The 42,116-nt window shown below is 42.0% G+C and carries 35 protein-coding genes, 1 tRNA gene and 1 pseudogene; 20 read left to right on the forward strand and 17 right to left on the reverse strand.

Annotated elements, in window-relative coordinates; genetic code table 11:
• Positions 1-341 precede the first annotated feature (341 nt).
• Positions 342-536, reverse strand: a complete 195-nt coding sequence (locus FTV25_RS12735) for a hypothetical protein (protein WP_125279298.1) — start codon at positions 534-536, stop codon at positions 342-344.
• Between the two features lie 513 nt (positions 537-1,049).
• Between FTV25_RS12735 and sbmA the strand changes: the two genes are divergently transcribed.
• From sbmA to FTV25_RS12760, 5 genes are all read left to right on the forward strand, one after another.
• Positions 1,050-2,243, forward strand: a complete 1,194-nt coding sequence (gene sbmA / locus FTV25_RS12740) for a peptide antibiotic transporter SbmA (RefSeq protein ID WP_180002463.1) — start codon at positions 1,050-1,052, stop codon at positions 2,241-2,243.
• 617 nt (positions 2,244-2,860) lie between these two features.
• Positions 2,861-3,844 carry a hypothetical protein gene (locus FTV25_RS12745; protein ID WP_180002464.1) on the forward strand — a complete coding sequence of 328 codons (984 nt, stop codon included), beginning with the start codon at positions 2,861-2,863 and terminating at the stop codon, positions 3,842-3,844.
• A gap of 481 nt (positions 3,845-4,325) precedes the next feature.
• Entirely contained in the window at positions 4,326-6,296 is a 1,971-nt protein-coding gene (locus FTV25_RS12750; RefSeq protein ID WP_373683634.1) for a M13 family metallopeptidase, read from the forward strand.
• 193 nt (positions 6,297-6,489) lie between these two features.
• Positions 6,490-8,538 (forward strand): M13 family metallopeptidase, encoded by a 2,049-nt coding sequence (locus tag FTV25_RS12755; RefSeq protein WP_180002466.1) that lies wholly within the window; start codon positions 6,490-6,492, stop codon positions 8,536-8,538.
• A 154-nt stretch (positions 8,539-8,692) separates the two neighbouring features.
• Entirely contained in the window at positions 8,693-9,187 is a 495-nt protein-coding gene (locus FTV25_RS12760; protein ID WP_180002467.1) for a hypothetical protein, read from the forward strand.
• A 42-nt stretch (positions 9,188-9,229) separates the two neighbouring features.
• Here the strand turns inward: FTV25_RS12760 and yddG are convergent, their stop codons facing one another.
• Positions 9,230-10,165 carry an aromatic amino acid DMT transporter YddG gene (gene yddG / locus FTV25_RS12765; protein WP_180002468.1) on the reverse strand — a complete coding sequence of 312 codons (936 nt, stop codon included), beginning with the start codon at positions 10,163-10,165 and terminating at the stop codon, positions 9,230-9,232.
• A gap of 672 nt (positions 10,166-10,837) precedes the next feature.
• Between yddG and FTV25_RS12770 the strand changes: the two genes are divergently transcribed.
• Positions 10,838-12,361 carry an ATP-binding protein gene (locus FTV25_RS12770; RefSeq protein ID WP_180002469.1) on the forward strand — a complete coding sequence of 508 codons (1,524 nt, stop codon included), beginning with the start codon at positions 10,838-10,840 and terminating at the stop codon, positions 12,359-12,361.
• A gap of 49 nt (positions 12,362-12,410) precedes the next feature.
• Here the strand turns inward: FTV25_RS12770 and gatB are convergent, their stop codons facing one another.
• From gatB to gatC, 3 genes are read right to left on the reverse strand one after another with little or no spacing between them, the layout of a single operon-like run.
• Entirely contained in the window at positions 12,411-13,886 is a 1,476-nt protein-coding gene (gene gatB, locus FTV25_RS12775; RefSeq protein WP_180002470.1) for an Asp-tRNA(Asn)/Glu-tRNA(Gln) amidotransferase subunit GatB, read from the reverse strand.
• Complete coding sequence (gatA, locus tag FTV25_RS12780; protein ID WP_179993410.1) at positions 13,886-15,364, reverse strand: Asp-tRNA(Asn)/Glu-tRNA(Gln) amidotransferase subunit GatA; 1,479 nt, start codon at positions 15,362-15,364, stop codon at positions 13,886-13,888. Before gatA ends, gatB begins: the two co-directional genes overlap by 1 nt.
• Before the next feature lie 52 nt (positions 15,365-15,416).
• A complete protein-coding gene (gene gatC / locus FTV25_RS12785) occupies positions 15,417-15,731 on the reverse strand; it encodes an Asp-tRNA(Asn)/Glu-tRNA(Gln) amidotransferase subunit GatC (RefSeq protein ID WP_005234479.1) in 315 nt (104 codons plus the stop codon).
• Positions 15,732-15,863: 132 nt separating this feature from the next.
• Here gatC and FTV25_RS12790 point away from each other — a divergent pair, with 132 nt between their 5' ends.
• The 6 genes from FTV25_RS12790 to FTV25_RS12815 all read left to right on the forward strand — a co-directional run bounded on the left by FTV25_RS12790 (position 15,864) and on the right by FTV25_RS12815 (position 20,616).
• Positions 15,864-16,910 carry a rod shape-determining protein gene (locus FTV25_RS12790; RefSeq protein ID WP_005234480.1) on the forward strand — a complete coding sequence of 349 codons (1,047 nt, stop codon included), beginning with the start codon at positions 15,864-15,866 and terminating at the stop codon, positions 16,908-16,910.
• 16 nt (positions 16,911-16,926) lie between these two features.
• The gene (mreC, locus tag FTV25_RS12795) at positions 16,927-17,784 is read left to right on the forward strand and encodes a rod shape-determining protein MreC (protein ID WP_166139623.1); all 858 of its coding nucleotides are present in this window, start codon (positions 16,927-16,929) and stop codon (positions 17,782-17,784) included.
• Positions 17,771-18,262, forward strand: coding sequence for a rod shape-determining protein MreD (gene mreD, locus FTV25_RS12800; protein ID WP_004783095.1), 492 nt, complete (start codon positions 17,771-17,773; stop codon positions 18,260-18,262). The genes mreC and mreD overlap by 14 nt, the downstream gene beginning before the upstream one ends.
• On the forward strand, positions 18,250-18,816 hold the full coding sequence (locus FTV25_RS12805) for a Maf family nucleotide pyrophosphatase (protein WP_180002471.1): 567 nt from the start codon (positions 18,250-18,252) through the stop codon (positions 18,814-18,816). The genes mreD and FTV25_RS12805 overlap by 13 nt, the downstream gene beginning before the upstream one ends.
• Before the next feature lie 39 nt (positions 18,817-18,855).
• Positions 18,856-20,310: a ribonuclease G gene (rng, locus tag FTV25_RS12810; protein ID WP_005234484.1), complete on the forward strand. Its 1,455-nt coding sequence runs from the start codon at positions 18,856-18,858 to the stop codon at positions 20,308-20,310.
• 132 nt (positions 20,311-20,442) lie between these two features.
• Positions 20,443-20,616, forward strand: coding sequence for a PA1571 family protein (locus FTV25_RS12815; protein WP_004783090.1), 174 nt, complete (start codon positions 20,443-20,445; stop codon positions 20,614-20,616).
• 157 nt (positions 20,617-20,773) lie between these two features.
• Here the strand turns inward: FTV25_RS12815 and FTV25_RS12820 are convergent, their stop codons facing one another.
• Entirely contained in the window at positions 20,774-22,156 is a 1,383-nt protein-coding gene (locus FTV25_RS12820) for a wax ester/triacylglycerol synthase family O-acyltransferase (protein WP_004783088.1), read from the reverse strand.
• A gap of 172 nt (positions 22,157-22,328) precedes the next feature.
• Positions 22,329-23,063 (reverse strand): phosphoadenylyl-sulfate reductase, encoded by a 735-nt coding sequence (locus FTV25_RS12825; RefSeq protein WP_180002472.1) that lies wholly within the window; start codon positions 23,061-23,063, stop codon positions 22,329-22,331.
• Positions 23,064-23,271: 208 nt separating this feature from the next.
• On the opposite strand from FTV25_RS12825, the gene thrH reads away from it, so the two are divergent.
• Positions 23,272-23,889: a bifunctional phosphoserine phosphatase/homoserine phosphotransferase ThrH gene (thrH, locus tag FTV25_RS12830; protein WP_179993412.1), complete on the forward strand. Its 618-nt coding sequence runs from the start codon at positions 23,272-23,274 to the stop codon at positions 23,887-23,889.
• Between the two features lie 70 nt (positions 23,890-23,959).
• Here the strand turns inward: thrH and FTV25_RS12835 are convergent, their stop codons facing one another.
• From FTV25_RS12835 to FTV25_RS12850, 4 genes are all read right to left on the reverse strand, one after another.
• Positions 23,960-25,177: an OmpP1/FadL family transporter gene (locus FTV25_RS12835; RefSeq protein ID WP_180002473.1), complete on the reverse strand. Its 1,218-nt coding sequence runs from the start codon at positions 25,175-25,177 to the stop codon at positions 23,960-23,962.
• 321 nt (positions 25,178-25,498) lie between these two features.
• On the reverse strand, positions 25,499-26,827 hold the full coding sequence (locus FTV25_RS12840; protein WP_180002474.1) for an OmpP1/FadL family transporter: 1,329 nt from the start codon (positions 26,825-26,827) through the stop codon (positions 25,499-25,501).
• A gap of 337 nt (positions 26,828-27,164) precedes the next feature.
• A tRNA-Arg gene (locus FTV25_RS12845) sits at positions 27,165-27,240 on the reverse strand.
• Positions 27,241-27,330: 90 nt separating this feature from the next.
• On the reverse strand, positions 27,331-28,683 hold the full coding sequence (locus FTV25_RS12850) for an amino acid permease (RefSeq protein WP_004783078.1): 1,353 nt from the start codon (positions 28,681-28,683) through the stop codon (positions 27,331-27,333).
• A gap of 332 nt (positions 28,684-29,015) precedes the next feature.
• On the opposite strand from FTV25_RS12850, the gene prpF reads away from it, so the two are divergent.
• Positions 29,016-30,206 (forward strand): 2-methylaconitate cis-trans isomerase PrpF, encoded by a 1,191-nt coding sequence (gene prpF / locus FTV25_RS12855; RefSeq protein WP_180002475.1) that lies wholly within the window; start codon positions 29,016-29,018, stop codon positions 30,204-30,206.
• A 225-nt stretch (positions 30,207-30,431) separates the two neighbouring features.
• A complete protein-coding gene (locus tag FTV25_RS12860; RefSeq protein WP_004783076.1) occupies positions 30,432-31,340 on the forward strand; it encodes a polyprenyl synthetase family protein in 909 nt (302 codons plus the stop codon).
• 83 nt (positions 31,341-31,423) lie between these two features.
• Here the strand turns inward: FTV25_RS12860 and putP are convergent, their stop codons facing one another.
• The 5 genes from putP to FTV25_RS12885 all read right to left on the reverse strand — a co-directional run bounded on the left by putP (position 31,424) and on the right by FTV25_RS12885 (position 36,199).
• The gene (gene putP, locus FTV25_RS12865) at positions 31,424-32,935 is read right to left on the reverse strand and encodes a sodium/proline symporter PutP (protein WP_159122845.1); all 1,512 of its coding nucleotides are present in this window, start codon (positions 32,933-32,935) and stop codon (positions 31,424-31,426) included.
• Between the two features lie 213 nt (positions 32,936-33,148).
• Positions 33,149-34,000: an SPFH domain-containing protein gene (locus FTV25_RS12870; RefSeq protein WP_180002476.1), complete on the reverse strand. Its 852-nt coding sequence runs from the start codon at positions 33,998-34,000 to the stop codon at positions 33,149-33,151.
• A gap of 3 nt (positions 34,001-34,003) precedes the next feature.
• Complete coding sequence (locus tag FTV25_RS12875; RefSeq protein ID WP_180002477.1) at positions 34,004-34,486, reverse strand: NfeD family protein; 483 nt, start codon at positions 34,484-34,486, stop codon at positions 34,004-34,006.
• Positions 34,487-34,587: 101 nt separating this feature from the next.
• A complete protein-coding gene (locus tag FTV25_RS12880) occupies positions 34,588-35,505 on the reverse strand; it encodes a patatin-like phospholipase family protein (protein ID WP_004783071.1) in 918 nt (305 codons plus the stop codon).
• A 64-nt stretch (positions 35,506-35,569) separates the two neighbouring features.
• Positions 35,570-36,199, reverse strand: coding sequence for a 1-acyl-sn-glycerol-3-phosphate acyltransferase (locus FTV25_RS12885; protein ID WP_159122843.1), 630 nt, complete (start codon positions 36,197-36,199; stop codon positions 35,570-35,572).
• A gap of 133 nt (positions 36,200-36,332) precedes the next feature.
• Here FTV25_RS12885 and FTV25_RS12890 point away from each other — a divergent pair, with 133 nt between their 5' ends.
• The 3 genes from FTV25_RS12890 (at position 36,333) to FTV25_RS12900 (ending at position 39,676) form a co-directional block, all read left to right on the forward strand.
• Positions 36,333-37,574, forward strand: a complete 1,242-nt coding sequence (locus FTV25_RS12890) for an MFS transporter (RefSeq protein ID WP_180002478.1) — start codon at positions 36,333-36,335, stop codon at positions 37,572-37,574.
• Between the two features lie 136 nt (positions 37,575-37,710).
• Entirely contained in the window at positions 37,711-38,838 is a 1,128-nt protein-coding gene (locus FTV25_RS12895; protein WP_005234516.1) for a porin, read from the forward strand.
• A 136-nt stretch (positions 38,839-38,974) separates the two neighbouring features.
• On the forward strand, positions 38,975-39,676 hold the full coding sequence (locus FTV25_RS12900; protein ID WP_180002479.1) for an HAD family hydrolase: 702 nt from the start codon (positions 38,975-38,977) through the stop codon (positions 39,674-39,676).
• Here the strand turns inward: FTV25_RS12900 and FTV25_RS12905 are convergent.
• Positions 39,673-40,350: a DUF421 domain-containing protein gene (locus tag FTV25_RS12905; protein ID WP_180002480.1), complete on the reverse strand. Its 678-nt coding sequence runs from the start codon at positions 40,348-40,350 to the stop codon at positions 39,673-39,675. The two genes, FTV25_RS12900 and FTV25_RS12905, sit on opposite strands and share 4 nt — an antisense overlap.
• Positions 40,351-40,828: 478 nt before the next feature.
• Here FTV25_RS12905 and FTV25_RS12910 point away from each other — a divergent pair, with 478 nt between their 5' ends.
• Complete coding sequence (locus FTV25_RS12910) at positions 40,829-41,515, forward strand: carbonic anhydrase (protein WP_180002484.1); 687 nt, start codon at positions 40,829-40,831, stop codon at positions 41,513-41,515.
• Between the two features lie 142 nt (positions 41,516-41,657).
• Positions 41,658-41,996, forward strand: a pseudogene (locus FTV25_RS12915) (molecular chaperone DnaJ); the annotation flags it as partial.
• Between the last annotated feature and the right edge of the window lie 120 nt (positions 41,997-42,116).

Consider the following 42,116-nt stretch of genomic DNA (forward strand, 5'->3'; position numbering starts at 1 on the left):
TTTAACGTCTGATAATTTTTGAATATCTTTGAATTTCATCCAAGAATTATCCCTTGAATTAAATAATTTTGCTGATTAATTTAAGATCAAATAAATTGTACGTTTTTTGATTTATGACGGAAGTCTATTGGCTTTCTATTAAATAATAGGCATTAAATTAGAAATATTTAAAAACACATTTAATATAAAATATAAATATAGCGCAGCCTATTAATTTTTTATTAAAGCCAGTTTTGAAAGGAAGGATAAATTATAAAATCTTGGTGCTACATAGAAGAGAGAGGGTTATATCATTGAAGAGACTAGGTAGACATAACCCCATAAAGAGGAGAGCAGAGTGCTTATAGCTCTCTCCAGACATCGTTCTCATCTTTCAATGGAATAGTAAAGTTAAAGTCATCATCATTACTGACTAAAAGACTGGTAGGGGTTTGCATCAAAACTTTTAAAACAGTACCAGCTTCAAAAATAATCGGGTGACAGTTTTCCTTTTCCAAGGTCACTGGCTTAAGTAATTCAATCACAGAACTTTCCATATTTTTATTCCCAAATATTGATACTTCGCTGTTTTTTAATCTTAACATGATTTTTGCACATTTAACTAATTTTTGAAAAACCGAGACATAAGTCAACAAGTCGGTCAATTTTTCTTAAAAAGCGCTTAAGTCAGTAAATTAAAGGGATAGAGATTAAGATTTAATTTTCAAACGATTTGTGTTTCTTAAACTCGAATATTTTCAGTTTATTTACCGACGAAAAGAAGAGAAAAAGACAAACGGTGACAAATAGTCAATCTAGCGCAATATCTACTTGTCACTTTTTGACAGGCTAGTCATGATCTCCTCCATTCTATTGCGTACGTTATGCGCTAGTATTAAAGCAAGAATCATATAATCTGATATCAATTTGGCTTTAGCGATTTTGTGTTTGTATGTAATTTTTTACATTGAATTGCAAATTTATGCTGCAGTTCGTTGAAAGTCTGAAAATAAGAATAAACTGTGCGTCATTTGGATGACCCGTACATCTATAAGGAGAATTAAGCCCCAATGTTTAAGTCATTTTTTCCACAACCAGTGTGGTTCTTTAGTAGTCTGGTACTGTGGTTTCTGATCAATCTTGGCCTTTGGCATAGTGGTGGATCAGGCTGGGGTGTCTATTTGGGTATGACCGAAGGTTATCATGATCTTAAAATGCCGATAGGAATCAGCCGCTTCTGGGCGCCAAAATTTCTCTGGTTTTATCTCTGGTTTTTTGTGAGTACCGCGATATTCGCTACCTTCTGGTATTTTAAAGCGAAACATCACTGGCAGCGCTGGTCCGTATGGGGCTCGGCCTTTATCCTGTTCAATATCTGGTTTGGGGTGCAGGTTAATGTGGTCTTAAATGAATGGTATAGCCCGTTCTATGACCAGATCCAGAATATGCTCACCCAAGGGGGCGGAGATGTCAGCCTACTATATCAAGGTGCATTGACCTTTATTTATATTGCCATGGTCTATGTCACGCTTGCGGTGTTTAACCTGTTCTTTGTCAGTCATTATGTATTCCGCTGGCGTACAGCGATGAATGACTACTATACGGTGCATTGGGAAAAGTTACGTCATATTGAAGGGGCATCACAGCGTATTCAGGAAGATACCATGCGTTTTGCCAAAACTACGGAACAGCTGAGTGTCTCACTCATTGAATCTCTGATGCTATTAATGGCTTTCCTGCCAATCCTGTATGAGTTATCGAGTCATGTAAAAGTACTGCCCATTGTCGGTGAAATACCGCATGCATTAATGTGGGCGTCGATCGGATGGGCAGTTCTGGGCACTGTGATTTTAATGATTGTCGGGATGAAACTCCCTGGACTGGAATTCAATAATCAGAAAGTAGAAGCGGCTTATCGTAAAGAGCTGGTTTATGGTGAAGATTATGCCGATCGCGCTCACCCGCTCACCTTGCAAGAACTGTTTAGCCGGGTACGTACGAATTATTTCCGGCTATATTTCCACTATGCCTATTTCAATATGGTCCGCATCTGGTATCTGCAACTGGACAATATTTACGGATTATTTATTTTGTTTCCAAGTATTGCCGCAGGTGCGATTACACTGGGTTTGATGATGCAGATCTTGAATGTTTTCGGTAAGGTTCGTGAATCCTTCCAATATCTGATTTTATCCTGGCCTACGATTATTGAATTGCTCTCCATCTATAAACGTTTGAAAGCATTTGAATCCCATCTCGATTAATTTTTCTTATATTCATAGACAATTTTAAAAGCCAGACCATCATAGGTTTGGCTTTTTTATTGATTAATTTTTATTCAAAATCCAATTGAAAATTACGATCTGGAGAGGTGCTAAAAAATTAGGATGAATGGTACCCAAACATCCCAATATTAGGGTATTCAAGCTATTTTTTCTTGTCTAGAATTTTAAAGGCCAGCCAGGGTGCTGTTTAATTTCCAATAATATGGCGTATAAAAATAATTAGTGTACGTAAAGGAAATTATTCAAATTATAATCTCATTCAGACAGCGATAGAGAGCATAATTGCCGTTATCATCCATGATAATAATATCTCTAATTTTTGTTGAATGAGTAACCGGAGAACTGATCTGTTTCTTCGGTTTTTTTATATCTTTTTTTCTACTGCTCTATCTTCTAATTGGCGAATAATCCAGCGTATTTACTGGCTTGGAGAATGTTAATTCGATCAATTTATCCGGCTATAAGCTAGATGGATTAGGCATTTTATTCCTCATTTTTAGTGGTAGGTCTCGCTATATTTTTATATTTATCAATCTGTTGAGATTGTTGTTTTAGCACATTTGCTATATGTTATAGAGGCCTGGGGGAGATAAGCAGTGAAGCTAAAATTAATAATTCCAACAATATGTGTAGCAAGCCTGGCTGGATGTAACAGTATTCAGCAAATGAAATCAGATATGCAGCATCCTTATGTAAGTCCTCAAGAACTGATTGTTAAAAGAAACCTGAATCAGGCTGACGGTTCGGCAAAAGAATATGTTTATTCATGGGAAAAATCCAAGCAGCATCTGGAGCCACAATCCCTCTATCCACGAACCACCTTAAGCCAGTATTGTCATGAACGGGGCGGCAAGTTTTCTCTACTGTATAAGAGCCAATTGGCTTCAGTAAAAGATTCTGCCCAGAAGAACCGTTTAAGCAAAAACCGTTATGTCACCCAAGGCATTGGTGCTTATCAATGTACGATGCCTCAAGGACAAAACTGGATTGTTTCTATTGAGCCGATTTCTGAACGTCAGCCAGATAAGAATAATACTACCCGCACAGTACGGATTCTGAGCAAGCTTCAAAGCTCGTCTGAAGCGCGTCATTTCTATCAGGGCCATAAAACTACGGCTAAGTCTAATAAAATTGTCGAGAAGAATGCAGTCAAAACCTCAGTCAAAGATGAGAAAAAGGAATTAGATAAAAAAGAAGCCGATAAGAAAGAAATAAAAATACCTGCTGTTGAACCGACAGTGGTTGCTGTCCCTGCTGCTCGTACAAGTAGTATCGAAACGCCACAACAGCAGCAGATGAAACTGTATGTAGCTGCACGCCGTGATATCAATAGCGGTAAGAACCTGAACAATGCCTGCAATAATGCCCAGCGTGCCTATAACTATGGCAAATTACAGGGTACAGAAGGAACACGTGTCTATACCGAATCCGGCATGCTAGTGGCACGCTGTTTAAGCAGTATTCCAGTCTATGCTAACCGTATTCCAAATTCCAAGGTTCAGGCCAAACGAGTACTGCAGAATCTGGCCACCAACTATAACCATACTGGGGCAAAGAATCAGTTGCGGCAGTTAAAATAAGTCTACTGTTTTCACATTCAGTTTGATCATTTATTTGGCAAAGTAGATGCACATGAAAAGTCATCTACTTTATTTAGTGGGGATATTTAAAAAAGTATTTCTTAAGCATAAGAGAACTTAAAAATAATATTTTTCTTTTGAAGATCAATGATAAAAGATAAATAGTTATTCTGTTGATAGGAATAAAAATTAATTATTATTGGGTCGCAAATCGAACCTCATTTCAGAGTAAATTTCCCGCCGCCATCTCAGATTTTCTCCTCTATCTCTCTTGTTAAATACAAGCCCATTCAACGGCATATTCTAAAAATTATTGGTATATCTCTTGCTTAAAAATTATCAGTTTTGTGCTTATGGACAGAGCAAGAAAAACTAATTGATTTTTAACATACACAATAATGAGATTTATCGCTTGAGAAAACATATTTTAAGTCATTTGATTCTTGTGGGTGCATTTCTACATTCGTCTGTGAGTTATGCAGTGAGTACAACTTCATTAAAATCGGCAATTGATCTGAATGCGATTGATCGGACGGTTGATCCAAAGCAGGATTTTTATCAATTCGTGAATGGAAACTGGCTGAAAACCGCAAAGATTCCAGAAGATCAGGCATTGTCGGGTGCATTTGCTGAAGTGAGTATGAAATCAACCCAGCAGTTATTTGACATTTTTAATGAGCTGGCTAAAAAACAGTATCCGCAAGGTAGCAATGAACAAAAGGTCGCAGATTTATACGCCAGTTATATGGATAGCAAACGTCTGGAACACATTGGGTTAGCAGGATTACAACAAGACCTGCAGCGGATTGAAAGTATCAAGACCAAAAAAGATCTGGCAGAATTTTTTGCCTATGCGGAAAAAATCAATCTGAATTTGCCATTCTCTACCCGTTTTTATCAGGACCGTAAAGCTTCTTCCAAGGCGATGATGTATGTAGGGCAAGGTGGTTTGGGAATGCCTGATCGTGATTTTTACCTGAGTGAGCAGCCTCGACAACAGGAAATTCGCAATACTTATATGCTTTATATCGCCAATACCCTGAATTTTGCCGGTCAGCCTAAGCCGATTGAAGATGCTCGCACTATCCTGGCTTTGGAAAAGGCACTGGCAAAAATTAGCTGGTCCGCTGTGGAGCTGCGCAATGATGAGGTGAGAACCTATCTCGTTGAAACTAAAAATATTATTAACTATATGCCTTCTTTTGACTGGATGAATTATTTCTCAGAACTGGGCTTAAAAGGTGCAAGAAAAGAGGTTGCGATCTCGCAGATTAATTATTTGCGTCAGCTGGATCAGTTATGGAAGGTCGTTCCAATTGAAACCTGGCAAACCTATTTGAAATTCAACCTGATCAATAGTTATTCGCCATTTTTAACAGAAGTTTTTCAAAACCATCATTTTGAATTTTATGACAAAACACTAGAGGGTGTACAAGCACGTTCTCCACGGAATGAGTCTGCCTTGAAGCTAACTAACGGTATTTTAGGCAATGTGCTTGGCAAGCTCTATGTAGAAAAGCACTTTAATGAAAGCCAGCGCCCAGCGATGCTGGAAATGGTAGAAAACGTCCGTAAAGCCTTTCATCTGAAACTGGACCAAGCTGACTGGATGGGTTCGGACACTAAAAAACAAGTACGGCATAAGCTAGATAGCATCAATATCAAAATCGGCTATCCGAAAGCATGGCGGGATTATTCAGCCCTAGAGATTCGTAAGGATGATCTGATTGGGAATATCCAGCGGACCCGGCTATTCAATTACCAGCGTGAACTGGACAAGGTGGGAGAACCGATCGATCCAGAAGCCTGGCACATGTCGCCACAAACAGCCAATGCTTACTATAATGTCAAGCTGAATGAAATCGTATTACCTGCGGCCATCTGGCAGGCACCATTTTATTATGATGATAGTCATGATCCTGCAGTGAATTATGGTGCCATCGGGGCTGTTATCGCACATGAAATTAGCCACGGTTTTGACGATAGAGGAAGCCGCTTTGATGCCAAAGGCAAGGGTGAAGAAACCTGGAACGAGCGCGACCGTAAGAAGTTCAACGAACGCACCAAAGCTTTAGTCGAGCAATATAAACAATACGAAGCTCTGCCAGGGCATAAGGTGAATGCGGAATTAAATAAAAGTGAAAATATCTCTGACAACCTGGGCTTAGGGATCGCTCATATGGCTTACAAGTTATCGCTCAAGGGTCAGCCAGCACCCGTCATTGATGGCTTTAGTGGAGATCAGCGTTTTTATATGGGTTGGGCACAAGTCTGGCGTAGCAAAAGTAATCCTGAATATCTGTTAAATAGCCTAAATATTGCCAGCCACGCGCCAGGTCATGTACGTGGCAATGGCGCCGTCCGCAATCAGCAAAGTTTCTATGAAGCTTTTGAGATTAAAGAAGGGGACAAGATGTATTTATCACCTGAAAAACGAATCTCCATCTGGTAACAGGTTTTAAAAAACAGGTCTGTTTATCTGAAAAGAGACAGGCCTATTTTTTTATCTAAACGACCAGCAGGCAGAGCCAAGACCAGTTTAAAAATTGGCATATATGCTGCTTATAAAGATTTAAGTGTTTGATTATCAGGTCAACACGTATTGATAAATTCAACTGCGTAGTGAAGCGCGAGGATAGCAAGCTTTGAAAATTTTTCTAAAAACCGCATTGGTAAGTGCTTTATTAGCCGTTTCCTCTGCAAATTATGCTTCAGATCAAACCGCTATTGCAGCACTTGGCTCGGGGATTCATCTTCAACATTTTGATAAAAAAATCGCACCACAACAGGACTTCTATCAGCATGTAAATGGGCACTGGTTAGAGCATGAGGAAATCCCGGCTGATATGCCAAACTGGGGCGCATTCACGATTTTGCGTGAAAACTCGACCCAGCAATTACATGACATTGTAGAAGAGCTGGCGAAAACCAAATCGGATTATGGCAGCAATGAGCAGAAAGTGGGGAGCTTATATGCCAGCTTTATGGACACGGAAACTTTAAATGCAAAAGGTATCCAGCCGTTAAAAGCAGATATCGCCAAAATTGAGGCCATGAAAAGCAAAAAAGATTTCACTTTGTTGCTTGCAGACTATGCAAAAAACCGTGTCAGTACACCTTTTGAATTTGGCGTGATTCCTGACTTGAAAAAGTCTGACCAAATGGCGGTGTTTTTGGGTCAAAGTGGTTTGGGTTTACCGGATCGCGATTACTATTTGAAAGATGATGAAAAGCTGAAAAGTGCCCGTGAAACTTATGTTAAACATATTGCTAAGCTGTTGACGCTATCGGGTGAAACAGAAGCAGATGCGGCTGCACATGCACAATCTATTCTGAACTTAGAAACTGAAATTGCCAAAATTCAGTGGGATAATGTGCAGAACCGTAATCTCGAAAAAATGTATAACGTCTATACATTAAAAGACGTCAAAAGCCTGGTGCCAGAATTTGACTGGAAAACCTATTTTAAAGCGACGGGTTTAGATAAAAAAACCAAAACCGTGATTGTGGCGCAAAAAAGTTATTTTGAAGATTTAAACAAGATTTTAAGCAGCACACCCCTCGATGTATGGCAAACCTATTTCAAATTCCATCTGATTGATGGCGCTGCACCTTACTTAAGCCAGGAATTTGCTGATGCAAACTTTGAAATGTACAGCAAAACCTTACGCGGTGTGACCGAGCAACGGGCACGCTGGAAACGTGGGGTTGATATGACTAATGCCGTACTCGGTGAAAGTCTGGCACAAGTCTATGTCGCAAAACATTTCCAGCCTGAACAGAAACAGCGTATGGAAAAACTGGTAGAAAACCTGTTGCTGGCATTTGAACAGAATCTAGAAAAACTGGACTGGATGGGTGCAGAAACCAAAGCACAGGCACACCGTAAGCTGAAAAGCTTTAGAGTAAAAATTGGCTATCCAAATAAATGGCGTGACTATAACAAGCTGGAAATTAAAGATGGCGACCTGATTGGTAATCTGCGTCGTACCAACAGTTTCAATTATGACATTGCGCTGGATAAGTTGGGGAAACCGGTTGATCGTGAAGAATGGCATATGCTGCCGCAAACGGTAAATGCTTACTACAACCCAATGGGCAATGAAATTGTTTTCCCTGCTGCTATTTTACAGCCGCCATTCTTCGATATGAATGCTGATGATGCCGTGAACTATGGCGCAATTGGGGCAGTGATCGGGCATGAAATCAGTCATGGCTTTGATGACCAGGGCAGCCGCTTTGATGCAGACGGCAACATGAAAAACTGGTGGACCGAAGAAGACGATAAAAAATTCAAGGAAAAAACCAAAGCTCTGGTCGAGCAATATAATGCTTATGAAGCGATACCGGGCTATCACGTCAACGGTGAGCTGACCTTAGGCGAAAATATTGCCGATAACTCAGGTCTGGCGATTGCCTATGAAGCTTATAAGCTTTCACTAAATGGCAAGTCTGCACCGGTGATTGATGGATATACCGGAGATCAGCGTTTCTATATTGGCTGGACGCAAGCATGGCGTGCCAAAGTTCGTCCGGAACTGGCATTACAGCTGTTAAAAACAGACCCGCATTCACCAGCAGCCATTCGTGGCCGTGCGACCTTACTTAACCAGAAACCTTTCTATGAAGCCTTTAGCGTCAAGCAAGAAGATCCAATGTATCTGGAAGAAGATAAACGGGTAAAAATCTGGTAAGTCTGATTTCCTTATACGATTCCAAAAATCCTGACTGATGTCGGGATTTTTTTATCTCTCAGGTTACAGAGTTCTACAGGTTTTCCAGCCTTTTACATGCTACAAAGAAGCTGCATTGTTCAAGCAGTTTGAACGGGTGAAAAAGGAAAGGAATATGGGGTTCAAAGCTTTATCGGGTCTTCGGGCAGTCTTCATGACCACAGCATTGCTGGGTACAACTCAGATTGTGACAGCCGGTCCAACGGTTGATCAGCTTAGTGACTGTTTGATGAAATCGACGACAGCCACTGATAAAACCACAGTCTTGCAATGGACCTTTGTGGCATTGGGTAATCATCCCGATCTGAAAGCTTTTAGCAATGTAACTGCAACTCAAAAGGAAACACTCGATAGAAATTTAGCGACAGTTTTACAGCGGATTCTGGTTGAGCAATGTCCAACCCAAACCAAAGCAGTGATTCAGGCTGAAGGAGTACAAGCAGTGGGTGAAAGTTTCCAGGAGCTTGGGCAGGTCACAGGTGAGGAAATACTGAAAAATCCGGAAATCAAAAGTCAGCTGAATGGTGTACTCAAATATATCGATATGAGCAAACTGGTCACGACGTTTTTGACCCCTGACGTGTGGAATAAACTAGGCATCACCCGTTAATGGATTGCAGATGCAGCCAAACTTAAACCGCAAAAATGTGGTTTAAGTTTTATAGAGCTTGCCCGGAAACAGTCGGTCTCGAATTTCATTCCAGTTGGTCGACAGCCAGCAAATAAATGAACCTAAGGTAACCATCATCGTACCGATCCAAAAGGTGTGGGACAGACTGGTATTCAGTACCCACATCGAAATAATAGACGAAAAGATCGGGCTAAAATAAGATAACGCGACCAGCATCGCAATATTACCCTGGTTAATTCCGATATTCCACGCTGCATAACCCAAGCCAGTTACGATAGAAACCAGCAACATATACAGCATAATATTCAAGTCAATATTAAGAAGTTGCGGCAGTTGTTCGTGATCTAACAGCAGCGTCTTGCTCCAGAGAACCACACTTACCATTGCGAAAAAGAACACGATTGGGTTATGTCCTTGGCTGTATTTTTTGGTAAATACACAATATAACGACCATAAACTTGCCCCAATGAATGCCAATATGTAACTGGTTGGATTGGCTTGTATATTGTGAATGACGGTTGCTAAATGAATATCTCCGTTGCCCGTCTGGATATAAAAAATACCTGCCAGACTAATACTGAGCCCCACCACCACAAAGCTATGAAATTTTAGTTCATGAAATAAAATCAGCATGGCGATGGTCATACTGGGCCACAGATAATTCACCAGACTAATTTCAATGGCTTGCTGTGCAGTTTGTGCGAGTGCTACGGCATAGGCAAAACAGATTTCATACACCAGAAATAATGCAGCTGCACTGAGCAGATAAAACTTGGGTATGGTTTTGAGTTTGGGAACGCCAAAAACAGCCAGTAAGAGCAGAGTACTTAAGCTATACATCATAAGTACAGCCAGATCAGGTCCAATACTAAAACTGATTTTTTTGAGCAATCCCACGATAGACGACCACTGTAAAATGGCACTTAAGCCAATCAGCGTAGCGAAGTTTTTCGACATGGTAAGGGCGGGATGGGAGAATGTGCAGATTGTATTCCTGTTGAGTGATTTTCAATATGGGACAGACACGATTTTATGATTAAATTCAAAAAAATCGTTAACAACCGCTTTATGATTTGAATATCCCGATCATGAGTTTAATGATCCAGAAAATGGGCGTGAAAATTAGCTCAATACCATCTGCAAGGTTGGCAAGTTTGCTTTCTCTGGCTGTGTGCCTCCGTGGTTTGATGGGTTTGCGTTGTCTTGACTGATATGCGCCAATGATGAACACAAGAATGATCAGGATAATGCTGAGTAAGATAATGTGATTTGACATGTTTTTATTTTTCTAAGTTTTGTTTTTGATTTTATAGCATGTTTTAAATCCTCTCCCTAGCCCTCATCCTTTCTTACGCTTCGTTTCAAAAGCAATGCTTTAAAACTCGCTCAGGAGAGGGAACACCGCGTATCCAATTAATCACATGACAAAGTCTCCCTTTTTTAAAGGGAGATTTAGAGGGATTCTGAAATCACGCATAAAAAAGGACTTTGAGAGTTGAATACGTCCTAAGTCTTCGAGTTTGGCGATATAGGATACTTTTTTGATGGTTATATTTTCTTATGTGAAATTGTGGAATTTTTTATAAAAAAGAATAGTATATAGCTAACCAAATAGAAAAATAGCGCATTATGAGCAATATTAGTGATCATAAACTTATAAGTATGAGTGTAGAAAATCTCAAAAATTTAAAAAATTTAGAGATTGATTTTCAAGGTAAAAATGTAACAGCGATTCTTGGTCCAAATGGAAATGGTAAATCAACCATTTTGCATGCTTTAGCATCTGCCTTTTCACCATTGGAAAACGGTAAAGGTGAAAATTACAAATTCAGTGATTTTTTTCTACCAAATACAGATGCGACATGGAATGATTCATGTTTATCAATTAAATATTCTTATAAAGATAAAAGAGAAGAACACATTATTGTCCGTGAGTATCGAAAAACCCAAGTTAGATGGACGCCTCGATATGTAAATCGTTTTAAAAGAGAGGTTTACTATATAGGTATTGATAAATGCGTCCCTATGATTGAATCAGAAAAAAAGCAATCTAAGGTAAATTATGCTACACAAGCTTTGCAAAGTCCTGAAATTAGCACAGTATTATCCAAAGCTTCGTATATTTTAAATAAGCAATATATTCGATTTAATAGTCACCAAACTGGTTCGAAAGAGTTTATAGGTGTAGAGGTTGCTAATCTAAAGTATTCAGCCTTAAGTATGAGTGCAGGAGAGCAAAAAGTTTTTCATATTCTTAAAACTATTTATGAAGCTGGAAAATATTCTTTAATTCTTGTAGATGAGTTAGATTTGTTATTACATGATCTAGCATTAAAAAAATTAATAGAGGTAATTGTAGAACGTGCAGAAGATAAGAAATTACAAGTAATTTTTACAACACATAGAGAGAGTGTTGTGGAGCGAGATGATATTAATATTCGACATATTTTTAGTTCAAATCAAAAAACATATTGTCTAAACGAGACTAAACCAGATGCACTCACCCGTTTGATTGGTGGACCAATTCGATCAGTGAATATATTTGTTGAAGATGATCTTTCGAAAATCATTGTTAATCAAATTGCATCTAAACTTAAGTTAAAGAAGCATATTCAGGTGGACAGATATGGTGCTGCTTCAAATTGTTTTACCATTGCTGCTGGAATGTTTCTTAATAATAAGCAGTTAGAAAATCATTTTTTTATTTTAGATGGTGATGTTTATGTAACAGAAGAAGAAAAAAGAGAACAACTTAAGACAAAACTTGTAGGAGATGATCCCTTAATGGTCCAACTTCAAAATGCAAGCCTAAAATCAATATTTCAATATAATCTACCTCAGAATGTATCCCCTGAAAAATTTATTTATCAAACGTTATTATTAGAAAATTCATTTGGTGACTATAAATTGGATGAAGAAGAGCAAGAAATAATTGATTTGCTTAAACAACTACCAATTCCATATGAAAATCATGGTTTTATTAATGATTTAATTCTCCAATTAGGTGAAAGTAGAGATGCAGGATTAAGTCGTATTATTCGATTATTATCAAAAACTGTGTATTGGGATGACTATGTGCAACCTATACATAATCTTTTGGCTACCTATACAGATATACTTTTGGAGTCATCTTCACCAACACAAGTTGCTTGAAACAAGAAAACCCGCTTTAAAGCAGGTTTTCTTTTAAAGAAAGATCAGATCAACCAATCAATTTCTTCATCAATTCATTGACTTGTGCAGGGTTGGCTTTACCTTTCGCAGCTTTCATCACTTGACCAACAAGACCGTTAAAAGCTTTCTCTTTACCAGATTTATACTCTTCAACCATCTTCTCGTTCGCAGCAAGCACTTCCTTAATGATTGCTTCAATTGCGCCTGTATCAGTTTCCTGTTTCAAGCCTTTTTCCGCAATAATCTCGTCCGCAGTTTTGCCTTCTTCCCACATAAAGCCAAATACTTGCTTCGCAATCTTACCGTTAATGGTGTTGTCCACAATACGTGCAATCATGCCACCAAGTTTCTCAGCAGAAACAGGAGAGTCAGTAAGTTCTAAGCCTGCTTTGTTTAAAGCACCTGAGAATTCACCCATCACCCAGTTTGCAGCAATCTTACCTTGTGCAGCACCGCCAGCAGCTTTAACCACGTCTTCGTAAAACTCAGACATTTCACGAGTAAGCGTAAGAACGTGGGCATCGTACTCAGTCACAGCAAAGTCCGCCACGAAACGTGCACGACGTGCAGCAGGAAGCTCAGGCATGGTCGCTTTAATCGCTTCGATTTGCTCGTCGGCAATAATTACAGGCAACAAGTCTGGATCAGGGAAGTAGCGGTAATCGTTCGCTTCTTCTTTAGAACGCATAGAACGCGTTTCCATCTTCACAGGGTCGAATAAACGAGTTTCTTGGTCGATGGTGCCGTCCCATTCCAGAATTTCCATTTGACGTTCAATTTCAACATTGATCGCCTGTTCAATGAAACGGAATGAGTTCAGGTTTTTCAATTCACAACGTGTACCGAATGGTTGACCTGGACGACGTAAAGACACGTTACAGTCGGCACGGAACGAACCTTCTGCCATGTTGCCGTCAGAAATACCTAACCAGCGTACCAGCGTGTGAATCGCCTTGATGTAAGCCACGGCTTCTTCAACCGAACGCATATCAGGTTCAGATACAATCTCAAGTAAAGGTGTGCCTGCACGGTTCAAGTCGATACCTGACATGCCTTCGAACTGGTCGTGGATGGATTTACCAGCATCTTCTTCAAGGTGAGCACGGGTCACGCCAATGCGTTTTACTGTGCCATCTTCAAGCTGGATGTCGATATGACCCAAGCCCACAATCGGGTTGTCCATCTGGCTGATCTGATAGCCTTTTGGAGAATCCGGGTAGAAGTAGTTTTTACGTGCAAATACAGAAGCCTGATCGATATACGCATCGATACCCAGACCAAAGCGAATCGCAAGATCAACGACTTCTTTATTCAATACTGGCAATACGCCCGGCATGGCCAAATCTACAAGGCTCGCCTGAGTGTTTGGATCATTACCGAATTCAGTGGACGAACCGGAGAAGATTTTAGATTTAGTCGCAAGCTGAGTGTGAATCTCGATACCAATAACGACTTCCCAACCGTCAATCAGGTTAGATTTTGGTTTAGCAGCGTTTTTAGCCATTATGCATTCTCCTCAGCAATTGCAGCGCGTTTAGTATGCCAATCCGTTGCTTGTTGATACTGATGTACCACAGACAACAATTGCGATTCTGACCAGTAGTTACCAATCAGCTGTAAGCCAACTGGCAAGTTGTCTTTGTCAAAACCAACAGGCGCGTTAATCGCAGGAAGACCTGCAAGGTTTACCGCGATAGTGTAGATATCACCTAAGTACATTTCAACCGGAGACAGGTTGGCACCGATGCGATATGCAGTAGTCGGTGCAGAAGGTGCAGCGATGACGTCTACAGATTCAAATGCTTTCAGGAAGTCTTGTTGAATTAAACGACGTACTTTTTGTGCTTTCACATAATAAGCATCGTAATAACCCGCAGACAGGGCATAAGTACCAATCAGGATACGACGCTGAACTTCAGCACCAAAACCTTCTGAACGGGAACGCTTGTACAGGTCCATCAAGTCCACTGGGTTTTCACAGCGGTAGCCATAACGCACGCCGTCATAACGTGACAGGTTTGAAGATGCTTCAGCAGGGGCAATCAGGTAATAGGTCGGCACGTAGCTTTCTGTCATGTTGAGATCAATCTCAACCAGAATAGCGCCCATTTCTTCCAGTTTTTTTAAGGATTCTTCAACGCGTGCTTTTACATCAGCGGCAAGACCCTCAACATTGAAGTACTGTTTTGGAATACCAATACGTAGGCCTTTCACAGATGTGCCGTTCAGGTTTGCCACATAATCATCCACTTCTTTTTCCATTGAAGTAGAGTCTTTAGCATCGTGGCCTGCCATGACATTCATCAGGTAAGCACAGTCTTCAGCTGAACGTGCCATTGGACCACCTTGGTCCAATGATGATGCGTACGCGATCATACCGAAACGCGATACACGGCCATAAGTCGGTTTTAGACCAGTCAGACCACAAAAAGATGCTGGTTGACGGATTGAACCACCGGTATCCGTACCGGTTGCAAAAGGTGCTAGATCAGCAGCCACAACCGCAGCAGAACCACCTGAAGAACCGCCTGGAACGTGATCCAGTGCCCAAGGGTTTTTGGTCGCGCCAAAATAAGAAGACTCGGAAGTTGAACCCATGGCAAATTCATCCATGTTCACTTTACCAAGTGTGACTAAGCCCGCAGCTTTACCTTTCGCTACAACGGTCGCGTCGTAAGGAGAGATAAAATTGTCCAGCATTTTAGAACCGGCTGTGGTTTTAATGCCTTGGGTACAGAAAATATCTTTATGTGCAATGGGCACACCAGTCAGGGCGGTGGCGTTGCCTGCTTTGATTGCAGCATCGGCAGCATCAGCTTGAGCCAATGCCTGTTCAGCAGTCACGGTCACATAAGCCTTGACCTGTGCATCAATTTTTTCGATGCGTTTTAAATAGTGTTGAGTCAATTCGCGGGATGAAAATTGAGCATTTGCCAAACCTTCAGTCAGTTCACGAATGGATAAGCGGTGTAAATCTGTCATGAGAAATAATTCTTTACGTTTAATTTAATAAAAAGAATGAACTGGGTAGTAATTACTCAATCACGCGTGGGACGAGATACAAACCGTCCTGTACAGCAGGTGCAACTGCTTGGTATTCCTCACGATGATTGCTTTCCGACACGACATCTTCACGTAAAGGCTGTGGGTGGTCGAAAGGGCTTTTCAGTGGTTCAACACCGTCAGTATCGATGCCTTTCAGGGTTTCCATCATGCCTAAAATTTTATTTAAACTTTGAGCATATTCAGCAGATTGCGTATCATTAAGAGATAACCTTGCGAGGTTGGCAATAGCTGAAACTGTTTCTGCATTTAAATCTGCAGAAGACTGTGCATCCGATGTAGACATAATATTACCTAATCAGTATTAAAAAAATTCAAATTATCATGCGTTATGATAAGCGATTGACTTGTCCAAATCATCACATTTAGTTAAAGTGGCCACCTTGCGTCCATATAAAGTTTAACTGAGAACGTCCCCGTGATTCTAAAACGACTAATAGGCTTGTTTTCGCCAGATCTCGCTATTGATTTAGGTACTGCAAATACACTTATTTATGCGCCAGGACGAGGCATTATATTAAATGAACCGACGGTTGTAGCCATCCGTCACAGTGGTTCACATAAAATTGTTGCTGCCGTAGGTCTTGACGCGAAACAAATGCTTGGTCGTACCCCAGCAAATATTTCTGCAATCCGTCCGATGAAAGACGGCGTGATTGCGGATTTCGAAGTGACCGAAACCATGTTAAATCAGTTCATTGGTAAGGTACACGAAAAACGTTTATTCCCGCCAGCGCCACGCGTGGTGGTTTGCGTGCCATGTAAATCGACACTGGTTGAACGCCGTGCGATCCGTGAAGCAGTTTATAATGCGGGTGCGCGTGAAGTACGTCTGATTGAAGAGCCGATGGCAGCTGCAATTGGTGCAGGCATGCCGGTTGAGCAGGCGTGTGGTTCGATGGTTGTTGATGTGGGCGGCGGTACAACTGAGATTGCAGTAATTTCATTACAGGGCTGTGTATATGCAGACTCGCTGCGTATTGGCGGTGATGTATTTGATGAACAGATCATCAACTACGTACGTAAGGCACATGGTTGCGTGATCGGTGAAACCACAGCTGAAGTGATCAAAAAAGAAGTTGGCATGGCACTTCCAGATGAAGGTGCAAAACCGCTGGAAATTGAAGTTCGTGGCCGTAACTTGGCTGAAGGTGTGCCTCGCGCGATTGTGGTGAACTCGGATGAAGTCACTCAAGCGATTTCTGATCCACTACAAAACATCGTGTCTGCGGTGAAATCTGCATTGGAACAAACACCTCCTGAACTGTCTTCTGACATCGCTGAACGCGGGATCGTGTTGACCGGTGGTGGTGCATTGCTGCGTAACCTGGACAAGCTTCTTGCAAAAGAAACAGGTCTGCCTGTGGTGGTTGCTGAAGATCCACTGTCTTGCGTGACTCGTGGTGGTGGTAAGGTACTCGAATTCTTCGACAATCCAAATCATGACATGTTATTTGTAGGCTAAGACAAGGATTCGGCGGGTGCAAGCACATCTGTTTTCTCGACAACCGCCATCTTTTCGCTCTTTTATCATTGCACTGATAACATGTCTGGTGGTGCTGTTCTTTGACTGGCGCATGCCACATGTTGTTCAACCTGCAAGGGATGTCTTGTACGCGGCCTATAACCCCATTTATGCCGTGGCCAGCTATCCGGTACTGTCGCGAGAATGGCTGAATCAACAAACCAAATCTGAAGCGCAACTGCGTCGTGAAAATACCGCGATGCAGGCTGAGCTATTGCAGGCGCAAGTTCGCCTACAAAAAATTGCAGAACTTTCTGCAGAAAATACTCGTTTACGCGGTCTTTTAGATACCCCTCTGATTCTTGATGGACGTATGGAAATTGCTGAGGTCATTGGTACCGATGCTGATCCGTTGCGCCATATCATCGTGATCAACCGTGGTTCCAATAACAAGCTGAAAGTCGGTCAGACCGTACTGGATGACATGGGGATTATGGGACAGATTATTGATGTCTATCCGCATAGTAGCCGGGTCATGCTGCTCTCTGATAAAGAACACTCCTTGTCTGTACGTCTGGAACATACCGGCATGCGTGCCATTGTGTCAGGGACCGGGGATCTGGGACGCCTGAAAATGGAATATGTACCGACCAGCGCCAATATCAAAGTTGGTGAAAAAGTTTACAGTTCAGGTCTGGGACAGCATTTTCCGGCAGGTTATCTGGTGGGAACAGTATCCAATGTGAAACGGCATAATTCAGGGGAATTTGCCCAGATTGATGTTACTCCAGCGGCACAGTTGGCCGGTGGTCATCATGTCGTCGTGCTGTTCTCTGACTCATTAGCGATGGAGCAACCGCATGTCAATCGCTAAGATGCGACCTAAAACACATCGTGATCCTTTATTTGCCATTGTCATTTCGGTGATCGTGGCTTCTGTTCTCTCAGTCTATCCACTGTCTTACGAGACTTCGGGATGGCGTCCATTATTTATGTTAATGGTTATGCTGTTCTGGGTATTGTGTCAGCCGACCTGGTGCGGGATCTGGTTTGCATTTGCTACCGGGATCTTCATTGATTTACTGCTTGATGCGCCCTTAGGTCTCAATGCACTCAGCTTTATCATCATTGCTTTTGTGGCACGCTTCCTGACCCGTGAGCGCCGTATTCTGACCTTTGCTAATTTATGGGTCATCACGACAATTGCGATTCTGGCACATTTGATGATTATCTTTTTTGCCCAGATTTCGACCGGCGTACAATTCTCATTTGCACGACATTGGATTCCCATGCTGACTAGTGTCATCATATGGCCAGTGCTTTATTACTTTTTGAGAAAATGGCGCATTTAATCCTCGCTTCCAGCTCACCTCGACGCCGTGAACTTTTGCAGCAACTCGGGCTGAGCTTTGAGATCTGTAGCCCAGATGTAGACGAATCTGTACTGGAAAATGAATCCATTGCAGCCTATGTCGAACGTCTGGCGCAAGTCAAAGCGGAAGCGGTAGCCAAACTGTATCCGGATGCCATTATTATTGCTGCGGATACCAGTTTAGGTGTTAATAATGAGATTTTGGGGAAACCTGAATCCAAACAGCATGCCTTTGAAATGTGGGAAAAAATTTCAGGAAGATGGCATGATGTATATACTGGCGTGTGCGTCCGCACAAAAGAAGAAAAATACAGTATAGTAGTCCGTACACAGGTTGAATTTCAGCCACTAAATAGCCATGATATGGAAAGTTACTGGGCAACAGGTGAGCCGCTTGGGAAAGCAGGCGCCTATGCAATACAGGGAATTGCAGCGCGTTATATTCCAAGAATAGAAGGTAGTTATTCTAATGTAGTGGGATTGCCACTATATGAAACAGTACAGTTATTGCAGACGGTTAAGGCACTAAATTAACTGCTGAAAAAGAATTCTTATAATGTTTTGAGTGTTGTTATGTCTGACGAGTTGTTGATTAACGTCACACCGATGGAATGTCGGGTGGCGTTGATTGAAAACGGCACGGTGAATGAACTGTTTGTCGAGCGTACGGCCAAGCGCGGATTGGTCGGGAATATCTATAAAGGAAAAGTGGTCCGGGTCTTGCCGGGCATGCAGGCCGCTTTTGTCGATATTGGCCTGTCCAGAACGGCATTTTTGCATATCAATGACATGGTCTGGCCACGTAACCAGCCAACGCCGAATGTATTCGAACTGCTGCAGCCGGGTCTGATTCTTACCGTTCAGGTGATGAAAGACATGCTCGGTACCAAGGGCGCACGCCTATCTACTGATCTTTCTATTCCTTCACGTTATTTGGTCCTGATGCCATATGGCAATCATATTGGCGTATCGCAGCGGATTGAATCCGAAGATGAACGCAATCGTTTACGCTCGATCATTGAGCGTATTCAGGCAGAACACAAGTTGCCTGGCTCCGTGATTGTCCGTACTGCTGCGGATGGCATTGAAGAAGAGGCGATTGCCCAAGATATGGCTTACTTAGCCAAACTGTGGGAATACATCCAGCGCAAACAAAAAGTTATTGCAGTGCCTTCATTGATCTTTGAAGAGCTGCCTTTGCCACAGCGTGTCATTCGTGACCTGGCCAATGAAGAAACCGAAAAGATCTATATCGATTCACGCGAAATCCACGGCAAGCTGAAAGAGTTTGTGGATGAGTTCGTGCCGAATATGAAAGACCGTTTACTGCATTATCCGGGCGAGCGACCAATTTTCGATTTGTACAATGTCGAAGAAGATCTGCAAAAGGCTTTACAAACCCGTGTCGCACTAAAGTCTGGCGGTTATCTGATGATTGACCAGACTGAAGCCATGACCACCATTGATGTTAATACCGGTTCTTATGTGGGCGGCCGCTCGCTAGAAGATACGGTGTTTAAAACCAATATGGAAGCCACACAGGTCATTGCACGTCAGCTGCGTCTGCGTAATCTGGGCGGTATTATCATCATCGACTTCATTGACATGCAGGAAGCCCAGCACCGTGAAGAGGTGATGAACCAGTTTGTGAAAATGCTGGAACGTGATCATGCCAAAACCAAGATCACCCAGGTGTCTGAACTGGGGTTGGTGGAGATGACGCGTAAGCGTACCCGTGAGTCTTTGGAACACTTGTTATGCGAGTCCTGTCCGACCTGTCAGGGACGTGGATATGTGAAAACAGCAGAATCAGTGTGTTACGAAATTTTTCGGGAAATCCTGCGCTATGCTCGCGCTTATGAATCACAAAGTGGCTTTACTGTGGTTGCCCATCCGGCAGTGATTGATCGGCTGTTAACTGCAGAAGCCCCAGCTGTAGCGGATCTGGAACACTTTATTAATCGTGTAATTAAATTCCAGGTCGAAAATTTATACACACAAGAGCAATACGATATCATTCTCAGCTGAAATTGTAACAGAATATCGTTAAACACTTGTTACATCTGAAATTTTACAACTCTACTGATATTTACAATACTAGAAACATCAAATTAGCCAAAGCCTTTCTCCCAGTTCTAGGCTTAGCAAAAGGAGTCTATGATGAGTATGAGTAAAGTTGTAATCAATAAAAGCTTGAAACACGTATTAGAACCAAAGGCTGTGCATGCAGGATATATTGTGGATGAACGCGGGAATGAAGTTCAGATTACAGCTTCTATGATTCGCTCTGTCTGCCATCAGTTATTGAAACAATGTCGTACTATTAAAAGTTAATTAAACCAAAATAGATTGCGGTTGTATGAATTTCATTCAAACTGTAAAAAGAATAAAATAAAGGGGCTTAAATTGCCCCTTTATTTTTTACTAAATGATTGGCAAAAGTGCTCACACACTTTTTAGCAGTCCATTGCCAGATTTTATTCGTCCGCGGCTAACTGACCGCTTTCAACTTTGGGACGGGTTCACCATCCACAATCCGTTCGAAGCGTTGAATTTCTTCTTCAAGATGAGTCAATAGATTCTGCATTTTGGGTAGAGCATTACGGCAAGCAGTAAGACCTACTTCAAGCTTGTCCATATAACTGGTCATGGTGATATTCAGTGCCTGTCCATCCAGTACAATCGAAGCCGGATATAAGGCTTCCAAACGTGCGCCATTCCAGTACAGAGGTTCCTGAGGACCAGGGACATTGGAAATGATCACGTTAAATGCCTGACGTTTTGGCATTAAGCCAGATGCAATATTGAATCCTGCAAGACCGTAGACAAAAGCACTATAGTTCAGAATCTGATTGGCATTCATGCGCTTAAAGCGTTCTTTAGCACTGAGTACACTGCGACGTACCGTTTTAAGACGCTCCAAAGGATCATCCTTATGCGTGCCCAGATTCGCCAGAATCATGGTAATACGGTTGGAAACATCGGAGTCATCGCTACGTACAGAAGCGGGCACCATTGCAATTAATGGTTTTTTCGGCAAGGCATTTTGTGTGAGTAAATATTCGCGTAAGGCACCTGAACAGATCGCTAACACGATATCATTAATCGTTACACCTAAAGCTTTAGAAATATGACGTAAACGTGAGAATTCAAAAGATTGGGCTGCGAAACGACGTGAGGCACTGACACGCTGATTTAAAATAGAACTTGGTGCTTGAAAGCTGGACACATAATCCGGATTACGCCCCATATCTTTCAGTACGGTTTGTGATAATTCATAAGCCACTCGTGGCGTACATTCCAGCTGGCCTTTAATCGCCTGTAACACATTCTTCATGCGGCTGACTTTCGGCGCTTTCAGACGTTTTGCTCGTGGACCTTCTACACACCAAGGTGGCACAATACTTTTCGCATGTGGATCATGGGAAAGTGATTTTTCTACCAGACGCATGCCTGCAATACCATCTACCATCGCATGGTGAATCTTGAAGTACATGGCAAAACGGTTGCCTTCAATGCCTTCAATAATATGACAGGTCCAAAGCGGTTTAGCGCGGTCAATCAGTGCGCTGTGTTCTTGGGAAATATAAGTCAGCAGCTCGCGGATACGCCCAGGTTTCGGTAAGGCAATATGACGAAAATGATGATCTAAATCAAACTCTTCATCTTCATCCCAAAATAAACCGTTTAAATAGTTATTAAATGGAGGAATCGGTGAGGATTTGGAATTGCGAATATCAGTCACCAGATCCCGGATAAAAGAGGCTGGTGCATTGTCAGGAATTTGAAACAAAAATAACCCGCCTACATGCATAGGCTGCTGCCGTTTCTCTAAAGACAAAAAAATAAAGTCAATCGGATGTAATGGACGCATAGCGTAGATTGCCTCACTGCATTTTCTTCAGCTGCTCATGTATAAGCAACCTTGTTAGAATTATTGGTATCACATTACAAAGTATAGCGATTTTGTCGCATAAAGGTACTGATTTTTCTGTAGCCGATTGGTTCACAAAAAAACCACCCGACGAACGGATGGTTTTTTAAGATTATTTTTTCAAGTTCCCGGCATGCAAGCCACATTCTTTATGGGTGGCTTCTTCCCACCACCAGCGTCCTTCACGTTCATGCTGATTTGGCAGCACAGGACGGGTACAAGGTTCACAGCCAATGGAGATAAAACCTTTTTCATGTAGTGGGTTGTATGGAATTTCCATCATACGGATATAATTCCACACATCCGCACTAGACCAGTTGGCAAGGGGATTATATTTAATCAACTGTTTGCCTGGACCAGAAAAACCTTCATCAGATTGAACCACTGGAATGTCATTACGTGTTCCTGGGCTTTGGTCTTTACGCTGACCGGTAATCCAGCCATCTAAAGTTGCCAGTTTTTTGCGTAAAGGCTGCACCTTACGGATTCCGCAACATTCCTGATGGCCGTCACGGTAGAAACTGAACAGGCCTTTTTCAGTCGTCAGTTGTTGAATCGCCTCTGTTTCCGGGAAGCAGATTTCGATATCAATATTATAGTGCTGGCGAACCTTTTCAATAAATTGATAAGTCTCAGCATGCAGACGCCCTGTATCCAGGCTAAATACCCGGAAAGGTTTACCTAAATGCGATGCCATATCAATCAGTACAACATCTTCTGCACCAGAAAATGAAATTGCAATTTCGCCTTCCTGGTCGAGAGCAAGCGCTAAAATTTCACTTGGTGATTTATCTGCATATTCAGATGCGAGCGCATCTACCATAGCAATAGTGGGGATTTTGGTCATATGAGTCCTGGCGACATAGGCTTGGAAATGACGTGGCCTATATGAATTTATTTCAGATTTATTCTATTTTAATAGAAATGCCCAAAGCTACTTATCACTAAAAAATAAATACTTATGAAAAAAACAGATTTAAAAAAGAACAGTGCAAAATCTTTTTCTTCAGCTATGATAGGGCAAAATTTTTTCAATACAACTGAGGGGATGCTTCATGGAAGTCGTATGTCTAGATCTAGAGGGCGTTTTGGTTCCAGAAATCTGGATCAATTTTGCTAAAAAAACAGGTATTAAAGAGCTCGAAGCAACGACACGTGATATTCCTGACTATGATGTGTTGATGACCCAGCGTTTGAATATTTTAAAACAGCATGGTTTGGGTCTAAATGATATCCAGGCTGTGATTGCGGATATGGGGCCATTTGAAGGCGCCAAGGAATTTGTAGAATGGGTAAGTACTCATTTTCAGCTGATTATTCTGTCTGACACTTTCTATGAATTTGCTCATCCTCTAATGAAGCAACTAGGCTGGCCAACAATTTTCTGTCATAAGCTGGAAACTGATGAAGAGGGCATGATCACTGCTTATAAACTTCGTCAGCCGGACCAAAAACGTCAGGCAGTAAAAGCATTACATGGCTTGAACTTCCGTGTGATTGCAGCAGGAGATTCTTATAATGATACCACGATGCTAGGTGAAGCAGATCATGGTTTCCTATTTGATGCGCCTGAAAATGTGATTGCTGAATTCCCGCAATTCCCGCCAATTCGTGGTTATGATGCGTTAAAAGAAGCGATTCGTAATGCTTCAGTACGTGATATTCCAGCTTAATTTTTAAGTTTGAAATTAAAAAAAGGCACCAAAGGGTGCCTTTTTTTATTAGAGTAAAACTCTTTATTGCTTAGAAACGGTAGCCGATTTTTAGGCCATAACCCATGGCATGGTTGTCTTCAAAATCACCTACAATAGTACCGCCAGTTTGTGCTTGGGCATCGCCTAACCAGAAATATTTTACGCCAGCCTGAATAAAGTAATTCTCAGCAGGGCTATATTGAGCACCTAAGCCTACATTCCAGTAACCTTCAGTTGGACCTAAAGTCGTTACAGGGTTGCCTGCACCTGAGTCATAACCTACAGAAGCTGAACCTGACCATTTATTATTGAATTTGCGACCTACACCGACTGTTGCTGACCATTGATCATTAGAGTAATCGATCAGATTTTGTGCTTTTCCTTTTGCCAAGGCTGAAGCTTGAGCGAGTAAAGATGGTGTCACAGCAAATTGGTCCCAATGAACCCAACGAAGATTTGCAAAAGCAATAGTATTTTGAGCGATACCTGACTGTAGATCAATATTTACCGACTGAGGTGTAACCGCCTCAACAGTGCTTTCTCTTTCACCTAAAGTCGCCAATAATGGTTTTGCTGGACTTAAAGGATGACCTGCATCAGGAAGTTGTTGTCCTAAAAGAGCTAAATCAGACTGTTCAGAAGATTTTGCTTTATGCTTAATTTCTGAACGATAGGTAACAGAAGCTTTTAATGCAATTTCAGGAATTTGATAAGCAAATCCAGCAAGCCATCCAAAGGCTTCTTCTTGTTTAAGCTGAATGTTATAGCCACTTAATAAAGAATAAGCACCCCCCCGTAATTTAATATCAGCCTCAACAGTTTGCCACACTGGACCAGCATAGAAATTCCAGTTTTCTGTAGGTTGATAACCAATGAGGGCAGTTAAATTATGTGTGTCAACATCAACTGATGTACCTTCTACACCATTACCAAAAGAACCAGCAGTTTCAGCGTATGTTGCATCTGCTCCAAAAGGTTGATCATAGATCAAGCCTAAAGAAATTTTGTCTGTTGCTTGAACTTTAATTGCAGCAGAGGGGAAATAGTAATCTTCCCCCATGTCGTTAATTTTTTCACCTTCAAAAGCAGATACTTTAGATGTCCCTTTCACAGTTGGATCAAGAACAGAAATTCCTGCTTCTGCATAGTTACCAGGTTGTAAAAAAGCCTGAATAGACTGGCCTGAACGGTCTAAACCGGCAGCGAACACGAGAGAAGTAGGCAGGCTAGAAAGAAGAATAGCGATAGAGATTGGCTTAAGCTTCATGGCTCATCCTTGACAATGTTGCATAAATATTAATAAAAGTTGTGGAAAAGTAACACAAATTTAAAAAGAGTAAATGCTCCACTTCGTCCAAGAAATGAACTATGGCGGTTATAAAAAATGATTGCTTAGAGTATTTATACTATATTTTTTCGATTAACTTAATGAAAATAAACAAATAATAATTTTTATCAAAATATATTAAAAACAAAATTTAGGCAAAATTTGATTGGTGATAAAAGCATCGAATAGTATACGGGTGTATAAAAATATAAATGAGACAATAAAAACCACCCGAAGGTGGTTTTTATTAACTAACAGGAATTAGAAGCGATAGCCCATTTTTAAGCCATAACCTAAAGCATGGTTATCTTCAAATTGTGCCACAGAGTTTCCTGTACCAAACATTGATGCAGGTTGAGCTTTAGCATCACCTAACCAGAAGTACTTCACACCACCAGCGATAAAGTAGTTTGCAGCAGGTGAGAATTGTAGACCTAGGCCAACGTTCCAGTAACCTTCAGTTGGACCTAAAGTTGAAACAGGGTTGCCTGCACCAGAATCCCAACCTACAGAGACATTACCTGCCCATTTTTCATTAAATTTACGGCCTACACCTACAGTAGCTGACCATTGATCATCTGTATAACCCACTAAGTCAAAACCATTTGGATTATCTGGGGTTAAGCCTGCGGCGCCTAAAGCTTCTGAAACTGTACCAAACTGTTCAGGACGAATTGAAAAATCTTCCCAGTTTACCCAGCGCACATTAGCAAAAGCGACTGTGTCAGCCATGATACCAGTTTGGAAATCAAGGTTTACAGATTGTGGAGTTGTAATTTTGGTAGTAGTGTTTTCGTTATATACCGCACCTGGTCCAGGAACTAAACCAGTTAAAACTAAGCTTGTACCATATTCATTCGTTGCTGCTTCGTGATCAATTTCAGAGCGATACGTTAAAGATGCTTTTAATGCGATTTCAGGAATTTGGTAAGCTAAACCTGCAATCCAGCCTACTGCAGAATCTTCTTTCATATCTGCATTATATTGGCCTAATGCAATAGTAGAACCGTATGCGGTACCACGTAATTGAACATTCCCTTTAACGGTCTGGTATACTGCACCACCATATAGATTCCAGTTTTCAGTTGGTTGGAAACCTAATAGGAACGTTAAATTTTCGGTTGTAACTTCTACTTCAGTTGCTTCTTGGCCATCATGGAATAAGCCCTGTCCAGCAAATAATGCAGCTGGAAGCCCCAAGCCTGCTAATGCTGGGTTTGCTCCAGCATCACCAACTGAATAGGCTGCATCAGCACCAAAAGGTTGATCGTATAAAAGACCCACTGATAATTTATCAGCTACTTGAAACTTTAATGCTGCACTTGGGAAGTAATAATCTTCACCCATGTCTGATAGAGATGTATTCTCAAGACCAGCTAATGCTGCAGGAATAGCAGCGTTAGGTGTGTAACCTGCATTAGCTTTACCAGATACAGATGGGTCTAAAACAGAAATACCTGCTTCAACATAGTTACCAGGTTGTAGGAAGGCTGCAATAGATTGGCCTGAACGATCTAGTGCTGCTGCAAATGCGCCTGTCATAGGCACAGTTGCAAGAATCATTGCAGTAGTTAATGTTTTTAATTTCATTTACGTCTTTCCTTGAGGTACAAATTTATATCTAGCGTTGTTGTTTGCACTTATTAAATTCTTGGAGATTTCGGGTATTTATCCGCAATCATTTGTTACTCCATGTGACAAAAATAGCACAATTAAAATAAGAGTAAATGCTCTAGAAAAAACTAATTAGTCTAAAAAAGCACCAAAATAGAGTTTTTGCACCAAAAAATAGCCTTATTTTGAAATAAGTATTTGAAAGTAAAAGAAATAAAATAATGGAGAAAAAATGATTTTTTGTATAAAAAATATTCTAAAAATATGAAGATTAACGCTAATTTTTTGAAGTATAGATCACATTTTGAAAGGGTGGTGCGCCCTGCGGGACTCGAACCCACGTCGGTCGCTTAGGAGGCAACTGCTCTATCCAGTTAAGCTAAGGGCGCGAAAGAAGGCTATTGTACTGTAAAAAATGCAAAAAAAAAGTTATTGCCGAAGCAATAACTTTAAAAATCATCGATTAAAAGATTTTTTGATTAATTCTTAGGGCGCAGTGCCTTAAACAGAATAAACATGATCACTACCCAGATCGGAAGCATCAGTACTGATTCTTTAAAGCCTTGTGTCCACATGATGTAAAGAATGGTTGCAATGAAAGCTAAAACCAGAATATTACTTGCAGGTGACCACAATGCAGGGAAACTGGTCTTTTGTCCTAACTGCTTCATGCTTTGCATAAACTTGAAGTGAGTCAGGCTAATCATGGCCCAGTTCAGTACCAGTGCACCTACCACCACATAAATCAGGTGACTTAAAGCATCTTCAGGAACAAAGTAGTTTAGAAGTACACAGCCGAAAATCAGCAGGGCAGAGAACAGAACTGCAGGAATTGGAACGCCTTGTTTGTTCACAGTCTTAAAGATTTTAGGGGCATTACCTTGCTGTGCCAGACCATAGAGCATACGGCTATTGGCATACATACCACTGTTATAAACAGAGAGTGCCGCTGTCAGGATGATGAAGTTCAGCAGATGTGCTGCCCAGTCAATCCCCAATTGGCTAAAGATCATTACAAACGGGCTTTTATCCAGACCACCCAGTTCCAGCTGGTTCCAAGGCACTAAAGACAACAGAATGGTCAACGCACCTACATAGAACACCAGAATACGGAATACAACCTGATTAATCGCTTTTGGAATAGTTTTTTCTGGATTTTCAGCTTCTGCTGCCGCCATCCCGATCAGTTCAATACCACCGAAGGCAAACATCAGGAAGGCCAGCATATAGAATAAGCCTTCAAAGCCATTCGGGAAGAAACCGCCTGCTGTCCAAAGGTTGCTGAAAGAAGCTCCTGAAGATGCATCAGCAGTCAGGATCAGATAGAGACCAAAGACAATCATGGAAATGACCGCAGTCACTTTTACAATGGATAGCCAGAATTCTGATTCACCGTAGAATTTTACATTGCCGAGATTGACCAGCGTAATTACGATGAAGAAAAACAGGACTGAGGTCCAAGCTGGAATATGAGGCCACCAGTAATTAATATATTTTGCAACGGCGGTGAGCTCGGTCATAGCCACCAGGATATATAAGATCCAGTAGTTCCAACCCGCAAGGAAACCAGGGAATTTGCCCCAGTATTTATAAGCAAAATGGCTGAATGAACCTGCTACAGGTTCATGAACAATCATCTCACCCAATTGACGCATGATTAAGAATGCAATTAAGCCACCAATGGCATAGCCAAGAATAATAGAAGGACCCGCAGATTGGATCACCTGTGCGGAACCTAAGAATAAGCCTGTGCCAATTGCACCGCCCATGGCGATCAACTGAATATGACGGTTCTTTAAGCCACGCTGAAGTTGTGAAGACTCGTTATTCAAAGTGTTCAGCCCGACAATGTAAGAAATAGGTATAAAGATTGTAATGGAACAAAGATAAGAAGCCTAGAGCACCCGTCTGGATGAAATATTATTATCGTATTTATAAAAAAAAATTATAAAAATAAATAGAATAAAAGATATGTGAATCAATATATTAATTTTATTGAAAATGTAACTGATGAGTTTGCTGTTTTTTTAACTCGACACAAATGCTGTTTTTTTATACTTAGGTCGGGCAAGGCAGCTACTTGGCTTTAAACCGATTATACTCGTCTCAGAAATATTCAATAATTTTGATCAGAATAAAGACAAGCCAGAGGAAGAAAGTATTCATGAGTTTCGCTGCCCAAATCAAAATCCCGGCCACTTACATGCGCGGAGGCACCAGTAAAGGGGTGTTCTTTAAACTGGACGATTTACCTGCTGCTGCACAACAGGCAGGCCGAATTCGGGACCAGTTATTATTAAGAGTGATCGGCAGCCCGGATCCATATGGCAAGCAGATTGATGGGATGGGCGGTGCCAGTTCAAGTACCAGCAAAACTGTGATTCTGTCTAAAAGTCAGCAAGAAAATCATGATGTGGATTATCTGTTTGGTCAGGTATCGATTGATCGCCCTTTTGTAGACTGGAGTGGTAATTGTGGCAATCTGACTGCAGCAGTTGGAGCATTTGCGATTTCCAATGATCTGGTCGATCCTGCACGTATTCCTGAAAATGGACTGTGTACGGTGCGAATCTGGCAGGCGAATATTCAGAAAACCATTATCGCCCATGTACCGATGCAGAATGGTCAGGTTCAGGAACTAGGCGATTTTGAGCTGGATGGCGTAACTTTCCCAGCAGCTGAAGTACAGATTGAATTTCTGGATCCAGCCGATGATGATGCTGAGGGCGGTTCAATGTTTCCGACCGGAAATTTAACCGATATGCTGGAAGTACCGAATATTGGCAGCTTTGAAGTGACGATGATTAATGCCGGGATCCCGACAGTTTTCTTAAAGGCAGAAGATCTAGGCTATAACGGTACCGAGTTACAGGACCATATCAATAATGATGCAGCTGCCTTGGTGAAGTTTGAAACCATCCGAGCCTATGCTGCTCAACAGATGGGGCTGATTCAGGATATTAGTGAAGCTGTTACACGTCAGCATACGCCAAAGATCGCTTTTGTGGCTCCACCAAAGACTTATACGTCCTCTAGTGGTAAGGAAGTCACTGAAGCAGATAGCGATATTCTGGTCCGTGCCTTATCGATGGGTAAATTGCATCATGCCATGATGGGAACAGCGGCTGTAGCGATTGGGACAGCGGCAGCAATTCCGGGAACCTTGGTTAATCGTGTTGCAGGTGGCGGGGAGCGTGAATCAGTCCGCTTTGGTCATCCTTCCGGTACCTTAAGAGTGGGTGCGCAAGCAGTGCAGGAAAATGGGGAATGGAAAGTGAAAAAAGCCATTATGAGTCGTAGTGCTCGTGTGCTAATGGAAGGTTGGGTGCATGTCCCTGAAGATGTTCTCTCTTAAAATTATTCCTTGAGAAAATTAGCCTAAGTAAAACCATCAGTTCTCTGGTGGTTCTTTTATTGATGCAGATTTTCTACCTCAAATTTTCAGTCTCAATACAGAATTATGAAACAACATTTGGATTTAAGACTGAAAATTCAAAGCAATTCTAGGTACAATACCTGATAACAGACAGGCACTTATAAACTGTCATTTTATTATTCTGGCTACGTATTCGAGGCGAATGTGTCATCTATCACTGACGTATCAACCCATGCACTAACTCAAGCACAACAACGGATTCAACACGATTTAATGACTGCTTTGGAAGCCTTTTCCATTCCGGAACCGTTAAAGTCGGCAGTACATCATGCCGTAATGCTAGGAGGAAAGCGGGTACGTCCAGCACTCTGTTATGCCACTGCCGCTTTAAAACCGAATCAGAATAGTGCTGCGGTACGCCGTGCCGCAGTTGCGATCGAGTTTATTCATTGCTATTCACTGGCACATGATGATCTGCCATGTATGGACAATGACTTGTTACGTCGTGGTCAGCCAACCTGTCATGCTGCTTTTGGTGAAGATACGGCTCTTTTGGCGGGTGATATTTTGCAATCTATGGCGTTTGAAATTCTGGGTAGTCGTCTGTTTGATCAGGGGCCTGCAGTAGAACCTGCGATTGTCTTGAAGCAGATGCAGATTCTGGCGACTGCTTCCTCGAAAATGGTCAATGGTCAGGTACTGGATTTACAGGCCGAAGGCAAAAAAATTGATCAGGAAGCACTGGAGACGATTCACCGAAATAAAACCGGTGCCTTGATCAGTGCAGCGATTATGATGGCAGCGGTGACGATCTTTGAAGGGACTGATCTGGCCATTCCAAAATTGCGTGAATTCGGGCAAGCCATTGGTCTTGCTTTCCAGGTGCAGGACGATATTCTGGATATTATTTCTGATACAGAAGTGCTGGGTAAAACCGCGGGCAAGGATGAACAGGTGGAGAAGTCAACTTATCCAGCATTGATGGGTTTAGAGAAAGCCCAAGCCTATGCACAGCAATTACATGATCAGGCCATGACTGCACTGAATCATTTTGAAAGTCAAGCCGATGACCTGATGCAGATTACCCAGTTCTTGCTGACACGTAAAAGCTGATTTTAATAAACTAATCTTCCTGAAATCAGCTTAAAACAAGCATAAAAAAGAGGATTTAAAGTCCTCTTTTCTTTTATATTGAATTACTTGCTTTCGTTATACAGACGTTCTGCCTGTTCAAAGCGTGTTGTAATTTCAGCTGTTGGTGCTTTGCCTAAGAGACTTACAACTACAATCGCAATCCAAGAACAGATAAAGCCTGGAATAATTTCATAGATGCCGGCTGGAATAAAACCAAGACCTGTTCCACCAACAGTATTCTTCCACAGAATCACCATACATGCGCCAACGATCATGCCTGCCAAGGCGCCATTCAAGGTCATGCGCTTCCAGAACAAAGACAGAATAATCAGTGGACCAAAAGCAGCGCCAAAACCTGCCCAGGCATACGCCACCAGACCCAAGACTTTAGATTCAGGATTACCAGCCATCCAGATCGCCAGTAAAGCAATGAGAAGCACCATCAAACGACCGACCCAAACCAGTTCTTTTTGTGAGGCATTTTTACGCAGGAATGATTTATAGAAGTCTTCAGTCAGGGTACTTGAACAAACCAGTAACTGACAGCTAAGCGTACTCATCACCGCGGCCAAAATTGCCGCCAGAACCACACCGGCAATCCATGGATTGAACAGGATTTTAGTCAGTTCCATAAACACGGTTTCAGGATTGGCATTCACCACAGCAGCGAGTTCCGGATGTTGCTGGAAATAGGCAATACCAAAGAAACCTGCGGCCACTGCACCACCCAAACAAAGCGTCATCCAGGTCATCCCGATACGGCGTGCATTTGGAATCGACTTCACTGAATCGGCGGCCATGAAACGCACTAAAATATGCGGCTGACCAAAATAACCCAAACCCCATGCCATTAATGACAGGATCGCGATGGTACTCAGATCACCGACCAAGTTCATGGCCTGTGGACGTGCGGCTTCCAAAGCGAGCGTAACTTGCGACATATCTGAAAAAGTCAGGATGGTTACGATTGGCGTAAGAAGCAGGGCGAAGATCATCAGGGTTGCCTGAATGGTATCGGTCCAGCTGACTGCCAGGAAACCGCCAATAAACACATAACTGATGGTTGCAATCGCACTGATCCAGAGCGCTGTACTATAAGACATGTCGAACATGCTTTCGAACAGACGTGCACCTGCCACCATGCCTGAAGCACAGTAAATTGCAAAGAAAATCAGAATGACAAATGCAGAAACCACACGCAGTACTTTTTTCTGATCGTTAAAACGGTTCGAGAAATAGTCCGGTAGGGTCAGGGCATTATGCTGGACTTCGGTATGGACCCGTAAACGACCCGCAACCAGCAGCCAGTTCAGCCATGCACCGATAATCAGACCAATCGCAATCCACATTTCAGACAGGCCAGAAAGATAAATTGCGCCTGGCAAGCCCATCAGCAGCCAGCCACTCATGTCGGAAGCCCCTGCAGAAAGTGCAGTTACGAAACTACCTAAACGTCGGCCCCCTAAGATGTAATCAGAAAAGTTGTTTGTCGCGCGGTATGCCATCAGGCCAATTACGACCATGCCGACAATATAAAAAAGAAAGGTAATTAAGGTTGGATTTAGGGAGCTCATACGGTATCCATTTTTAAGTTGGACAGTAGATCGAAACAAGGATTATGACAGATGCGAAAGACTTTAATCCGAAAGCCAGGCAACATCGAATCCAGAGGATTTCAAAAATAAACGCGAAATTTAACCATAAATTCACAATCTTTGCTGAGATTTTCTTATTTTGAAAGAAAATAGGCAACCAATTGGCTGCCTATTGTGAAGTATCTCTGAAATTTAGTGACGTCCCATCACACCGCGAATGGTATTCAGCACATCGGCAGGCAAGACCACAGTCTTGGCATTTGGAGACTTGGCCATATCCTGCATGGCTTTGACATATTGTTCACCCAACAGATAAGCCACAGGAATTTCCTTATCGCCAATTGCCTGACTCACCATATCAATCGCACGCTGTGAAGATTCTGCCAGTACGACTTGCGCTTCTGCATCACGACGTGACGCTTCCAGACGACCATCAGCTTCCAGAATGGCGGCCTGTTTTTCACCATCCGCTTTAGTGACGGTTGCACGACGTTGACGCTCTGCCGCTGCCTGTTCTTCCATCGCCGTCTGCATGGTTACAGAAGGTTTGATATCCTGGATTTCAACCGTCTTTAAGGTGATTCCCCAGTCTGAAATATCATCAGAAATGCTGGACTTTAAACGTGCCTTGATATGATCACGCGAAGATAAGGCATCATCCAGATCCATTTCACCCACGATTGAACGTAGCGAAGTTTGTACCAGGTTCTGAATTGCCCATGAGTAGTTCTCAATCCCGTACACCGCTTTTTCAGGAGTTGTCAGGTTGATATAAGCCACCGCATTCATCAGCAAGACGGCGTTATCGCGGGTAATTACCTCCTGAGAAGGAATATCCAGAACGATATCTTTGGTGGTGACTTTATAAGCCACTTCATCTACGTAAGGAATGACAAAATTCAGGCCAGGATTAAGCGTGGTGTGATATTTACCCAGACGTTGCACAATCCATTTATAGCCTTGTGGAACAATCCGTACACCTTTAAAAATGGTAATCGCAACAAAGGCCAAGAACGCAATAACAATGATAGTGCCAGCAGGCATAATTTATTCACCTTTTTCGTTTTGATATTGAGTGTTGTGGGGCTGTACAACCAGGTCATTTCCCAGAATATCGACAACACGGACACGATCCCCAACCTGAACTTTATCCAGAGCACGGCAATCCCATTCATCCGAGCCTAGAACCGGTAGCGGAAAACGAACCCGAATCTGATCCTGTTCAAGATCGGTCTGAATCACCATGCCAATTTGGCCAATAGTGGCCTCACGCGACAAGCCGGCTTTGGTCTTGTCGATAGAAAGCGGCTTGATAAACTTGAACCAGAGCAAGGTACAAAGAACAGACAGGATGATCCAGGTCAGGATCTGGGTGGTCAGTCCCATCATCGGGAACATCCAGTACAGAATGCCGACCATAATGGCACCAATCCCGAACCAGAGGGCAGCAAAAGCGGGCAGGAGTAATTCTGACAGAATAAGAAGTATTCCCAATACAAACCAGTGCCAAGGTTCAAGAACTAATTCCATATCGTGACCTATATTGCTAAGTATTTAATTAATCATCATCTTTATATGATTTACTTCCAATGTAGCAGATGCTGCAGCAGATGAATATAAAAAATTTCTGATTAAAATTTTGCCGGTCGTGCAGGCTTGAATGCAGCCGGAGACTGCCTAAAATCACTGATGGCTTTTTCAATTGAACGGATTTTCAGTTGCGCGGCTTTTTCACCTTCAAGAATGGTCTCATTGCTGGCTTTTAAATCCAGCGTACCAATATGACCTACTTTAGGCTGGATCACGATATTAGCTTGCCTGAGTTCTTCATTGATACTTTGCTGACCCATGATATTAATCGTCTGGTCCAGTACGCCCCACATGTTGAGTGCTTTATTGCTGTCCGGACGTGCAGATATATCTACGGCAATAACAATATCTGCTCCCATATCTTTGGCCGTTTTTACTGGAATTGGACTAACCAGACCGCCATCGACATATTTTGTACCGCCAATTACAGCGGGCACAAAGACATTCGGAATACTGCAAGAGGCACGCACGGCTTGTCCGGCATTGCCTTTGATAAAGTCAGCTTTACGGCCATTGTCTAGGCGGGTTGCCACTGCCGCGAAGCGAATCGGGAACTGTTCAATCGGTTTATTCGCCACATTTTTATTGACGAAATCCTGCAGTTTCTGTCCGGCAATAATCCCTTGGCGGTTCAGGGTTAAATCACGAATATCTGATTCTTTAAAGTTCAAGGCGATTTGCTGCAACTGATAAGGAGATTTGCCGCTGGCATATAGACTGCCCACGAAGCTTCCGGCACTAGTTCCAGTAACAATCTTCGGTTTGATGCCGTGCGATTCGAGGACTTTGAGTACCCCGATATGGGCAAAGCCTTTGGCACCGCCACCACCGAGCGCAATAGCCACCACAGGTTCACGAGCCTGAAGAGGAGTAGATGTTGTTGGGGTTTTAGTAGCTTTATCACATGCTGCAAGGCTTAAACCCAAGCAGCCAATCAGAGCATAACGGGTTAATTTCATTATAAAAAACTGGCGATTAAATCAACAAAATTCAGGCTATCACATCAAAAAAAGCCAGTTTTGCCTAGTCTTTTTTCAAAAGCTTTTGTAACGGCTTGGCGACCCAATCCGGATTTTTGGCCGAAAATTTACCTTCATAATGCTTATAGATCTGTTCCAGATCATATTCATAATCACCTGTTAGGTGATATACACCGAGGATATGAACGGTCTTGATGTCATAGTCAAAGGAAAACATCACAATCGGCAAATGGGCTGCCTTGGCAATATGATAAAAACCACTGCGGATTTTTTCTGGCGCCTTGCGAGAACCTTCCGGTGCCATACCTACCCAGATTCGGTCTGTCTTATTAATCACATCAACAATTTGTCGGGTGTGGCCTTGCGGTGTATCGCGTACTACAGGAACCACACCGATCCATTCCAGAATGGGTTTAAGCGGAGTACGAAACAGGCTGTCTTTACCAAAAATCGTAATCTGAATACCCAGACCAAGTAGGGCATTAAAACCTAGCCAGGCATCGATATTCGAGGTATGCGGGGAAATAATCGCTACTGCTTTAGGCAGGTTAGGGAACTCGCCTTTGAGCTGCCAGCCCTGAGCCAAAAATAGCTGTTTAAACAGGGTTTGGCTCAGTTTACCTCCGCGGGAGGGAACCAATGGAGGGAGTTTTGGGAAACGTGTTGTACTCATCGATGTCTCATCCTGAAACGTATTTTTCTTTATTTTTGATCATATTAGACTGTTGTAAAATCTGGATCATTGGCAAAATGTATAGCGATGATGGATGCTTTTAGCATTTTTACCTTAAGGACCTGCGCTGAATATGCGGAATACTTATATTTTACTGTTTTCCCTATATTGGGCACAGGGGCTTCCGGTCGGGTTTATGACGCACGCTTTACCTGTAATTTTACGAGCTGAAGGCGTATCTCTGGCACATATTGGTGGCTTTGGTCTGCTCATGCTGCCATGGTCGATTAAAATCTTCTGGGCACCTTTAGTCGATCAGCATGGATCAAAATCTCGAGGCCATTATCGAAGCTGGATTATTCCTTTACAATGGCTTTCTGTCGCTGTGCTGATAGGACTGTCTTTTTTGCCGATCCAAGCTTTAAACCAGCCGCTGTATCTGCTGATCTTTTTTATCACGTTGTTAGTGATGAATGGGATCGGCGCTACTCAGGATATTGCTACAGATGGACTGGCAGTCAATATTCTGAAAAATGAACAGCAACACTGGGGTAATACCTTTCAGGTGATTGGCTCCCGCTTGGGCTTTATTGTTGGAGGCGGAGCAGTCCTATGGTTACTCGATTTTTTGCATTGGCAGATGACCTTTTTACTGCTGGCAGCTCTGGTCTTTCTGAATACTTTACCGGTGTTATGGTTTAAAGAGCCGGATCACCAAAAGATGATTTCTTCATCATCTGAAAAATTACCTGCTCGGACTAGAATCAAAGCTTATTTTCAATATTTTTTAGCTGATTCTACCTTGGCGAAATGGCTGCTGGTTTTACTAACCTTTAAAGTGGCGGATGGTCTGTCTGGGCCCTTATTAAAACCTTTGATGGTCGATTTGGGACTGAGTTTTAGTCAGATTGGCATTTATGTCACCATGCTTGGTGCTTTTGCAGCATTAATTGGCGCAGGGCTAGCAGGCTGGTGTTTGAAATACTGGTCGCGCAGCTGGAGTTTAATGATTTTCTCTATTCTGAAAATACTCAGTCTAATCGCTTATGCCTGGCTGGCTGCACAATATGAAGCCCAGAACAAAGTAGCAAACTGGATCATTTATCTCATTAATGCTGTTGAAGATATGGTATCGGCCATGCTCCTAGTGGTTATGCTGACCTTGGTGATGCAATACAGTCGTAAGCATCTGGCAGGGACTGATTTCACCTTTCAGGTTGCCTTGATGGCTACTATAAGCGGGGGACTTTATAGCCTGAGCGGGCTACTAGGGGACGCTTTAGGTTACCGAAACTATCTAAATTTGATCGTAATCATCGCGATTTTTTGCCTGATTCCTATTTTCCGATGGATGAAAGTAGCGAAAAATATTTAAAATCTCTTATGAATAAGTAAGTTAATTCACTCCCCACCTAAAGTATTAAAAAGAATATGTAAATATTTTTTTAATAATTTTGTAATATAGGCGCCGTGTGTATTATTTGTAACAAAATAAGTTAAAGGATTTTTTAATGAAAACTAAGTTAGCAACAGCAATCGCACTCAGCCTTTTAGCGGGGACTACATTTGCAGCACCAACTTTCTATGGTGAAATTGACGTAACTGCAGATTACCTACCTGAAGACAATGTAGGTAAGAATCGTGACGTTGTAGAATTAAATAGCAATAATTCATTCATCGGTATTAAAGGTGATGAAAAACTGACTGACCGTTTAAGCGCACTTTATCAAGCTGAATTAACCTTCTATACAGATGATGGTCAGGGTGGCGAGGGTAATGATACTTTTGTACCGCGTAATATCTTTGTTGGTTTAAAAGATGAAAAACTGGGTGCTTTAAAAGTAGGTAAAATTGATACGCCTGTAAAACAGCTTTCTGCGGTTGTAGATACTTTTAATAACTATATTGATAATAAAGCCGATGTCGCAGGTATTTTTACTGGTGAAAACCGTATTGATAACGTTGTAGTTTATGAAGCTCCAGCTCTTGCGGTAGGTGAAGGTAAACTTAAAGCGACTGCACTATTAGCAACTGGTGAAGCGAGTGGTGTATCTAAATCCAATGGTGGTTCTAAAGTTGCAGGCCGTGGTTTAGGCGATGCATGGTCAGCATCTGTAGTCTATGACAGCAAACCTGTAGTTTTAGGTCTTGGTTATGACAAAGCGATTCCATCAAACTTTGCAGGTCGTGGTTTTGTAAATGCTTCTGCTCCGGAAGTAACAGGTGGGGTAGCAGGTAGTGCATTTGCTGCAGCGAACACTATTCGTGCGATTGGTCGTGTAAACCTTGATGGTGGTCTGTCTCTACGTGCTTTATACCAAACTTCAGAAGTTGAAGGTGTTGCAGGTAATGATGCTGCAGCTGCATCTATTGATGATGCACAAGGCTGGTTAATTGGTGCAGAATACAACCTGCCAAATGCAAAAAACTGGACAGTAAAAGGTCAATATAGCCAGAACACGACTGAATTTACTACGGCTAAAGCTGATTATGAAGCACAACAAATTATTGTTGGTGCAGACTATGCTTTCTCTAAACAAGTCAAAGCTTATGGCTATGCAGGTTATCTAACACTTGAACAAGGTTCATTAGAAACTAAACAACCAGTGGTTGGTACAGGCGTCGAATACAAGTTCTAATTTTAGAACAAAATAAAAGCGGTGCTTCGGCATCGCTTTTTTATGCCTGAAACAACAAAACTTAGCAATTTTAGGTCTAATCCTGAAAGTTCCCAGCTGTTACCATGACAGAAAATCCTCTATTCCTTTTTAAATTATGACCATTCAAGCTGTTTTATTCGATCTTGACAATACCTTGACGCATCGTGACCTGACGACACAGGCCTATAGCCGTTATCTGGCAGAATATTATGCTTCGGCACTAGCACAGGTTGAACTTGAGAAAATTATTGAGATTGTGCGACGCATAGACAATGGTGGTTATCCCAAAAAGGAATTGCTGACTCATGGCAGTATTGGCGCTTCAGCTGCATATGCATTGTTACAGGAATTATCTTGGTTAACTCCACCAGATCTAGACGAGCTGGCGCAATTCTGGTTTAGTCAGTTTGGACGTTTCGCCGTAGAGATGCCGCAAGCAGGGCGAGTATTAAAACAGCTTAAAACTGAAGGTTATCGCTTGGCCATTGTATCCAATGGCGGCCATGACACCCGATTAAATACCATTCGCGGTTTAGGTATTGCAGAGTATTTTGATGAGATTGTCAGTTCAGGATTGGTCGGCTTTAATAAACCGCAACCGGAAATTTTCCAGATTACCGCAGAGCGTTTAGGCGTACCGCCAGAACAATGTCTTTATATTGGTGATCATCCTGTTAATGATGTTCAAGGTGCAACAGCCGCAGGTATGCATGCTTTATGGATGCAAGGTTTTCATCCGGATGCCGAGTATATTCAATACAAGATTCAGCAACTACCAGAAATCTTTGACCATTTGCAGCGGCTTAAGCAGCTTTAAGTAATCCGGTGGCTATTCATGGCTTTTGCCCATTGGTGAGAGTGACAGCGCGGACAAGTCTGTTCCGCTTCTTTTAAATGCTGGACTTGACCGCAATAAATACAGGCATAAAGTTCTTCTGGTCTGACTTCTTTGACAATGCAGCAGGATTTCGGGAAAAGCGGGAGCCCATGCCGAACATCATCTGGATGGAAATATAAAATGCTGAATTTACCGTCAGTTTCCAATAAACCCAAACGAACCTGACCTAAATGTTCAATGCCTTGCTGACGCATCTCAGCAAAGAATTCATCGTGGGACATTTTGCCTTTTTTAATTTCATCAATGACCAGTAAACCATCTTCCACAATATGAATCGGTTTGCCTTCGAGCAGGTCTTCAAACCATTGAAATTTCATCATGAGCCAGGTGGTCAGACGATACAGGAAAATGATCACCGACATGATCAGCGCTGCCTGGATCAAGGGGAGATCTTCTGTAAACATCGGATCGCCAGCAATGGAACCCAAAGCAAGAATGATGGTGACTTCAAAGATCGAAAGTTGTCGTACCCCACGTTTACCTGTCAGCCGTAGAAACAGGATAATCATCGCGTACATCACTACACAGCGCAGCAAAATCTCTGTGGCAAATTCCCAGGTCGTATCATTTATAAATATGGTGGCCCAGTCCATTGTTATTATTCCAGATCACTCTTTGTTCCGAGTCTAGCAATCTCGGCTGTTAGTTTGCTGCTGTAATTGTGTAAGTTTTTGAATAAAAATAAATTATGTTTTTTGAATGTGATTGCTATGAGTGAAAGATATAGCGATTTTAAGAAAATAAGATAGATATTTCATGTAAATATTGATTGATTATTCAACAGATTAAATTTGAACCAGTTCACATTTTACTCTGTGTGATTTTTAATCAGTACAAATAATATCCTACTGAAATATATCAAGATAAAATCTGAGCAATTTCCTAGGAATAATGAGAACTATTTAATGATTTGTAATCAAATAACTTGATAATTATAAATTTCTGTATGTTGTGCCCTGAAAAATATAGCGATTAGATCAAGCTAAAAATCTGTTTTTTAAATTAAAAATATTGATTTTGACTTCCAAGAAAGGATGTATTGTGAAAAAGATATTCACGCTTTTAACGGTTATGGGCTTAAGTACAGCGGTATTTGCAGATGCAGACTGGAACTATGATCAGCCTGAACAATGGTCGACTCTAAACCAGAAATATTCAGCCTGTAATGGACTGAACCAGTCACCAATCAATATCGAGCGAACAGTCAAAGCCGAACTGGAACCGCTCAAGTTTAGCTATAACACTATGATTCACACAATTGAAAATAAAGGTCATACCGTTCAGGTAGACTTTGCTCAAGGCGGAGAATTACAGCTGGATGATGAAACTTTTGTGCTGAAACAGTTTCATCTGCATAGCCCAAGTGAGAACCTGATTAAGGGCAAGAGCTATCCTCTAGAGATTCATTTTGTCCATGCCAATGCTCAAGGGGAACTTGCTGTAGTGGCGATGATGTTTGAGCAGGGTACAGAAAATCCGATGCTTAAACGTATGTGGAATCGCTTGCCGAAAAAGCAAGGTGAAAAAGTCGTCTTGAAGAAACCGCAACCTGTAAATGAGATGTTGCCTAAGAATCTGGATTATTACCGCTTTAGTGGTTCGTTGACGACACCACCATGTTCTGAAGGTGTGCGCTGGTTGATTTTGAAAGAGATCCAACAGGCCTCTGCGACCCAGATTTCAGAATTTTCCAAGTTAATGGGTCATCCAAATAACCGTCCAGTGCAGTCCTTAAATGGCCGTGTGGTACTGGAATAACAAAAATCTGGATGAAAAAGCTGACTTAGTTCTGCTTTTTTTAATTCTGATACAAATTTCAATAGCCTAAGGTGAAAAGAACTTTGTGGCGAATGCTGAAAGAATTAATATAGATAAGATTTCCTTGGGTCTTTCTGCTGCCATGCTCTTTGACTTAAAAACCATGATCCAGCCATTCACAGCGCTTTCGCCACAGCAGAAGAAGCTGGATCGTCTGATTGATAAAATCGAACAGCAGAAGTTGGAGTTAAAACAATGGCAACAGGCTGAAGAAGACCTACAGCAATATACGCATAAAACTTTCATGCCGGTCTATCATGAATTGCATGGTGTGCTGTTTGAGCAGCTCGAACAGCTCTGGAACCACTTACAGGAAACAAATTTTACCAAGGCCGAGTTGGTAGTACTGGATGAGAAGATTCAATACCTGGCAGATTATCTGCAAGATTCTCAGGCGATGTCAGCGCAAGAAGCCTATAGATCTCTTTCATAAATCAAAAAACGATCTTCTTTTTGGTTAATATTTGCACTCCGGATTTCTTAGCATTCGTGCATAATCTGCGGATGAAATACATCGATTCAAACAAGCTTTCTGATCCTC

The organism is Acinetobacter sp. YH12249, assembly GCF_013417475.1.
Classification (GTDB): domain Bacteria; phylum Pseudomonadota; class Gammaproteobacteria; order Pseudomonadales; family Moraxellaceae; genus Acinetobacter.

Excerpts from the sequence above, each read along its gene's own strand:
- FTV25_RS12735 (WP_125279298.1), bottom strand. The coding sequence starts at position 536 with ATGGAAAGTTCTGTGATTGAATTACTTAAGCCAGTGACCTTGGAAAAG.
- sbmA (WP_180002463.1), top strand. The coding sequence starts at position 1,050 with ATGTTTAAGTCATTTTTTCCACAACCAGTGTGGTTCTTTAGTAGTCTG.
- FTV25_RS12760 (WP_180002467.1), top strand. The coding sequence starts at position 8,693 with ATGGGGTTCAAAGCTTTATCGGGTCTTCGGGCAGTCTTCATGACCACA.
- yddG (WP_180002468.1), bottom strand. The coding sequence starts at position 10,165 with ATGTCGAAAAACTTCGCTACGCTGATTGGCTTAAGTGCCATTTTACAG.
- FTV25_RS12770 (WP_180002469.1), top strand. The coding sequence starts at position 10,838 with ATGAGCAATATTAGTGATCATAAACTTATAAGTATGAGTGTAGAAAAT.
- gatB (WP_180002470.1), bottom strand. The coding sequence starts at position 13,886 with ATGGCTAAAAACGCTGCTAAACCAAAATCTAACCTGATTGACGGTTGG.
- gatA (WP_179993410.1), bottom strand. The coding sequence starts at position 15,364 with ATGACAGATTTACACCGCTTATCCATTCGTGAACTGACTGAAGGTTTG.
- gatC (WP_005234479.1), bottom strand. The coding sequence starts at position 15,731 with ATGTCTACATCGGATGCACAGTCTTCTGCAGATTTAAATGCAGAAACA.
- mreD (WP_004783095.1), top strand. The coding sequence starts at position 17,771 with ATGTCAATCGCTAAGATGCGACCTAAAACACATCGTGATCCTTTATTT.
- FTV25_RS12805 (WP_180002471.1), top strand. The coding sequence starts at position 18,250 with ATGGCGCATTTAATCCTCGCTTCCAGCTCACCTCGACGCCGTGAACTT.
- rng (WP_005234484.1), top strand. The coding sequence starts at position 18,856 with ATGTCTGACGAGTTGTTGATTAACGTCACACCGATGGAATGTCGGGTG.
- FTV25_RS12815 (WP_004783090.1), top strand. The coding sequence starts at position 20,443 with ATGAGTATGAGTAAAGTTGTAATCAATAAAAGCTTGAAACACGTATTA.
- FTV25_RS12820 (WP_004783088.1), bottom strand. The coding sequence starts at position 22,156 with ATGCGTCCATTACATCCGATTGACTTTATTTTTTTGTCTTTAGAGAAA.
- FTV25_RS12825 (WP_180002472.1), bottom strand. The coding sequence starts at position 23,063 with ATGACCAAAATCCCCACTATTGCTATGGTAGATGCGCTCGCATCTGAA.
- thrH (WP_179993412.1), top strand. The coding sequence starts at position 23,272 with ATGGAAGTCGTATGTCTAGATCTAGAGGGCGTTTTGGTTCCAGAAATC.
- FTV25_RS12835 (WP_180002473.1), bottom strand. The coding sequence starts at position 25,177 with ATGAAGCTTAAGCCAATCTCTATCGCTATTCTTCTTTCTAGCCTGCCT.
- FTV25_RS12840 (WP_180002474.1), bottom strand. The coding sequence starts at position 26,827 with ATGAAATTAAAAACATTAACTACTGCAATGATTCTTGCAACTGTGCCT.
- prpF (WP_180002475.1), top strand. The coding sequence starts at position 29,016 with ATGAGTTTCGCTGCCCAAATCAAAATCCCGGCCACTTACATGCGCGGA.
- putP (WP_159122845.1), bottom strand. The coding sequence starts at position 32,935 with ATGAGCTCCCTAAATCCAACCTTAATTACCTTTCTTTTTTATATTGTC.
- FTV25_RS12870 (WP_180002476.1), bottom strand. The coding sequence starts at position 34,000 with ATGCCTGCTGGCACTATCATTGTTATTGCGTTCTTGGCCTTTGTTGCG.
- FTV25_RS12875 (WP_180002477.1), bottom strand. The coding sequence starts at position 34,486 with ATGGAATTAGTTCTTGAACCTTGGCACTGGTTTGTATTGGGAATACTT.
- FTV25_RS12880 (WP_004783071.1), bottom strand. The coding sequence starts at position 35,505 with ATGAAATTAACCCGTTATGCTCTGATTGGCTGCTTGGGTTTAAGCCTT.
- FTV25_RS12885 (WP_159122843.1), bottom strand. The coding sequence starts at position 36,199 with ATGAGTACAACACGTTTCCCAAAACTCCCTCCATTGGTTCCCTCCCGC.
- FTV25_RS12890 (WP_180002478.1), top strand. The coding sequence starts at position 36,333 with ATGCGGAATACTTATATTTTACTGTTTTCCCTATATTGGGCACAGGGG.
- FTV25_RS12895 (WP_005234516.1), top strand. The coding sequence starts at position 37,711 with ATGAAAACTAAGTTAGCAACAGCAATCGCACTCAGCCTTTTAGCGGGG.
- FTV25_RS12900 (WP_180002479.1), top strand. The coding sequence starts at position 38,975 with ATGACCATTCAAGCTGTTTTATTCGATCTTGACAATACCTTGACGCAT.
- FTV25_RS12905 (WP_180002480.1), bottom strand. The coding sequence starts at position 40,350 with ATGGACTGGGCCACCATATTTATAAATGATACGACCTGGGAATTTGCC.
- FTV25_RS12910 (WP_180002484.1), top strand. The coding sequence starts at position 40,829 with ATGGGCTTAAGTACAGCGGTATTTGCAGATGCAGACTGGAACTATGAT.